General features: G+C 69.0%; 60 protein-coding genes (2 of these 60 cut by a window edge). 31 read left to right on the forward strand and 29 right to left on the reverse strand.

The genetic code is table 11. The annotated features are described in order from the left end of the window. A protein-coding gene (locus ACFVMC_RS30405) for a non-ribosomal peptide synthase/polyketide synthase (RefSeq protein ID WP_379215971.1) crosses the window boundary here: on the forward strand, positions 1-3,302 show its final stretch. The gene continues 22,300 nt to the left of window position 1, outside the view; 3,302 of the gene's 25,602 nt are visible here — the last part of the coding sequence; its start codon lies beyond the left edge, outside the window; it ends in the stop codon at positions 3,300-3,302. A 37-nt stretch (positions 3,303-3,339) separates the two neighbouring features. Here the strand turns inward: ACFVMC_RS30405 and ACFVMC_RS30410 are convergent, their stop codons facing one another. From ACFVMC_RS30410 to ACFVMC_RS30420, 3 genes are all read right to left on the reverse strand, one after another. Next, positions 3,340-5,172 (reverse strand): hypothetical protein, encoded by a 1,833-nt coding sequence (locus tag ACFVMC_RS30410; protein ID WP_379215973.1) that lies wholly within the window; start codon positions 5,170-5,172, stop codon positions 3,340-3,342. 77 nt (positions 5,173-5,249) lie between these two features. Next, complete coding sequence (locus ACFVMC_RS30415; RefSeq protein ID WP_379215975.1) at positions 5,250-5,555, reverse strand: hypothetical protein; 306 nt, start codon at positions 5,553-5,555, stop codon at positions 5,250-5,252. Positions 5,556-5,566: 11 nt separating this feature from the next. After that, entirely contained in the window at positions 5,567-7,747 is a 2,181-nt protein-coding gene (locus ACFVMC_RS30420) for a DUF4132 domain-containing protein (RefSeq protein ID WP_379215976.1), read from the reverse strand. Between the two features lie 171 nt (positions 7,748-7,918). Here ACFVMC_RS30420 and ACFVMC_RS30425 point away from each other — a divergent pair, with 171 nt between their 5' ends. Further along, positions 7,919-9,034, forward strand: coding sequence for a hypothetical protein (locus ACFVMC_RS30425; protein WP_379215978.1), 1,116 nt, complete (start codon positions 7,919-7,921; stop codon positions 9,032-9,034). A gap of 120 nt (positions 9,035-9,154) precedes the next feature. Further along, positions 9,155-9,457, forward strand: a complete 303-nt coding sequence (locus tag ACFVMC_RS30430; protein ID WP_379215980.1) for a hypothetical protein — start codon at positions 9,155-9,157, stop codon at positions 9,455-9,457. Here ACFVMC_RS30430 and ACFVMC_RS30435 read toward each other — a convergent pair. The 3 genes from ACFVMC_RS30435 to ACFVMC_RS30445 are packed head-to-tail and all read right to left on the reverse strand — an operon-like array spanning position 9,451 to position 11,665. Beyond that, positions 9,451-10,128, reverse strand: a complete 678-nt coding sequence (locus ACFVMC_RS30435; RefSeq protein ID WP_379216090.1) for a DUF4166 domain-containing protein — start codon at positions 10,126-10,128, stop codon at positions 9,451-9,453. The two genes, ACFVMC_RS30430 and ACFVMC_RS30435, sit on opposite strands and share 7 nt — an antisense overlap. A 5-nt stretch (positions 10,129-10,133) precedes the next feature. Continuing rightward, on the reverse strand, positions 10,134-10,832 hold the full coding sequence (locus ACFVMC_RS30440; protein WP_379215982.1) for a hypothetical protein: 699 nt from the start codon (positions 10,830-10,832) through the stop codon (positions 10,134-10,136). Continuing rightward, a complete protein-coding gene (locus ACFVMC_RS30445; protein WP_379215984.1) occupies positions 10,829-11,665 on the reverse strand; it encodes a MerR family transcriptional regulator in 837 nt (278 codons plus the stop codon). Before ACFVMC_RS30445 ends, ACFVMC_RS30440 begins: the two co-directional genes overlap by 4 nt. A 144-nt stretch (positions 11,666-11,809) precedes the next feature. Here ACFVMC_RS30445 and ACFVMC_RS30450 point away from each other — a divergent pair, with 144 nt between their 5' ends. Both ACFVMC_RS30450 and ACFVMC_RS30455 read left to right on the forward strand, forming a co-directional pair. Then, positions 11,810-12,490 (forward strand): DUF4328 domain-containing protein, encoded by a 681-nt coding sequence (locus ACFVMC_RS30450; protein WP_379215986.1) that lies wholly within the window; start codon positions 11,810-11,812, stop codon positions 12,488-12,490. 19 nt (positions 12,491-12,509) lie between these two features. Further along, positions 12,510-13,838: an aspartate aminotransferase family protein gene (locus ACFVMC_RS30455; RefSeq protein ID WP_379215988.1), complete on the forward strand. Its 1,329-nt coding sequence runs from the start codon at positions 12,510-12,512 to the stop codon at positions 13,836-13,838. On the opposite strand, the gene ACFVMC_RS30460 is transcribed toward ACFVMC_RS30455, so the two are convergent. Together ACFVMC_RS30460 and ACFVMC_RS30465 are read right to left on the reverse strand one after the other, a co-directional pair. Beyond that, positions 13,839-14,486 carry a TetR/AcrR family transcriptional regulator gene (locus tag ACFVMC_RS30460; protein ID WP_379215990.1) on the reverse strand — a complete coding sequence of 216 codons (648 nt, stop codon included), beginning with the start codon at positions 14,484-14,486 and terminating at the stop codon, positions 13,839-13,841. 60 nt (positions 14,487-14,546) lie between these two features. Then, complete coding sequence (locus tag ACFVMC_RS30465) at positions 14,547-15,002, reverse strand: hypothetical protein (RefSeq protein WP_379215991.1); 456 nt, start codon at positions 15,000-15,002, stop codon at positions 14,547-14,549. Between the two features lie 189 nt (positions 15,003-15,191). Between ACFVMC_RS30465 and ACFVMC_RS30470 the strand changes: the two genes are divergently transcribed. The 6 genes from ACFVMC_RS30470 (at position 15,192) to ACFVMC_RS30495 (ending at position 19,046) form a co-directional block, all read left to right on the forward strand. Continuing rightward, on the forward strand, positions 15,192-15,590 hold the full coding sequence (locus ACFVMC_RS30470; protein WP_379215993.1) for a DUF4870 domain-containing protein: 399 nt from the start codon (positions 15,192-15,194) through the stop codon (positions 15,588-15,590). After that, positions 15,559-15,930 carry an NUDIX hydrolase gene (locus ACFVMC_RS30475; protein ID WP_379215994.1) on the forward strand — a complete coding sequence of 124 codons (372 nt, stop codon included), beginning with the start codon at positions 15,559-15,561 and terminating at the stop codon, positions 15,928-15,930. Before ACFVMC_RS30470 ends, ACFVMC_RS30475 begins: the two co-directional genes overlap by 32 nt. Further along, positions 15,884-16,753 (forward strand): alpha/beta fold hydrolase, encoded by an 870-nt coding sequence (locus ACFVMC_RS30480; protein ID WP_379215996.1) that lies wholly within the window; start codon positions 15,884-15,886, stop codon positions 16,751-16,753. Before ACFVMC_RS30475 ends, ACFVMC_RS30480 begins: the two co-directional genes overlap by 47 nt. Positions 16,754-16,807: 54 nt before the next feature. Continuing rightward, entirely contained in the window at positions 16,808-17,125 is a 318-nt protein-coding gene (locus ACFVMC_RS30485) for a DUF222 domain-containing protein (RefSeq protein ID WP_379215998.1), read from the forward strand. A 68-nt stretch (positions 17,126-17,193) separates the two neighbouring features. After that, entirely contained in the window at positions 17,194-17,730 is a 537-nt protein-coding gene (locus ACFVMC_RS30490) for a pyridoxamine 5'-phosphate oxidase family protein (protein ID WP_379215999.1), read from the forward strand. Between the two features lie 119 nt (positions 17,731-17,849). After that, the gene (locus tag ACFVMC_RS30495; protein WP_379216001.1) at positions 17,850-19,046 is read left to right on the forward strand and encodes an FAD-dependent monooxygenase; all 1,197 of its coding nucleotides are present in this window, start codon (positions 17,850-17,852) and stop codon (positions 19,044-19,046) included. 32 nt (positions 19,047-19,078) lie between these two features. Here ACFVMC_RS30495 and ACFVMC_RS30500 read toward each other — a convergent pair whose 3' ends face one another. Next, positions 19,079-19,420, reverse strand: coding sequence for a DUF5713 family protein (locus tag ACFVMC_RS30500; protein ID WP_379216003.1), 342 nt, complete (start codon positions 19,418-19,420; stop codon positions 19,079-19,081). 52 nt (positions 19,421-19,472) lie between these two features. On the opposite strand from ACFVMC_RS30500, the gene ACFVMC_RS30505 reads away from it, so the two are divergent. Further along, positions 19,473-20,231: a hypothetical protein gene (locus ACFVMC_RS30505; RefSeq protein WP_379216005.1), complete on the forward strand. Its 759-nt coding sequence runs from the start codon at positions 19,473-19,475 to the stop codon at positions 20,229-20,231. Here ACFVMC_RS30505 and ACFVMC_RS30510 read toward each other — a convergent pair. The 3 genes from ACFVMC_RS30510 to ACFVMC_RS30520 all read right to left on the reverse strand — a co-directional run bounded on the left by ACFVMC_RS30510 (position 20,197) and on the right by ACFVMC_RS30520 (position 21,170). After that, positions 20,197-20,574 carry a hypothetical protein gene (locus ACFVMC_RS30510; RefSeq protein ID WP_379216007.1) on the reverse strand — a complete coding sequence of 126 codons (378 nt, stop codon included), beginning with the start codon at positions 20,572-20,574 and terminating at the stop codon, positions 20,197-20,199. The genes ACFVMC_RS30505 and ACFVMC_RS30510 overlap by 35 nt on opposite strands. 188 nt (positions 20,575-20,762) lie before the next feature. After that, positions 20,763-20,891, reverse strand: coding sequence for a hypothetical protein (locus tag ACFVMC_RS30515; RefSeq protein WP_379216008.1), 129 nt, complete (start codon positions 20,889-20,891; stop codon positions 20,763-20,765). Then, positions 20,892-21,170 carry a hypothetical protein gene (locus tag ACFVMC_RS30520; protein WP_379216010.1) on the reverse strand — a complete coding sequence of 93 codons (279 nt, stop codon included), beginning with the start codon at positions 21,168-21,170 and terminating at the stop codon, positions 20,892-20,894. A 118-nt stretch (positions 21,171-21,288) separates the two neighbouring features. Between ACFVMC_RS30520 and ACFVMC_RS30525 the strand changes: the two genes are divergently transcribed. Beyond that, a complete protein-coding gene (locus tag ACFVMC_RS30525; RefSeq protein WP_379216012.1) occupies positions 21,289-21,687 on the forward strand; it encodes a hypothetical protein in 399 nt (132 codons plus the stop codon). Here the strand turns inward: ACFVMC_RS30525 and ACFVMC_RS30530 are convergent, their stop codons facing one another. The 4 genes from ACFVMC_RS30530 to ACFVMC_RS30545 all read right to left on the reverse strand — a co-directional run bounded on the left by ACFVMC_RS30530 (position 21,688) and on the right by ACFVMC_RS30545 (position 25,587). Beyond that, entirely contained in the window at positions 21,688-22,866 is a 1,179-nt protein-coding gene (locus tag ACFVMC_RS30530) for an alpha/beta hydrolase family protein (RefSeq protein WP_379216014.1), read from the reverse strand. A gap of 78 nt (positions 22,867-22,944) precedes the next feature. Continuing rightward, positions 22,945-23,781 (reverse strand): PIG-L family deacetylase, encoded by an 837-nt coding sequence (locus tag ACFVMC_RS30535; RefSeq protein ID WP_379216016.1) that lies wholly within the window; start codon positions 23,779-23,781, stop codon positions 22,945-22,947. Positions 23,782-23,809: 28 nt separating this feature from the next. Beyond that, a complete protein-coding gene (locus tag ACFVMC_RS30540) occupies positions 23,810-24,103 on the reverse strand; it encodes a hypothetical protein (protein ID WP_379216018.1) in 294 nt (97 codons plus the stop codon). A 554-nt stretch (positions 24,104-24,657) separates the two neighbouring features. Further along, positions 24,658-25,587, reverse strand: coding sequence for a DMT family transporter (locus tag ACFVMC_RS30545; RefSeq protein WP_379216020.1), 930 nt, complete (start codon positions 25,585-25,587; stop codon positions 24,658-24,660). Positions 25,588-25,690: 103 nt separating this feature from the next. On the opposite strand from ACFVMC_RS30545, the gene ACFVMC_RS30550 reads away from it, so the two are divergent. From ACFVMC_RS30550 to ACFVMC_RS30560, 3 genes are all read left to right on the forward strand, one after another. After that, positions 25,691-26,590, forward strand: a complete 900-nt coding sequence (locus ACFVMC_RS30550) for a LysR family transcriptional regulator (RefSeq protein WP_379216022.1) — start codon at positions 25,691-25,693, stop codon at positions 26,588-26,590. A 47-nt stretch (positions 26,591-26,637) separates the two neighbouring features. Continuing rightward, positions 26,638-27,258, forward strand: coding sequence for a TetR/AcrR family transcriptional regulator (locus ACFVMC_RS30555; protein ID WP_379216024.1), 621 nt, complete (start codon positions 26,638-26,640; stop codon positions 27,256-27,258). A gap of 278 nt (positions 27,259-27,536) precedes the next feature. Further along, a complete protein-coding gene (locus tag ACFVMC_RS30560) occupies positions 27,537-28,214 on the forward strand; it encodes an LppP/LprE family lipoprotein (RefSeq protein ID WP_379216026.1) in 678 nt (225 codons plus the stop codon). Between the two features lie 4 nt (positions 28,215-28,218). On the opposite strand, the gene ACFVMC_RS30565 is transcribed toward ACFVMC_RS30560, so the two are convergent. Further along, a complete protein-coding gene (locus tag ACFVMC_RS30565) occupies positions 28,219-28,440 on the reverse strand; it encodes a hypothetical protein (protein ID WP_379216028.1) in 222 nt (73 codons plus the stop codon). A gap of 183 nt (positions 28,441-28,623) precedes the next feature. Between ACFVMC_RS30565 and ACFVMC_RS30570 the strand changes: the two genes are divergently transcribed. Together ACFVMC_RS30570 and ACFVMC_RS30575 are read left to right on the forward strand one after the other, a co-directional pair. Beyond that, the gene (locus tag ACFVMC_RS30570; RefSeq protein ID WP_379216029.1) at positions 28,624-29,379 is read left to right on the forward strand and encodes a siderophore-interacting protein; all 756 of its coding nucleotides are present in this window, start codon (positions 28,624-28,626) and stop codon (positions 29,377-29,379) included. Between the two features lie 19 nt (positions 29,380-29,398). Next, the gene (locus ACFVMC_RS30575; protein ID WP_379216031.1) at positions 29,399-30,151 is read left to right on the forward strand and encodes an SDR family oxidoreductase; all 753 of its coding nucleotides are present in this window, start codon (positions 29,399-29,401) and stop codon (positions 30,149-30,151) included. Here the strand turns inward: ACFVMC_RS30575 and ACFVMC_RS30580 are convergent, their stop codons facing one another. Next, positions 30,152-30,562: a hypothetical protein gene (locus ACFVMC_RS30580; RefSeq protein WP_379216033.1), complete on the reverse strand. Its 411-nt coding sequence runs from the start codon at positions 30,560-30,562 to the stop codon at positions 30,152-30,154. A 110-nt stretch (positions 30,563-30,672) separates the two neighbouring features. After that, positions 30,673-31,062: a hypothetical protein gene (locus tag ACFVMC_RS30585; protein WP_379216035.1), complete on the reverse strand. Its 390-nt coding sequence runs from the start codon at positions 31,060-31,062 to the stop codon at positions 30,673-30,675. Between the two features lie 225 nt (positions 31,063-31,287). On the opposite strand from ACFVMC_RS30585, the gene ACFVMC_RS30590 reads away from it, so the two are divergent. Together ACFVMC_RS30590 and ACFVMC_RS30595 are read left to right on the forward strand one after the other, a co-directional pair. Continuing rightward, positions 31,288-32,787: an alpha/beta hydrolase gene (locus ACFVMC_RS30590; RefSeq protein ID WP_379216037.1), complete on the forward strand. Its 1,500-nt coding sequence runs from the start codon at positions 31,288-31,290 to the stop codon at positions 32,785-32,787. 48 nt (positions 32,788-32,835) lie between these two features. Next, positions 32,836-33,441, forward strand: coding sequence for an HAD family hydrolase (locus ACFVMC_RS30595; protein WP_379216039.1), 606 nt, complete (start codon positions 32,836-32,838; stop codon positions 33,439-33,441). Here the strand turns inward: ACFVMC_RS30595 and ACFVMC_RS30600 are convergent. Continuing rightward, entirely contained in the window at positions 33,429-33,848 is a 420-nt protein-coding gene (locus ACFVMC_RS30600) for a helix-turn-helix domain-containing protein (protein WP_379216041.1), read from the reverse strand. The genes ACFVMC_RS30595 and ACFVMC_RS30600 overlap by 13 nt on opposite strands. 39 nt (positions 33,849-33,887) lie before the next feature. On the opposite strand from ACFVMC_RS30600, the gene ACFVMC_RS30605 reads away from it, so the two are divergent. Beyond that, the gene (locus tag ACFVMC_RS30605; RefSeq protein ID WP_379216043.1) at positions 33,888-34,721 is read left to right on the forward strand and encodes a class I SAM-dependent methyltransferase; all 834 of its coding nucleotides are present in this window, start codon (positions 33,888-33,890) and stop codon (positions 34,719-34,721) included. 7 nt (positions 34,722-34,728) lie between these two features. Here the strand turns inward: ACFVMC_RS30605 and ACFVMC_RS30610 are convergent, their stop codons facing one another. Next, the gene (locus tag ACFVMC_RS30610) at positions 34,729-37,014 is read right to left on the reverse strand and encodes an ATP-binding cassette domain-containing protein (protein ID WP_379216044.1); all 2,286 of its coding nucleotides are present in this window, start codon (positions 37,012-37,014) and stop codon (positions 34,729-34,731) included. 211 nt (positions 37,015-37,225) lie between these two features. Here ACFVMC_RS30610 and ACFVMC_RS30615 point away from each other — a divergent pair, with 211 nt between their 5' ends. Together ACFVMC_RS30615 and ACFVMC_RS30620 are read left to right on the forward strand one after the other, a co-directional pair. Beyond that, entirely contained in the window at positions 37,226-37,540 is a 315-nt protein-coding gene (locus tag ACFVMC_RS30615) for a nuclear transport factor 2 family protein (protein ID WP_379216046.1), read from the forward strand. Between the two features lie 45 nt (positions 37,541-37,585). Continuing rightward, positions 37,586-37,891, forward strand: a complete 306-nt coding sequence (locus tag ACFVMC_RS30620; RefSeq protein ID WP_379216048.1) for a hypothetical protein — start codon at positions 37,586-37,588, stop codon at positions 37,889-37,891. A 41-nt stretch (positions 37,892-37,932) separates the two neighbouring features. Here ACFVMC_RS30620 and ACFVMC_RS30625 read toward each other — a convergent pair whose 3' ends face one another. Further along, entirely contained in the window at positions 37,933-38,592 is a 660-nt protein-coding gene (locus tag ACFVMC_RS30625; protein ID WP_379216049.1) for an MspA family porin, read from the reverse strand. Positions 38,593-38,798: 206 nt separating this feature from the next. Between ACFVMC_RS30625 and ACFVMC_RS30630 the strand changes: the two genes are divergently transcribed. From ACFVMC_RS30630 to ACFVMC_RS30640, 3 genes are all read left to right on the forward strand, one after another. Next, complete coding sequence (locus ACFVMC_RS30630; protein WP_379216051.1) at positions 38,799-40,037, forward strand: GAF domain-containing protein; 1,239 nt, start codon at positions 38,799-38,801, stop codon at positions 40,035-40,037. Positions 40,038-40,130: 93 nt separating this feature from the next. Next, positions 40,131-41,648 (forward strand): aldehyde dehydrogenase family protein, encoded by a 1,518-nt coding sequence (locus tag ACFVMC_RS30635; protein WP_379216053.1) that lies wholly within the window; start codon positions 40,131-40,133, stop codon positions 41,646-41,648. 20 nt (positions 41,649-41,668) lie between these two features. After that, positions 41,669-42,073 carry a DUF779 domain-containing protein gene (locus tag ACFVMC_RS30640; RefSeq protein WP_379216055.1) on the forward strand — a complete coding sequence of 135 codons (405 nt, stop codon included), beginning with the start codon at positions 41,669-41,671 and terminating at the stop codon, positions 42,071-42,073. Between the two features lie 111 nt (positions 42,074-42,184). On the opposite strand, the gene ACFVMC_RS30645 is transcribed toward ACFVMC_RS30640, so the two are convergent. After that, positions 42,185-43,774, reverse strand: a complete 1,590-nt coding sequence (locus tag ACFVMC_RS30645) for a succinic semialdehyde dehydrogenase (protein ID WP_379216057.1) — start codon at positions 43,772-43,774, stop codon at positions 42,185-42,187. Positions 43,775-43,984: 210 nt separating this feature from the next. Between ACFVMC_RS30645 and ACFVMC_RS30650 the strand changes: the two genes are divergently transcribed. From ACFVMC_RS30650 to ACFVMC_RS30665, 4 genes are read left to right on the forward strand one after another with little or no spacing between them, the layout of a single operon-like run. Beyond that, positions 43,985-46,480, forward strand: coding sequence for a nitrate- and nitrite sensing domain-containing protein (locus ACFVMC_RS30650; protein WP_379216059.1), 2,496 nt, complete (start codon positions 43,985-43,987; stop codon positions 46,478-46,480). Further along, a complete protein-coding gene (locus ACFVMC_RS30655) occupies positions 46,458-46,853 on the forward strand; it encodes a roadblock/LC7 domain-containing protein (RefSeq protein WP_379216061.1) in 396 nt (131 codons plus the stop codon). Before ACFVMC_RS30650 ends, ACFVMC_RS30655 begins: the two co-directional genes overlap by 23 nt. Continuing rightward, positions 46,850-47,224: a DUF742 domain-containing protein gene (locus tag ACFVMC_RS30660; protein WP_379216063.1), complete on the forward strand. Its 375-nt coding sequence runs from the start codon at positions 46,850-46,852 to the stop codon at positions 47,222-47,224. Before ACFVMC_RS30655 ends, ACFVMC_RS30660 begins: the two co-directional genes overlap by 4 nt. Further along, positions 47,205-47,801, forward strand: coding sequence for an ATP/GTP-binding protein (locus ACFVMC_RS30665; protein WP_379216064.1), 597 nt, complete (start codon positions 47,205-47,207; stop codon positions 47,799-47,801). Before ACFVMC_RS30660 ends, ACFVMC_RS30665 begins: the two co-directional genes overlap by 20 nt. 97 nt (positions 47,802-47,898) lie before the next feature. Here the strand turns inward: ACFVMC_RS30665 and ACFVMC_RS30670 are convergent, their stop codons facing one another. The 4 genes from ACFVMC_RS30670 to ACFVMC_RS30685 all read right to left on the reverse strand — a co-directional run bounded on the left by ACFVMC_RS30670 (position 47,899) and on the right by ACFVMC_RS30685 (position 50,734). Then, positions 47,899-48,294, reverse strand: coding sequence for an NUDIX domain-containing protein (locus tag ACFVMC_RS30670; RefSeq protein ID WP_379216066.1), 396 nt, complete (start codon positions 48,292-48,294; stop codon positions 47,899-47,901). Positions 48,295-48,356: 62 nt separating this feature from the next. Next, complete coding sequence (locus ACFVMC_RS30675) at positions 48,357-49,160, reverse strand: NmrA family NAD(P)-binding protein (protein ID WP_379216068.1); 804 nt, start codon at positions 49,158-49,160, stop codon at positions 48,357-48,359. A gap of 51 nt (positions 49,161-49,211) precedes the next feature. Further along, entirely contained in the window at positions 49,212-50,327 is a 1,116-nt protein-coding gene (locus tag ACFVMC_RS30680; protein ID WP_379216070.1) for a DNA glycosylase AlkZ-like family protein, read from the reverse strand. 11 nt (positions 50,328-50,338) lie between these two features. After that, the gene (locus tag ACFVMC_RS30685; protein WP_379216072.1) at positions 50,339-50,734 is read right to left on the reverse strand and encodes a BlaI/MecI/CopY family transcriptional regulator; all 396 of its coding nucleotides are present in this window, start codon (positions 50,732-50,734) and stop codon (positions 50,339-50,341) included. Between the two features lie 134 nt (positions 50,735-50,868). On the opposite strand from ACFVMC_RS30685, the gene dinB reads away from it, so the two are divergent. Next, on the forward strand, positions 50,869-52,089 hold the full coding sequence (dinB, locus tag ACFVMC_RS30690; protein WP_379216073.1) for a DNA polymerase IV: 1,221 nt from the start codon (positions 50,869-50,871) through the stop codon (positions 52,087-52,089). 9 nt (positions 52,090-52,098) lie between these two features. Here the strand turns inward: dinB and ACFVMC_RS30695 are convergent, their stop codons facing one another. Together ACFVMC_RS30695 and ACFVMC_RS30700 are read right to left on the reverse strand one after the other, a co-directional pair. Further along, positions 52,099-53,454, reverse strand: coding sequence for a DUF2252 domain-containing protein (locus tag ACFVMC_RS30695; protein ID WP_379216075.1), 1,356 nt, complete (start codon positions 53,452-53,454; stop codon positions 52,099-52,101). Positions 53,455-53,669: 215 nt separating this feature from the next. Then, on the reverse strand, positions 53,670-54,750 hold the 3' portion of the coding sequence (locus ACFVMC_RS30700; protein WP_379216076.1) for a thiolase family protein. 86 nt of this gene lie beyond the right edge of the window; 1,081 of the gene's 1,167 nt are visible here — the last part of the coding sequence; its start codon lies off the right edge, out of view; it ends in the stop codon at positions 53,670-53,672.

A 54,750-nucleotide genomic window follows, 5' to 3' on the forward strand; every position in this document is an offset into this window, starting at 1 on the left:
CGCGGCCCGCGGTCGCCACACAGCGCGGTGACGTGTATTCCTTTGCGCTGGACGCGGACACGGCGGCCGGACTCCACGGGATCGCCCGCGCACACCGGGCGACGATGTTCATGGTGCTGCACGCGGCGCTGGTCCTCGCGCTGGCCCGGGTGTCGGGCAGCGGCGATATCGCGGTGGGCACGCCCGTCGCGGGCCGGGACGCCGCCGCACTGGACGGGCTGATCGGCATGTTCGTCAATACGCTGGTGTTGCGGACCCGGGTCGAGGAGTCCGGCTCGTTCGGCGACCTGCTCGAGCAGTGCCGCCGGGTCGATCTGGAGGCGTTCGCGCATGCCGATATTCCGTTCGAACGGGTCGTGGAGGCCCTCGATCCGCCGCGCAGCCAGGCGTATCACCCGCTGTTCCAGGTGCTGCTGACGTTCCAGCACCTCGAGGTCGATCCGGCGCAGGCGCGGATGCCCGGAATCGAGTGCACGCCGGTGGATCTCGGTACCGGCGTGGAACGATTCGATCTGACCGTCACGGCATCGGACACGGCCGACGGTGGAGTGTCGATCGGGCTGAGCTATGCCGCAGATCTTTTCGATCGGTCCACGATCGTCGCGTTGACGCGGCGGCTGGGGCGGATCGTCGATGCCGTGGTCACCGATCCCGCGGTACGTCTGCGCGAGATCGATGTGCTCGATCCGGACGAGCGAAATGTCCTGTCCCGGTGGGGTGCCGGTGACGTGGCCCCGGAACGGGCCACCCTGACCGAGATCCTGGATCGGGCCGCGCTCGAGCACGCGGATCGGGTCGCGCTCGTCGCTTCCGGGCGCGAGTGGACCTATCGTGAGCTCGATCAGTGGTCGAACCGATGCGCTCGACAGCTGATCGAGTCCGGAATCGGGCGGGAATCGGTGGTCGCGGTGCTGCTTCCGCGTTCCGCGGAGTGGGTATGCGCGGTGTGGGCGGTCGCCAGGACCGGGGCCGCGTTCGTATCCGTCGATCCGGCGCATCCGGCCGCACGCAACCGGCTCATTCTCGCGGAGTGCGACATCGCGCTCACCCACGGGACACTCGATTCGGCGGTGGCGAATCCCGAGGCCCGGCCCGGCATTCGAGTGCTCGACCTGGACCTCGATCTGTCGGCGTACAGCGCAGCGCCGGTCGGCGACAGCGAGCGGGGCGGCGCGGTGCGGCCCGCCAACTCCGCGTACGTCATCTACACCTCGGGGTCGACCGGCACACCCAAAGGCGTCGCCGTCACCCACGCGGGGCTGGCGGCCGTGGCCGCCGTCCAGCTGGTACGGTGGCGGCCCGACCCGGGCTCCCGCGTATTGGCCGGTGCCGCACGCACTTTCGATGCCGCCGTGATCGAATTGCTGGTGGCGGTGGGCTCCGGTGCGGCGCTGATCGTCGCGCCGGACGATGTCTTCGCCGGGGAACCACTGGCGGAGTTGCTGCGTGAGCAGCGGGTCACGCACGCGTTCATGGCCCCCTCGGTCGGCCTTTCCGTCGATCCCGATGGGCTCGAGGACCTGCGGGTGGTGGTGAGTGGTGGCGAGGCGTGCCCGCCGGAGTTGGTGCGACGGTGGGCGGGCACAGATCCCGCCGGGGTCCGCACGCTGTTCAACGTGTACGGGCCCAGCGAGTGCACGATGTGGATCGCAGGTACACCGCTGACGGTCGGCGATCCGGTATCGCTGGGTCGTCCGATACCGGAAGCACGTCTGGCGGTACTCGATTCGGCGTTGCGGCCGGTGCCGCCCGGCACGGTCGGCGAGCTGTACGTGGCCGGTCCGAACGTGGCGCGCGGCTATCTCGACCGGCCGGGGATGACCGCGGCGTCGTTCGTGGCCGATCCCGGCGGGGCGTCGGGTACACGGATGTATCGGACCGGCGACCTGGTGCGGTGGCTGCCCTCCGGCGCCGACGCGGCGCTGATGTTCGTGGGGCGCGCCGACTTCCAGGTGAAACTGCGTGGCCAACGCCTCGAACTCGGCGAAATCGAAACGGCGCTGACGGAATCGGCCGGGGTAGGGCAGGCGGTGGTCACCGTGCACGACGCGGGCGGTGCGCGGTTGGCCGCCTACGTTACGGCCGAGCCGGGCCACGACCTCGACGCGGCGGCGATCCGGCAGGCAGTCGCCGACCGGCTGCCGTCGTTCATGGTGCCCGACACCGTCACCGTGCTCGAGCGGCTGCCGCTGACCGCGCACGGGAAGATCGACCGCCGCGCACTGCCCGCGCCGGAGTGGGTGGGCACCGCCTATCGCGCGCCTTCGACGCCGCTCGAGGAGATCGTGGTCGCGGTGTTCCGCGAGGTGCTCGGCGTCGAACAGGTCGGCGTCGACGACGACTTCTTCACCCTGGGCGGCACGTCGGTCGTCGCCATGCGATTGGTGTCGCAGCTGCGGGCACGGACGGAGGTGGCGGTGCCGTACCGGCTGCTGTTCGCCGATTCGACACCGGCGGCACTGGCCCGATATCTGGCGAAACCGCAGTCCGAGCTGGGCGTCTCACTCGGCGTCCTGACACCGTTGCGCTCCACCGGGCACCGGACGCCGCTGTTCTGCGTCCATCCGGGTGGCGGCCTGGCCTGGGTGTACGGCGCGCTCGCGGGTCACCTGGACCCGGACCGGCCCGTCTACGGGCTCCAGGATCCCTATATCGTCGAGGACGGCCCCCGGCTGGAGTCGGTGCAGGACTATGCCGAGCGCTATGTCGAGGAACTGCTGAAGTCGTTCCCGGGCATCACGTATCACCTGCTGGGCTGGTCCCTGGGCGGGAAGATTGCACACGCGATGGCGGCCCGATTGCAGCAGCTGGGTCACCCGGTCGGACTGCTGGCCCTGGTCGACGCGGGCGTCGCGGAGAACCTGGTCCGCGCACCCGAGCCGGACGAACTGCACACCCGGCAGGCGCTGACCGAATTCCTGCGCGGCTGGCGCGAATTCCTCGGTTTGGCCGACGAGCAGCCGATCGAGGAGCCGGCGACGCTGCTCCCGCTCATCGCGGATCGGCTGAGCAGTGCAGGCATCCTGACCCCGGACCAGGTACAGCGGGTCATCGAGTGCTTCACCACGCCGGTGTCGCACGCCCCGGGCCGCTTCGACGGCGACGCCGTCCTGTTCGTCGCCACCCGGGAAACCTACCGGGACCAGGTCGCCGCGACGTGGCGCGGGCATATCACCGGGGCCGTTCACGAGATTCCGATCGACGAATGGCATACGGGCATGCTGAATCCGAACGGGGCCGCAGCCATCGGCCCGACGGTGAACACGCTGCTGCGGGAGCGGGAGGAGGGTTCCGGAAGCTGATTCGGTGGCGGCCGGAACCCGCCACCGAATAGCCCGGTCAGTTGTCGTACGAGGCGACGCCCACCGGGCCGACTCCCACGCAGAGGTCGAGACCCGGTGTGTAGGTCGCGATTCCGAGTTTCCGGCCGCTGCCGGTCAGGCGTACGAACACGGTGTTCAGGCCCTGCCGGACCGGCGCGGACACCGGCGTTCCGTGTTCGAAGGCGAGCAGCACCCGGCCGTCGCGGTTCGCCAGATAGTTGAGCTGAACGGTCCACTCGTGCTCGAGCATCGGGCCGTCCAGCGGCAGCGCCACGGGAACGGCGCCCTCGACCCGGTAGCCGCAGCCCGGCTCCGGGCCGGGGCGGATGCCGCGATTCCACCAGACCTCGGCGTCGACGATCGTGCCGGAATCGGTGATCATCCGCAGCTTCGGCGTCGACTGTGCGAACGCACCCGCGGGCGCGACGGCGGACAGCGCCTGGCCGGCCAGATTCTCCGGATATGCCGAGGGGTTCAGCACATCCCACGGCAGTTCCTGTTCCAGGAGTGGAACACCGTCCTGTTCGGCGAGTGCCGCTCGAACATTCGTCAGATAGGCGCGGGTATCGTCGGCCCGCCAGGATTGCACGAAGGTGTAGGTGGTGCACAGACTGCTCGCCGTGAACATCGCCAGGGCGGCGGTCACTGACCGTGCGCCGGGCCGGAACACCCGGACACCGAGCCGGGGCGCAGCGATCAGCGCCACCGCTCCCGCCGCCGTGAGCACCACGCTCGCATCGGCGAAATAGCGTAGGGACAGCATGATCTCACCGGAGGTGTTCGGCCCGCTACGGGCCAGCGCGACCGGTAACTGCGCGACCAGAACGTAGCCGATCGCCAGCGACCAGACAGCCCAGATCCGACGCCGGCGGCGCAGCGACAGCGCCGCGAGGACACCCAGCGCCGTCCAGACCGCGACCACCGCCCAGGCCGGGGGCATGGCCCACGGCGTCGACGGGATCCAGCGTTCCCAGGTCCACGGTCCGCCGGACAGCGCCGGTACCAAACCACGTGATGCCGCCTGTGGCAACAGCTTTCGCGCTTCACCGAGGCCGTGCGACACCACGGCGGTATCGACGACCGCCAGATACGCGATCGACCATACGAACAGCACGACCGCGCACCCGACCCACAGCACCGCCCCCCGCCGCCAGATCTCACGCCACCCCGCCCGGCCCTCGTCGACGTAGTTCGCCAGCGCCACCACGGCGACCGCGACCGGCGCGACGATCACCGCCTTCTCGAAGAACAGCAGCGCCACCACGAACACGCACAGCGCCGACACCGCATACCGCCGCCCGCCACCCCGCACCAGCAGCACCGCGTCCGCGATCACCCAGGCGAGCGCGATCTGCAACGGCAGCGCGTTCAGCGCCGCCGACCACCACGCGAACGCCGGCAGCGTCAACGGGCAGAACAGGTAGAAGACCAACGGCCCGACCAGTGTCCACCGCGGCCCGAGCAACACCACCAGCATCCGCAGCACCGCCACCGACGCCCCGAGCTGGAGCACCAGCATCGTCGCCACCGCCGCGCCCCACTCCAGCGGCGCGATCGCGGTCACCAGCCAGCCGGTGACGAACGCCAAGGGCATGAAGTGCCCGTCGTGATCATGCAGCAGCAGCTCACTCGACCACAGCGGATAGCTACCCGCCCGGCCCACCAGAATGAGATCGTCCCAATAGAAATAACCGCTTCCGGCAACCCACCCCCGGACCACCAGCTGCAAGGCGATCAGGCAGAGCGCCACGACGACCACCCGCCGCCCACCACCACCGGCCTCGGTCCCGACCGGCCCCGGCCGCCGGTCACGAACGCGCACAGGTAGGTCGACCACCGCGGTGTCCATGGAAATTCACCGTAGCCGCGCCGATTCGCATCCCGTGGATCTCACCCTGCTCGGCGCGGTGCCGCAGCCGCCCGGCCTCAGGCCGGGAGCGCACCCCACAGCACCGGCAGATGGAGTGCGGAGTTCGCCGAGCTGCAATACACATACGAGGTCGTTCCCCGCGCCGCGGCGGCCCCGGTGAGCGGACGGCCGTCCGCGCACAGCGCCACCCCGATGAAAGTGCCTCCGGTGCAGGTTATCCCGGCGGTGTTCTGGTCGTTCCAGGTCAGCGCGCAGCCCAGCCAGGGCGGAGCCAGCCCACCCTGCGGGGCGGCATTCGCGACGCCGGAGCCGTGCATGAGCGCGGCGGACAGAGCGACGGTGGCCGAGAATATCGTGCTCACCGTGGTCGAGATCAACCGTTAGTCGCCAGCCGCGCCAGGTCGGTCAGCAGTTCCGACGCCAGTAGTGGGTCGAGGGCCGCGCCCGGGGGTGTGGTGAACCGGATGGCGCGCAGTTTCTGGTCCGGGGCCAGATACGGGTCACCGGCCACGATGCCGGGGGCGAGATCGATCAGAAGGGTGGGGCCGTGGGGGATGCGGCGGATGATCTCGTGCTGGACGCCGCCGTCCTCGGTCGGTCCGCGCTCCCACCCGTGGCGGACCAGGCCCAGGAGCGCGCCGACCGGGACGCCGATGCCCGCGAAGCGGTCGATCCGGCCGGTCGCGCGTTCTTCCTCGGTCAGCGTGTAGATCGGGCGGGCGAGTTGCGGAAATGGTTGCGTGAGTTCGTAATCGGCGAAGAGTTCGGCCCATTCCGGCACGGCGTCGCCGAGATCGACCGGATGGGCGATACGGACTCGCGCCGTGTCGGGCAGGGCGATCGCGGCGTCGGCCCGATCGGAGAGGGTGCGGTCCTCGGCGAGCCGGAATGTGACCTCACCGGTGGTCCACACCAGCCTGCGGGCGAGGTGCCAGATCAGCGGATGCCGCACCAGGTAGGCGTCGAATTCCCCGGTGCTCCACGCACGGCCGGTCACCATCGCTCGCTCGAGACGGGCGATCTGGTCGGAGACGGTGCTGCGGGCGAGTTTCTTCAGGGCGGCGAATCGCTGATAGGCGGCCGGAGCGAGATCGGGATCGTCGGCGGCGGCAGGTTTGGGCAGGGTCTTGCGGTGCTTGCCGGTCTCGTCGATCACGAAAGGCGTGAGTGCCGCATCGAATCCGACCGTGAACCGCCGGGCGCCGTAGTCGAGTGTGAGGGTTCCGGCGGCATCCAGGCCGAGGTCGGGAACCAGTCGGTCGGCGAGCTCGTCCGTGCTGAGCCCACGCGCTCTGGCGGCCATGGCCAGGCATTTCTCGGCGGTCGCGCGCAGGCCGGATGCCTTGGCGCGCCGGCTGATTCGATCCAGCTGGATCAGCGCGGTGTCGGTGCCGATGGATCGCAGCACGCTGACGGCGTGCCGCTCGGTGTTCACGCCCGGCCAGCGCAACACCATCGCACCGAGGCGCCGCACCGACTCCTCGTCGGCCAGCCAGTAGAACTGGTCGAGCACCCAGCCGCTGCGGGCCGGTGTCCGTGCCCGCACCCACAGGTCGAAGATCGCCCACCCGAATTCGGCGAGCGAGGCACGGTCGCAATAGTCCAGTGCCGCGGGCAGATCCGGGTGCGGCACGGCCGGGCCCATCCACTCGACACCGGGCGAGAGCGCCAGCGCGCCCAGCAGGTTCTCGGTGGCGGCGGCGGACAACGCGGTGCCGTTCCGGAATCGAACCGGTGGCAACAGGTTTCGATCCAGCCAGGCCAGCTTCGGCGGCCGGACCGGCTTGGCCACCGGCTCCGACGGCGGCGGGTCACCGGCGAGGATTCGTTCGACCGCCGCCACGGCCTGCTCACCGTACCGGCCCGCGGCCGCTGCCACCCGCTCGGCGCCGTGCTCGGCGGCGACGAGAGACAAAGCGGCCGTGGCCTTCTCACGGGGAACGCGTCGCTTGCCCAGGGCATCCGGGGTCAACAACGGCACGGCCGCCAGCCCGTGCCGCGCGAACCACGCGCGAGCGATGCGCCGCGCAGATTTCAGCCGCACCAACCAGTCCGCCATCAGGCGCGCGACCTCGACGTCGAGGACCGGCAGCAGGGCCGGGCCGTTGTCGTAGGCGTTGGACTTCGCGTGCGGGAAGACGATGTGGTAAGCGTCGAACTCGAAGCGCGCCAAGAGGACTTGCAGATCGCGCCGATTCGTGGAGCCGCTGAATTCGGGCTTCCAATCGGCGAGTAGGGGCCGCACCAGCGACTCCGGCGCATTGCCGAACAGGTGCCCCTGGGTGGGCGCGTAGCGCAGCTTCCCGTCCCGATAGGCGGCCACGACGGCCTCCCACCCACCACCCGCCCGCAGCTCCCGGGTGCCGTACTCGAACAGCCGCGCGGCCTGTGCCAGCCACTCCTCCCGCTCACCCGGTTCCCAGACCAGGTGACGCTCCAGCGGCGGTTCCAGCCCCGCGAGCAGTATCGGCTCCGGTCGTTCGACGACCGCTGCGGCCCGCGCTTGCCGCTCCCACAGCGGATCGACGAACAGATCGGGCAATACCTCTGACATTTCACATTCTTTCGACGCAGGCGTATTCGGCGACGGACGACATCCCCAGTGGGAGAGGCTATTCGGTCGAGGAGACGTCTCACACCGGCGCAGGCCGTGCCGGAGAGGTTTTACAAGCGTTTGAGACATCGGGACGATCATCCCGGTTCGACTCGCCACTACAGTCGTCGTGTGACCGACATCGTGACGGCGGCGCGTGACCTGGTACAGGTTGTCGACGGCGCCGATTGGGAACTGGCTCGCGTCCAGGCTGCACAGGACACCCTGTACGCCGCACTCGACGCAGGCGCCGGTGACCCTGCCGAGGCTTTCGCAGTCCTGCTCGACCGAGTCGTGAGGTCCCACGTCGACGATGCCGACGGTGTCGCCCATGTGGCGATCACTGCCGGAGCACTCGTCGAAGCCGGATCGTCGGCCCGCGCACTCGGGGATGCTGTGCTGCCCAAACTGGTACCTGTCCTGCGCGCGGCACGCCGGTACGGCGATTGGTGTCTGAGCCAACTCCCTCCTCGCACTGATGTTCTGGACGAGGACGACCGCGCCGAGTCGATGATCGAGGCCGCGTTGCACGTCGACGAACGGCCCATTCCACGGGATGTGTTCCGCGCCGGTATGGCAGCGGATCGACCGGGGGCGACCAGTCTCTATTGGCTACGCAAATGGGTGTTGCCGACCGTAGCCGCGCTGACTCGCGATCGGGTCGTGCTGGAGCGGGCGGTCGCGGATCCGGAACTGGTCGTGGCCACCCACGCGGTCGCCGGTGCCGGCGCCCACTCCTTGGATATCCTGCTCGGCGTCGAACTCGACCGAACCTGGCTGGTGCTGTGTCCCTTGCAGAACCGGGCGTTTCGTGTGGTGGTCGACGGCGTCGCCGACAATTTCACGCTGCATGTCCTGCTGGCCGACGCGCTCGGCAGATACGGTATTCCGACGGCGGACAATCCACCAGAACTCTTCGACTACGTGCGCGGCACTGTCGAGGAATGCCCACGTAATCACATCGTCGGATCGTTCACCATGTACGACTATCGCGCGGCGGGCTCGACCGTCGCAGAACCCATGGGTATCGACCGCGAGTACTGGGTGTGGGGCGAAGGGCATCCTCGTGATGTGCCCTACTTCGAAGGGATGCGCACCCTGGTGCTCGGCCCGCCTTGGGCCAAGGCCATTCTCGGCTCCGAACGCACCTTCTGGTCGCTTCCGACCGACGTGCGGGTGGTCGAAGAGCTCACGGTGGACCAGACCCGATCGCTCCTGGCCCGGGCAACCGTAGGCGCTCGACCGTAGGAACCATGACGTGGATGCGGCCGTCCGGCCAACCCGGTCCATGCTGCCCGAATGGCATCTTGTCGGTACTGTCGGGCATTCTCTGTAGCGACAGCCGCTTCACCCTGCCCGGAGCACAACATGCCGACACCCTTGTCCGACACACAGATCCAGCGAATTGCCGCTGCGGTCGAGGAAGGAAGACCGCAGCGGGTTTACTTCACCGCCGAGGCCGTGGGAATGCAGGAGGGCCGATCCGGGACAGTGGTCGCCCTGGCCTCCCCCGCCGAACCCGATTACGTGCACGTACGTCCCAGCGGGTCGAACGACACCCTCGCGTTCTCCCCGTCCGAACTCACTCTCACTCCGCCACCGCGGCGCCGCGTGGGCGCGCAACGCCCGCGCACCGAGGCCGAGAACCCGGACCTGTTCGACGGTCAGTGAGGCTGTGGCGGTTCTTCGCGGACGGGCCGCAGTCCTGGGCGAACACCGTGTTCGTCGGCGCGGACGTAGGTCGCGCTGAAACTGCCGTGATAACCGAAGACCGGGCCGAGCACCGGGTTGGTCACCTGGACGCGGATCCGGAAGCGGCCGCTGCTGTCGTCGAAGGATTCCCGCACTTCGGCGCGGCCGTGCAGCAGGTCGGGAACCCGCAGGTCGATGCGGCGCTCACGCAACCGCAGGTCTCCGGAGCGGATCAGCAGGGAGCCATCGGATTCGACGGACACGTGCAGGTCCGAGGCGAGATGCTGGTGGGTTCCGAGATAGTCCAGGATCCGGTCACCCCGTGGATGCAGCACCATCTGGGCATCGAAGCGCCGCTCGCCGCCGGGGAAGGCGAAGGTTCGCACGAACGACACCGTCTCACGGCCGAAAGAGTCACGGTACGGGACGTTTTCGATGGTGAAGGGGATGTCCGCGCCGGTCTGCGGCACCAGGATATTGCGGGTGGCGCCCAGCCGCAGGAACGGTTGGACGACCCGGCGGCCGTGCCAGATCCGTTCCATCACACCGGTTCCCAGGCATGCCTCGTTGCTGTCGAGGCCGACGGAGAAGCGCCGCCGCAGTTGCGGATGCAGCCGCTCGAAATCGGCGCCGAGCACGGTTCGGAACATCGAGGTCACGACGCGGCCTCCACTGCGGCGAGCAGTGCGGGAGTCGCGGCGCAGCCGGGTGGTGTACGAAGGCAGCGGCGCGCGGCCGGTGTGCCGGGCAGCGGCGGCAGGCCCACCGCCAGCGCGACCACACCCAGGGTCAGCCACCAGGGGCTCGAAAGGGCCAGTGCGCTGACCACAGCGGCCATCCGAAGAGTCACGTCGAGCACGGCGCCGACGAGTGCTCGCCGCGGCGTGATGCCGCGCTCGCACCACAGGCGCAGCCGGTCGAAGGACCAGGCGGTCGCCCAGCCCATCAGCGGCCGGAACACGTGGTCCGCGATCCGGCCGAGCCGGCCCCAGCGCACCCGGTAGTCGTAGCCGGTGTAGAAGCGAATCTCGTTGCCGGACGGCACATATCGCCAGTAGCCGCTGCCCCGCTCGATGATCGAGAGCGGGTCGGCCGAGTCGAAACGCAGTGCCGAGGTCCGGCTGCCGTCGGGGCGATCGCGATCACCGGCGCTGATCCCGGTCCCGGCGATCGGACGAAACGGGAGCAACCGGGTCGCATATCGGAAATGCTGTGGCTCACCGGGCTTTTCGGGTAGATAGTCGATGTCGGTGAAGCGCAGATCCCAGCGCCGATGCTCGGCCGGGTTCTGGGTGCGCTCCCACAGGGTGGCCATGTCCACGCGGATCCTGGCTTCGATGTAGAGCTTGTTCACGATCGGTCCTCGGTATCGGCGGCCAGGAATTCGTCGACGGCGGTGTCGTCGGCCGAACGCGGTTCGAGCAGGCGGTCGCCGAGCACCGGCGCGGGACTGGCGAGCCAGGTCGGTTCCGCACCGTCGGCCGGCAGCAGCGCATGGCGTAACGCGAACTGCTCGGCCAGCTCGCGCATGGATTCGCGGAGCGCGCCGAGCAGCACGCCCTCGGCGATGCCGGTCAGCTCCTCGAGCAGTGCGCGCACGCGGTCGAGCTGGTCGGATTCGGTGCCGCCCGGCTGAATTCGCGGCCACAGGGTGCGTTCGAAGACCTCGGCGAAATCGGCCGCGATCTGATCGGTGTGCGCGCGCAGCCGAATGAACTGGTCGAGCACCTCGGTCACCGGGATGTCGAGTTCGGCCACTCGCAAACCGCTGGCCAGTGCCCAGCGCCTGGTCTCCGGTCGTCCACGGCGCCAGCGGATCAGGCCGATCCGTGTCGCCTTGCGCAGCAGGGCCGCACGCAGGTCCCTGGCTTTGATGAGCGTGCGAATATCGCGCAGGCCCAGGGGAACCCAGTCTTCCGGGCCGCCGGGCAGGGCGAGCAGATCGGCGACGCTCGCTCCCTGTGCGCGGGCAGTGAGCAGCGCGGAGATCGAGGCGAGGGAGAACCCTCGCTCCTGCAAACGCTGCACCAGGCGCAGCCGCTCCAGATGGGAGGTGTCGTAGCGCGCGCCGCGGCCCGCGCGCCGCGGCGGATGCAGCAGGCCGCGGGTCTGATACATCCGCACGGTGCTGGTGGGAACGCCGGCGTCGGCGGCCAGCGCCTCCACGGTCAGGTCGGTATCGGGCACCGGTTCAGTGTTACAGCGATCAATCATCGAATCAAGACTCTTCTAGTAAATGCTCGAATCATCGATGCCGGGAAATTCGGCCGACATCGACACGGGCGCGTGCTAGCGTCGCGGAATCACCACAGCTACAACCGGATTGATGCCATGACAATGCCTCGCCCCCGTAGCCTGCGCGCGCTGGGAAGTGTCATCTCCGTACTGGTCATCGCCGTCGTCCTCGTACAGCTGGTCTGGTGCGTGCGGATCTGGCAGGCCAATCACACCGTCGTCGAACAGCGCAGCTGGGGCACCCGGACCAGCCACGGCGGCATCGACCGCATGCCGTTCGCCTACTCGACCCTCGGCTGGCTCGCCACCCTCCTGGTCGCCGGGCTCCTGCTGCTCTTCTGGCTCTGGCGGGCCCGCGCCAACGCGGAACTCCTGTGCACGGCCCGACATCGATTCGGTCGCGGATGGGTGATCGGCGCCTGGTTCACACCGGCGGCCTCGTTCGTACTGCCACCCATCATCGTCTCCGACATCGTCCGGGCCAGCGACCCCGCGACACCCGCGAATCGCCCCACCCTGCAAGGAGTTCCGGGCGGCGGACTGGTCTGGGCGTGGTGGGCGGTCTGGGCCCTGGCCTGGCCCGCGCTGGTCTTCGAACGCACCCGCTTCATGACGACCAACGACCGCTACTCCGATATCGAGTCCGCCGCCGACGCCTGGACCGCCTGGGCGATGTCCTACACGGTCATGACCGCGCTCTTCGCCCTCGCCGCCGCCCTGCTGATCACGATCCTGGTCCGGGTCGACGGCTGGCAGAGCCGACGGTTCGGAGGCTAGATCGCATACCGTCGAAGACATGACCGACCTCGCCAGCGCCGCACCACGCACCGACACCTTCTGGACTGACGCCGAGCGACATCTCGTCCGGTACGGGTCCGCCTTCACCCCGGAGATCATCGAACGTGCCGCCGGGAGCTTCCTGTACACCGCCGGCGGCCGCAAGATCCTCGACTTCACCTCCGGTCAGATGAGCGCGATCCTCGGGCACTCGCACCCGCGGATCGTCGAGACGGTCCAGCGGCAGGTCGCCACGCTCGACCACCTCTACAGCGGCATGCTGAGCCGGCCGGTGGTGGACCTGGCCCGCCGCCTGGCCGCGAGTCTGCCCGCCCCGCTGGACAAGGTCCTGCTGCTGACCACCGGCGCGGAATCCAACGAGGCCGCACTGCGCATGGCCAAGCTGGTGACCGGCAAACACGAGATCGTGTCGTTCGCCCGATCCTGGCACGGGATGACCCATGCCGCCGCGGCCGCCACCTACAGCACCGGCCGCAAGGGCTACGGACCGACCGCGCCCGGAAACTTCGCCATCCCGGTGCCCAACGCCTACCGGCCCGACTTCACCACCGCCGACGGCACGCTCGACTGGCGGCGGCAGCTGGACTTCGCCTTCGACCTGATCGATGCCCAGTCGACCGGCAGCCTGGCCGCCTGCCTGGTCGAGCCGATCCTGAGCTCCGGCGGCATCATCGAGCCGCCGCCCGGGTATTTCGCCGCGCTGCAACAGAAATGCCGGGAACGCGACATGCTGCTGATCTTCGACGAAGCCCAGACCGGCCTGTGCCGGACCGGAAGCTGGTACGCGTTCGAACGCGACGGCGTGGTCCCCGACATCCTGACGCTGTCCAAGACACTCGGCGCGGGGCTCCCGTTGGCGGCCGTGGTCACCAGCGCCGAACTCGAAATCCGGGCGCACGAACGCGGGTTCCTGTTCTTCACCACCCACGTCTCCGATCCGCTGGTCGCCGCCGTCGGCAACACCGTGCTGGACGTGCTGGTCGAGGACGGGCTCGACGAACGCGCCCGGGCGCTCGGCGCAGTGCTTCGTAACGGACTGTCCGACATCGCGACTCGGCATCAGGTGGTCGGCGACATCCGCGGTCGGGGCCTGCTGGCCGGGCTCGAACTCGTCCTCGACCGGACGACGAAGCAGAGTTCGGACGAACTGGGTGCGCGCGTCACCGGCCGCTGCCTCGAACTCGGCCTGCACATGAACATCGTCCAGCTGCCGGGGATGGGCGGCGTGTTCCGCATCGCGCCACCGCTCACCGCCACCGAGGACGAACTGACGCTGGGCCTGAGCATCCTGGACGAGGCGATCGGCGACGCGGTGGCGCGACTGTGATCACCCGCCGAAGTGCCGGTCGTACACCCAGACACCGATCATCTGCGCGGTCATGGCGATGGCCGCGGCCCGGTATCCGGGTTCGATATCCACGGCCGAAACACGCAGCACGGCAGCGAATCCGGTGTTGACGATGACGAACGCCATCAGGTCGTAGTCGGCGTCGTCGCCGGGGCCGAAGACCTGGATCAGCATGACCTTGATCAGGATTCGCATGCGGGGTTCCAGGTCGGGCAGTCCGCTGTCGTAGAACTGCACGCCGCCGACCAGTTCCTTGATCAACGCGGAATTCGGCACCAGGACATCGGTGAACACGTTCAGGATCTCGGCCATCATCGCCGTGCAGCTCTGCGCGCTGACCTCGTGCGCGACCGCGCCCGCGATCACGAAGGCCCGCTCGGAGAAACTGCGTTCGACCTGGGTGAGGATCCTGTCCAGCAGTTCGTCGACCAGGACCGAGCGGTCGGCGAAATACCGGTACAGCGTGCCGACACTCACCCGCGCCTCGGCGGCGATCCGATTCGTCGAGGTAGCGGGGATACCGCGCTCGGCGAACAAGCGCGCCGCCGTGTCGAGAATGTGCTCCCTGGTCGCCTTCGCCCGATCCTGCGTCGGACGTCTACGTTCGGCGGGGACTTTCGGTGCCACCCGGACCTCCTTTCGGCCCAGGCCACGCGCACGGCTTCCAGCTCACAGTGCAGAGCGTAGTCATCCGAGCCCGGCGGCCCCGCGTTCCGCGACCGGCCCGCGGTCCGAAGCAGGCGGTTCCGCGATGATCTGATGCGCGTCCTCGTAGAGGATCGTGCCGGGGCTTGTGGACTCCGAGCGCACCCACCCGACACCGTGCGCGTCCAGGATGGCGGTGTAACCGGCGACCCGCGAGATCATTTCCGCCGCCGAAACCTTGAACCAGGCGGCCGCACCGGGATGCCGCCGTCGATCGTAGACGGACGGGTCGACCACCCCGGGATCGACGAGATGGGCTTGGTACCAAGCATTCTCGCGCCGACGGAACTCCTCCTGATCGATACTCAGGCACCCGGCCCGGGCCAGCCCGTTCACCAGGGCGAACACCCCCGGAAACCACCCGGGCCGAGTGGGAACCACCGCCCGGAAGCGGACGAACGAACGTCCGGCGCCGTCGATGTCCATGGTGCGGTCCATGCGACAACCACAGCAGGGCTCGGGCGAGCGTGCAACCGGCCGGGCAACACTGTCACGGTCTTCATCGGCGGTGACGACCCCGCGATCGGCGAGTACTTCGAGAAACTCGCCGCGGCACCGAGTCTGCGACCTGGGGTTCGGGCCGAAACCTGGGATCGGTAGGTGGCGGAGGTGGCATGTACTCGGGACATGACATCTTCGCACTCCCCCATGAATCAACCGCAGTCCACCGGCTTGGACAAGAAGACCAGCGCCATATTGGCGTATGCGCTGGGATGGCTGTCGGGCATCGTCTTCCTGTTCGTCGGGAAGAACGATCCCGACGTGAGATTCCATGCCGCACAATCCATCGTGTTCTTCGGCGCGGTCTCGGTGGTCAATATCGTGTCGAGCGTTCTCGGCTCGCTGCTCGGGGTGGTGGGGATCGTCTTCAGCCTCCTCGGCCTCGCGGTCGCGCTCCTCGCCTTCGTCGTCTGGATCATGGCCATGGTGCAGGCGAACAAGACCGGCGGTGTTCGCGCCGACCTCCCCCTCGTCGGAAAACTCATCGCACCGTATGCCGATCGGCTGGCCGACTCGGCCGCATAGTGCACCGCCCAGCGACCGACGGCCCGAGGATATCTCGGGCCGTCGGTCGCGCCGACGGACCCACAGTTGCCGGGTGAGCTTCCGGAAAGCGGCATATTGCGTCTGCTCGGCCCAGGGCCGGGTGCTGTTGGCGCGGCATGCGACCGCCGGCGGCGAAACCACGTGGACCTTGCCGGGCGGCCGGGTCGAGCACGCGGAAGACCCGTTCGATGCCGCAACCCGCGAGTTGGGGAACCGGCTACGACGGGGTCGTCGACCGATGAGTTCGCGGCGTCTGGCACGTCGGTACCAGCATGACGACACACACACTCGACGTTCCCGGCGCGACGCTCACCTATGACGTTCATGGGCCGATTCCGACGACGGATGGGCGCGCGCCCCTGCTCATGACCGGGCTGCCGATGGCGGCCGACGGGTTCGGTGCGCTCGCCGCGCACTTCCCCGATCGCACGGTTGTCACCTACGATCCGCGCGGGCTCGGGCGGAGTCTGCGCACCGACGGCACACTCGACAATTTCCCGGCCCTGCACGCCGCGGACGTGCACGCTGTCATCGAGGCTCTCGGCGCGGGACCGGTCGAGGTATTCGCCAGCAGCGGCGGGGCCATCGTCGCGCTCGCACTCGTGACCGCTCACCCCGGCGACGTGACCACCCTGGTGGCTCACGAACCGCCGCTGCTGTCGGTGCTCCCCGACGTGGCGGCGGCCGAACGGGCGGCCGACGGGTATCGCGACGCCTACGCGGCGCGGGGTTTCGGCGCGGGCATGGCGGCCTTCATCGCGATGACCTCCTGGCAGGGCGAGTACACCGACGACTACTTCGCCGCGCCCGCAGCGGATCCCGCGATGTTCGGCCTGCCGGTCGAGGACGACGGCTCGCGCGACGACCCGCTGCTGTCGGAGCGTTCCCGGCCGGTGGTCGGCTACCAGCCCGATATCGTCGCGCTCACCGGGGCACCGACCCGGATCGTGGTCGGCTACGGCGAGGAGTCGACCGGGACGGTCACCGGCCGCACCTCGATCGCGCTCGCCGAGCGACTCGGTGCGAAACCGGCGCTGTTCCCCAGCCATCACGGCGGCTTCACCGGACCCGAGTCCGGCTATCCGGGACAACCGGAGGCCTTCGCCCGCACGCTGCACGCGGTCCTGGACGCGGTCGACTGATCGAGCTTCCGCAAATGTCGAACATATGTTCTATCGTCGGGTAGGCTGCCCGGCGTGACCATACATTCGACCGCGCCGGCTCCGGCGGCTCGAACACCGGGCTGGCCGGAGCTGGCCGATGTCGACCTGCTGCGCATCCTCGTCGAAACCGAACGCCGCCGAAGGCGATTGGACGCCGCGATGCACGCGGCGGTCGCCGAAGCCGAACGCCGCGGACTCGCCGCGGACACGGGCTATCGCGACACCGTGGAGCTGCTGACCGATCTGCTGCGGATCAGCGCTCAGGAGGCGCGCCGGCGCATCGAGTCCGCGGCTCCGCAGATCCGCTCGCGCACCAGGAAAGTGTGGAAGGTGCTCGCGACAGCGAGTTGAGCGATGAATCCTACGGACGAAACCCGTCTGCACTATCGAACAGGCACTCGGCGACCGTAGGAGACACCATGAAAGCGAAGAACCTGGACGACTCCCAGGGAATGCAGATCCAAGACTGGAAAACCGTGACCGCGGTGCTCGACAGCGGCATCACACAGGCCCCGGACACCGGCGGCCCCAACCGCTACACCACCTGGCTCACCACCCTCAATGCCGACGGATCTCCGCATGTCACTCCGGTCGGCGCGGCATGGGTCGACGGCGAATTCTGGTTCCAGACCGGCGATACCACGCACAAGGCGAAGAACATCGCGCGCGATCCGCGCAGCGTCCTGAGCGTGTCGGCGCACGATTTCGATCTCGTGGTCGAGGGCGTGGCCGAGCAGGTCGGAGACCCGGCCGCGGTGGCACGGGTGGCGGAGGTCTGGGCCGCGGGCGGCTGGCCGTGCACGGTCGACGACTCCGGCATCGGCCTGACCGCGCCGTTCAACGCGCCCGCGGTCGGCCCGGCGCCGTGGCACGTCTACCGGATCACCGCGCGCTCCGCGGTATCGGTGTCCACGGTGGAACCGGGTGGCACCACGCGCTGGACGTTCACCGACTGAGCGCGCCGCACCGATGAATTCCTGACGGATCCGCCGTCGAAACCTCTGGATCCACCGAAAGTGGTGGGACAGAACACACATCGGTCCGGACAGTGGTTCGGCGGCGAGCAGGAGGCGCAGTGAGCGGTACCAGGGTGTTGGTGGCAGGAGCGAGCATCGCGGGGCCCGCACTGGCCCACTGGATGCATCGGCGAGGAGCCGAGGTGACCGTGGTGGAGCGGGCCGCCGCACTGCGGCCCGGCGGCCAGGCCGTCGACGCGCGCGGAGCGACCAAGGAGGTCATCCGGCGGATGGGGCTGGACCCGGCGATCCGCGCGGCCTGCACCCGGACGATCGGCGCGCACACCGTCGACGCGGCCGGAAACGTGCTCGAGACCTTCCGGGTGGACGACGACGGCGGCGACGGATTCATCGCGGAGATCGAGATCCTGCGCGGTGACCTGTCGCAGGTGCTCTACGAGGACACCCGCGACGACGTGGAATACCGCTTCGGTGACCGGATCGCCGAGATCACCCAGGACGCGGACGGGGTCGACGTGGTCTTCGACAGCGGCGACCGGCGGCGTTTCGAACTGGTCATCGGAGCCGACGGCCTACATTCGGCGCTGCGCGCCATGGTTTTCGGGCCGCACGAGCAGTTCGTCCGCCATCTCGGGCACGCGCTGGGCTTCTTCAGCGTGCCCAACGAGTTCGGCCTCGACAAGTGGCTGATCGAGTACCAGGAGTCCGGGCGCTCGGCCGGGCTGCGGCCGATCCAGGACGCCACCCGGGCGATGGCCATGTTCTCCTTTCCCGCGGCCGCCACCGACGTCGACTACCGCGATATCGAGGCTCAGAAGCGGCTGCTGCGTGCGCGGATGGCCGGTATGGGCTGGTCGACCCCGCGCATCCTCGCCCATCTGGACGACGCCCCCGACTTCTATCTCGACCAGGTCGCCCAGGTCGTGCTGGATCGCTGGTCGCGCGGGCGGGTGGGCCTGCTCGGCGACGCGGCCTTCAGCTCGTCCCCGATGTCGGGGCAGGGCACCGGGCTGGCTCTGGTCGGCGCCTACGTACTGGCCGGGGAACTCGCTGCCGCCGAATGGAATCCGGAGATCGGGTTCGCCCGCTACGAGGCCCTGATGCGCCCGTTCGCGGAGGCCAATCAGGAGATCGCGCAACTGAATGCCCGTAGCCGCGACAGCACCGAGCCGCAGCCCGATTTCACCGCAGCGTGGTTCGCCGAACTGGTCGAGCGTGCGATCAACGGGGTCGACCTGCCCGACTACGCGGGGCTGCCGGACTCTCGGATCTCGGCCACGTCCGTCGAATCCTAGGTGTGCGTACTGCGGTGAGTCGCCGTGGCCGCTCACCAGTTGCGCGGGGCGATCAGTTCTTCCGCGTCCGCGTCGGCGAATCCGTAGGCGGTGGCGACGAACCAGAAGTCCTCGGCGATCTCCTCTCTGGCAGTGGTCTCGATCTCGCTACCGGCCGCGTCGAAGTCGGCTTCCAGGATGTTGAATTCCTCTGTCGCGGAATGGGTCAGTGGGTAGAGGGCCGAGATGTCGGCCGGTTGCTCGGCCTCGATCCGCTCGCACAGCCGCCGCAGGATGGCTGTCGCCTTGTCGAGGACATGATCGGGAAAGTACGGGTCCTCGTAGAGTGGTCGCAGGAACGAGTGCTCGGCGACTTGCTGGTTGGTGATCGTCATGCGGCGATCATGCAGCAGCCCACCGACACGAACGCGTGCGAGGAGACAAACGATGGCGGGGGTGCACAAGCCCGGACAACCCGGTGATCTGCCGGATGCCGGGGTGTTGTGGCGGCGATGGGCGGGCGCCGCGCTCGCGATGTACGACCACGAGCAGGAAGGCACAGCGGCAGTACACCGGACGGGATGCTGGATCGATGACGCGGGCTTGCACTGGGACGACAGCGGATGCACCTGGTGGGAGTTCAAGTGGTTCGGTGACGGCCGGGCGGTGCTCTTCGGCGAGGACGAGACGAGTCAGGTCAAATGGCACGAGCCCGCGATCGACGTGCTCGCCGGTGCGCCGCAATGGGTTCCGCGCCGCTACCTTCGGGGCCTGATCGATGCCTACATGGTCGGCTGCGTCTACTGGTTCGAGGATGGGGCCTGGCACCGAGCGCCCTACCCGGACGATCTCCGCGACGACGGACTCGGTTCCGGGGTCGGGCGGTTGACGACCAGGGCGGGCGCCCTCGAAACGATCAGCCTCTGGCGGGACTCCGGCGCTACCGACCCCGAGTTGTGCGAGCGGCTGCTGGATGCCGCCGAACGCGGTGCGGTCACCGAGGACCTCGTGCGAACCTGCGCCGAGGGGCTTTCGCTCCTGGCGGAGGAAGACGAGGAGGAGGAGGATCTTTTCGAGGAGGACGACGACCCCGAGGAGGAATCCGCACCGGACGCGGACAGCGTTGTCGCCGCTGTCTTCGCACTGGCTCAGCGAGCCGGTCTCGACACCGTCACGTGGACGGGAACACTCGGCGTTCGCGACTGATCGGGGTGGCCGACACCAGGAACAGGATCGTCACCATCGGGAACAACACCGCGGGGGTCACGAAGACCAGGCTCGGCGGGGCCGAATAGTGAAAGGCGTCGATCGGGATCGCCGCGAGCACTCCCGCGAACAACTGGCCGATCACCACCGCCCACGCTCCCACGAGCAACGGGAAACGCCCGAACAGCTTGCCGCGCAACAGCAGTACGGCGCCGTAACCGAGCAGTCCCGCGACGAGCAGGAAAACGAGGCAGAGGAAGGTCAGTAGATCGTCCGCCGCGATCACCCGATCGCCGACCGACAGATACGCGGCGTCACGCCACTTACCTTCCTGCGACTGCATCCATGCGCCGAATCCCTGTAGCCCCCAGACCAACGCGCCGAGAATTGCCAGCCAGGCCGCGATCCGACAGCGCAGCCGCCGGTACCGAAGCCAGCCTCGCCGCGTTCGCGCGACCACCGAACCGTCCACGATCGCCCCACTCCCCACATTCCAGCCACCTGATCCGCGACAGTGGCACCCTTCGAGTTCTACCACCCGCGCACCACCAGCGGGACTACGGACTTCGCGGACATGCCCTGGTGGGCCACGTCGGTCGGCTCGGACCAGGTCCGAATCGGACAGCGCGGCGCGACGACGATCCGGTCGGGACCGGTCACCTACGCGCCGCTCGATATCCGGCGATGATCGCAACGGATGGTGAGAACACCGTCGTCCGCGCGCAGTTCGCATCGCCCCCTGGGGTCGAGGACGATCGTGCCGGTGTCGTCGTCGGAACAGTCGCCGTGTGTCCGGACAGCACCGTGCGCGGCCGGGTCGCCGCCGTGGAAACGCATGCGGTATGCACGCGGAGATCCCATGGCGGAGGCGTGCTTACAGAACTGGCGGAAGAATCGGGCGGCTTGGCCGGTCGGGATGCGCGCCTCGGCGATCGCCATCGCGCTCCCCCTGTCCGCGATGGAGCCGGCCGGGCGCGCCGGGTGAGGCGCGCCGGGGACACTCCGGTTCGACGGTGTGCTGATGAAGGGCGGCGGGAGTGGCGGGTTGGATGTCGGCATGAACCGTATCCGTCGTCGATTTCTGGGTATCGCGGTGTTGGTATTGGCGCCGATGGGCGGCGCTGTGCAGGCGTCCGCGGCCGGGAGCATGGTGCTGACCAATGCGGACTCCGCCAGGACGGTGCACACGGATCTCGGCAGTGACGTCGAGATCCGGCTCGGCACCTACCGCGAGAACGGGTTCACCTATACCTGGCACCCTCCGGTGTCCAGTGACCCGGCGGTGCTACCGACCATCTCCGCGAGTGTGACGCCCGCCGGCGACGCCGTGGCCGTGTTCCGGGCCGAGGCGCCGGGCGACGCGGTGATCAGCGCACAGCGCAGTTGCCGTCCGGAGGCGGGCCGCCGGTGTCCGTCGGTCATGCTGCCGTGGAAGGCGACGGTGCGCGTGCGGTAGCTACGGAACCGGGACCATTTCCGGATGCAGCATGGTGGCCGGGGCTTTCGGCAGGTTGTCGAATCGGCCGAGCGTCGTGTCGAAAAAGGTGCGCAGGTAACCGCGCTGGAGGTCGAGCGAGTTCCGCGCATCGATGGTGCCGACCATCGTGGCGGCGAAATCGGCGGGTATGACGCCCCCGGCGGCCAGGGCGGGGGCGATCAGCTGGTTGTCGCAGAACGAGTGATGCTGCGAGCCGTCGAGCCGGAACTCCATTCTGGGGCCGCGGGTGACGGACCAGAACCGCTGCCAGCTGGGGTCCTGGGCCCGGCCGTGCTCGGAACCACCGATCAGGACGAACGGGCGATCCACGCCCTCGGTCACCACCGAACCCCACAGGGAGCCATCGAGATTCACGCCCGCGGCGATTCGACGATCGTCGTGCATCGCCTGGGCGGCTGTGGCGCCGCCCAGCGAATGCCCGAACATGGCGATCTTCGACAGATCGAGGATCTCGGTCAGATGCTCGGGCAGCGCTGCGGGTTCGAGATCGGCCAGCCGGTCCAGGACGAAACGCGTGTCGGCGACCCGGGTTCGCAGGGCCAGGTCGATCATCGTCTTGGACTGGTCGGGGTCCTCAGCTCGCGGCAGGATGTTCTGCACGAGCCGCCCGTCCGGGAATTCGACCGCCATCGATTCGTAGGTGTGGCTCAGGGCGACCACCACGAATCCGTGACTGGCGAGGTCCTCGGCCTGTGCGGTGCTGGCTTCGCGGGGCATGCCCAGCCCCGGCGAGAACAGGACGATCGGCCGCCGACCACCGGCTCGGTCCGCGGCCGCATCGACCCGGCCGTGGCTGGGCGCCACCGTCCACGTCCCGGTGACCTGCGGACCGAGCTCGGCCAGACCGGCGGCGTAGGCGCGCGCGATCCGGTCGGAGAACCAGGGCCGCATGGGCTGCGCCGCACCGGCCGCGGCCGGGTACCAGACGCTCGCCATCAGTTCACGAGCGCGGGCGGGGACATACGGGTCGCGCCGCGCCGGATCGATCAGATGCAGATCGGTGACTCCGATCGCGCTCGCACCGGTCGGCTCGGGCAGGGCGACCTCGACCTGCGACGGCGGTTCGGCGTGGGCCACGACCGCGACCGCGGCCCAGGCCAGCAACGCGATCAACAGAATTCGAAAAGCCCTGACCACCACGGCAATCCCTCCCCGACATGCGTGTCTACCAGGCCAGCCTAGCCCAGCTCTCGGTATCGAGCGCCGGCTGCGGGCTCAGCGCAGCCCGGCGAACAGGTCGGTCTCCCGGTCGGGGGCGTCGGCGACGCGGTTGTGTTGCCGGACAAAGTATTCGGAGCCGAGGATGAGGTTCTGGATCGCCTCCGGGAGACCGAGGAAGAACGCGCCGTCGCCCTGACTGCCGTGCGCCTCCAGCGCCTTCACCTTGCGGCGGGTGTAGGCGGCGACGTCGATGACCGCGGTGATCTCGGCCAGGGGCGTGCCGAAATCCTCCGGTGGTTCGAAGTCGCCCATATCCATGCCGTTGGCCTTGGCTGCGGCGAACATCTCGCGGGCAGGTTCGCGGGGCATGGCCGCGTAGTACAGCTTGTCCGGAATTCCGGTGGACTCGGTGGCGGCGACGGCGATGCGGTGCGCCTGAATGTGATCCGGATGCCCGTAGCCGCCCTGCTCGTCGTAGGTGACCAGCACCTGCGGGCGGTACTTCTCGATCAGCGCAGCGAGTTCGGCGGCCGCGGCCGCTACCGGCACATTGGCGAAGGCCCGCGGATCGGCGTTCGCGTCCCAGCCGTCCATTCCCGAATCCCGATAGCCCAGCAGTTCCACGTGCTCGATCTCCAGCAACCCCGCCGATGCCCGGAGCTCGCCGAGTCGCTGCGCGGCCACCGCGGCCGGATCATGGCCCGGCGCACCGGGTTTCACGCCACCGGGCCCATCCCCCTGCTCCCCGTTGGTGCAGGTCACCAGCACCGTGCGGATCCCCTCCTCGGCGTATCGCGCGAAGAGGCCGCCGGTATTGAGCACTTCGTCATCCGGATGGGCATGGACAGCCATGATCGTCAGTCGCTGCGACATATCACCATCGAACACCATCCCGTCCCTCCGCATTCCCGCGCGCGGATCATTCCGACGAGACCGCCCGGTAGCCCTTGTAGCTGCAGAACAGCACGCACCCGCCGCCCATGGCCATCAAGAACAGACCTGTCCGAAGGTTGGCCGCGCGCCTGCCCTCGTAGTCGACGGTCGACGAACTCCCGACCCGCTTGCACTGCGAGGTCGGCCCCATCTCCGATCCGCCACAGGTCGGCACATCGTTCATCGTCGAGAAACCCCAGATCAGGAATGGCACTCCGAGAACGAGGCCGACCACCAGCCAGGTCGCGAAGTCTTTCCATGTCCCACGCTCAGCTGCCACCACAAGCTCCTGATCCACCGAAACCGCCGAATTCGAGTCTTGCACCCCGCCGTCCGCAGTGCTGGCCGATCGGGAATCTCGATTCGGCGGGATCGGACCGCCACACGGATTCGGTAATCCACCGAGCGAAATTCCGAGGTAGGTGCCGGAGGTGTTGAGCGCCGGCGCCTGCGGAGCCGATGGACCCGACAGGGTGGCCCATCCCAAGCGGGATGGCCGTGCGGACAGCAGCGGGAATCACCGCGCGTCAGGACGCGGTCGGGTCCGCTCGGGCAGCCACCGTGGGACCGCTGGCCCGAGTCTGTCCGCCGCTGTCGCGGTGGTCACGAAACACAACCTACCGCAGCATGATTGGGCACCGGCCGCCGGTCGGTGCGATACCCGCCGACCGGTCTTGCTTAGGCTCGGCGACCATGAGACTCCGGTATCGCACTGCCGCCTGCGGCAGCACGGCGCTGCTATCGCACGCCGACCCGCGCCGCGGGACCGGGCGCTGCCGACCGGTCGATCAGCGCCCGGATCGCGCGGGAGAACCGGTTCCGAGGACGCCGGCCTCACGCCAGCTGCACGAGCCCGCAGCCGATGATCAACGCGGCGAGTCCGCCCAGCCGCCCGGCCGTGATGGGCTTTGCCGGCAGCTCGAACCAGCCCCGGTGGTCGATGGCGGCCGAGGCCAGCTGCTGCCCGGTGACGGTCAGCGCGATGGTGGTGGCGGCGCCGATGTGCGGGATGACCGAGAAGGTGACGGTCACGTAGGTGGCCGCGGCGAGCCCGCCGAGCCAGCCCCACCAGGGCACCGTCCGCAGCGGCGCGAACCGCGGGCGCGGCGTGCGCCCGGTGCTCACCAGCACCAGCAGTGCCACCGCGATCGCGGCGGTGGCGACCAGGAACGACCACAGACCCGTGACGAACGCGTCGTCGAGCGCGCGCCGCAGTGCGGCATTGGTCGCGCCCTGCACCGGAAGTACCGCTCCCGCAACGAGTCCGAGGACGATCAGCCCGGCCCGGGCCGCGGGCGAGGCCTGCGTGGCGCCACCGGCCAGCTGGCTGCGGATCACGACCACGATCCCGGCCAGCACCGCGAGCGCGCCCAGCACCATGCCGGGACCCAGCGGTCGCTGCGCCACCCCGAGCAGGCCGCCGACATCGAGGGCGATGGAGGCGAACATCTGCCCGGTGACGAACAGGCCGACCGAGGCGAGCGCGCCGAGCCGCGGGAACAGCACGATCGCGCTGGTGATGTAGATCGGAGAGGCGATGCCGCCCACTAGTTTCCACCATTCGACCGAGCCGAGCTCGGTCAGCGCGCCCAGCCCGCCGGCGGCCGCGGCGACGACGGCCAGCAGGACCGCCGAGACCGCGAGCTGGACGGTGGACGCGCCGTAGGGCGTGCCCACCGCCTTGCCCAATTGCAGATTCACCGAGGCCTGGAGGGCGAGCAGGCCGCCGACAGCCAACGCTGCGGCCAGATAGACCAATGTCAAGGGTTGCTCCCGAAAGTCGTTGCCGATAAAGCGCATTCACTGTCACCGGCGGTGACGGCGCTGATCAACGACGATTTCGGCAACAACCCATGACTCTCCGATCATGATTCGTGGAGGCACACCCGTGGAGATGCGGGACATCGAGATCTTCCTGACCCTGGCCGAGGAGCTGCATTTCGGCCGCACCGCGCAACGACTGCGGATTACCCAATCGCGGGTCAGTCATGCCATCAAGAAGCAGGAACGCCGGATCGGGGCGCCGCTGTTCCTGCGCTCCAGCCGGTCGGTGACGCTGACTCCGCTCGGCGCGCAGTTGCGGGCCGAGCTGCGGCAGGGCAGCAGGCTGATCGAGTCGGCGCTGAGCAGGGCCCAGGCCGCGGCGCGTGGGGTGACCGACACGCTCACCCTCGGCATCATGGGCGCGCTCGGCCATGTGCTGGCGGAACCACTGGCCGCCTTCGGGGCGGCGTATCCGCAGGTCGATCTGGTCCTGCGGGAAGCGCACTTCGCCGACCCGTTCGCGCCGCTGCGCGCGGGCGCGGTCGACGCGCAGGTGGTGTGGCTGCCGGTGCGGGAGCCCGATCTCAGCGTGGGCGCCACCCTGCTGGTGGAGCCGATGCGTCTCATGGTGCGCACGGGCAGCGAATTGTCCACGTGTACAGCGATTTCGGTGGAGGACCTGGCCGAGCAGACGCTCTGCGATATCGGTACCGCCGCGCCCGCCTACTGGGCCGACGAGCTCATTCCCCCGTGCACGCCCACCGGTCGCCGGATTCCGCGCGGCCCGCGCGTGCTCACCTTTCAGGAGATGCTCGCCACGATCGCCGCCGGGCGGGCGGTCGCGCTGGCGCAGGAGCATTGCGTGCAGTACTACGCGCGACCGGGCATCACCTACGTGCCGATGCCCGACGGGCCGGTGTGCCGATGGACGGTGGTGTGGCGCACCGGAACCGAGACGCCGGTGCTGCGCGCGTTCGACGCGTTCACCCGCGCGTTCGGATAGTTACGAGACACTTGATATCGGAACTGGTCATCTCGTATTCTGGCGACATGACCAAGGCGAGGAACGCGGGCGGACGCCCCCGTGAGCTGCGCGTCGATACCTCGATCGCGCAGGCGGTGGTGGCCGTGCTCGCCGACCACGGATACGCCGGGCTCACCATGGACGCCGTCGCCACCCGCGCCGGAGTCAGCCGGGCCGCGATCTACCGCCGGTACGCCAACAAACAGGAGATGGCGTTCACCGTTCTGCTACACGACCTGGACGAATCCGCGCCCGCCGACTCCGGATCGCTGCGTGGCGATCTGTGCGCCCTGACCGAGGAGATCGCGGCACAGGTGAGCGCCAGCGGCCCCGACACCCTGCACGGGCTGCTCGCCGATATCCGGGCCGATCCGGCGCTGAACGAGCGCTTCGCGACGACCTACCTGAGCGTGGAGCGCGGCATCATCGCCACTCTGCTCGATCGCGCGGTCGAGCGCGGCGAACTGGCCCGCCGCCCCGACCCGGGGGTAGTGCAAGCGCTGCTGCTCGGCCCGCTCTACGCCTGGCTGATCGTGCTCGACGACGACCCCGAACGCGCCCCCGCGCTCGCACAACTCGTGGCCGGAATGGTCACCGAGGCGCTCACCGCCGGTCTGTTACCGGTGCAGCCCTGGTCCCGGAGATGACCGACCCCGGATTCGGCTGCCCGCCACCGAGCAGGACAGACCTCTTCTCGTACCACCGGACGAATCCCCAGGAAAGACACCATGGCTCGCCTCACCTTGCTCACCCTCCCCGCGCTGATCGGCCTCACCGCCGCGGCGACCAGCACCACCGCAACACCGAACTGCGCGCGACCGGCCCCGCGGACGGCCCGGCACGCGGGGCGACCGAGATCGAAATCCAGCTGCGCCGCTTACGAATTCGGCTCAGATGGCGCAACACCACGGGCATGCGGATCGCTATGAAGCACCTGATGCGCGTGTGCACGCTTCTCACGGTCGTCGTGGCGACGCTCGCCGGCTGCGCCGACGACAGCGGCGCCGGGCAGCCCACGCCCACCAGCGCCACCGCCACGAACCCCAGCGCGTCCGCCACCACCGCCGCGAACTCCAGCACACCCGGCACCACTGCCACGGACTCGAGTGCGCCCCGCACCACACAACAGCCGGCCGAGACGCCGACCACCGAGCCCTCGATCACCGCGCCGAACAAGCCCGCACACAACGACATCGAGGGGCGTGGACGCTGCGTCGACCCCGAATCCACCGGCGTCCAGAACGCCCTGGCCGGACTCGGCGACCGCTGGATCGCCCAGCAGACCTCGCGCTCCCAGCCGGGTAGCTGCGCGGAACTGCTGTGGGTGCGGGCGGTCGGCGGCAATTCGGCGGGAGCGCCGATCCATCTCCTGTTCTTCCACGACGGAAAGTACCTGGGTACCGCCACTTCGGAGGCGTACGCCTTCACCCAGGTGACAGCCGATTCCGCCGACACGGTCACCGTCGAGTACCGGTGGCTGGCAGGCGACGAGCCGTTCGCCGATCCGCAGGGCGGCCCCGCCACGATCACCTACAGCTGGAACGGCTCGAGCGTCGTCATGAACGGAACGCTGCCCGGTGAAGTCACGCGCCCACATCGCTGACCGGTCAGGCGTGTGGCGCCCGCAGGCGGTGGCGGCCACCGGCCATCGGTCGCGGCGCCTCTACGCGGGGCACGCGCGGTATCTCGTCGGTGGCTTCGTCGAGTAGCTGGTGCAGGCGGGCACAGAAGGCATCGATGCTGCCGTAGCGGGCAGTGATCTCGGTGATCAACTGCTGCATGCTCGACATCATCTGCGGATTGGGTACTTCGCCGAGCGCACTGTCCATGTCGCCTCCTGAGTGAAACACCACGCCGCAAGTATGCCCAACAGCTAATGCGCAGAAACCTCTGACAGACCAGGAAATTCGATATTCGATGATCCGGTCCACAGCGACAGCAACCACTACGGTCCGCACAGCGCCGATCCAGCGGGTAGGCTCTGTTAGGTAACCCTAATATGGAGGTGCCTTTTGGCTCGCCCGCGCATCACCCTCGTCGTCCAGAACACGATCCGCCTCACCGACCACCTGATCCGGGTGCGACTGGGCGGACCGGGGTTCGCCTCGTTCCAGCCCGTCGCCCACACCGACGCCTACGTGAAGCTGGTGTTCCCCGCCCCCGACGGCGAGACCCTGCGCACCTACACCGTGCGCGAGATCGATTCCGCCGCCGGCGAGATCGCGATCGACTTCGTCTACCACGGCGCCGAGGGCGTCGCCGGCCCGTGGGCCGCGGCCGCCCGGCCCGGCGACACCATCGAACTCATGGGCCCCGCGGGCGCCTACGCCCCACGGCCCGACGCCGACTGGCATCTGCTCGCGGGCGACGAATCCGCCCTGCCCGCCATCGCCGCCGCCATCGCCGCCCTGCCCGCCGACGCCCTCGGCCGGGTATTCGTGGAAATCGCCGGTCCGGCAGACGAACTCGCGCTCGAAACACCGGCGGGCGTCGAGCTGACCTGGATCCATCGCGGCGACGCCGCGCCCGGCGAACTGCTCACCGCCGCGGTGCGCGCCGAACCCTGGCGGGACGGACAGGTGCAGGTCTTCATCCACGGCGAAGCCCGCGCGGTCATGCACGAACTGCGTCCCTATATCCGCAAGGAACGCGGCGTACCCGCCGAATGGGCCGCGTCCATCTCCGGATACTGGCGGCGTGGCCGCACCGAAGAGGGCTTCCGCCAGTGGAAATCCGACCTCGCCGAGCGCGAGCGGGCGGCGGTCTAGCCGGATTAGGCTCGAAGCCGTGACCACCTCGAAGATCGTCCTCGTCACCGGCGCCGGGAGCGGGCTGGGCCGCGCGATCACGCTCGCCCTGGTCGCGGCGGGCCATCATGTCGTCGCGACCGGGCGGCGCACGGCGGCGCTGGCGGACACCGCCGCCGCGACCGCCTGGCCCGGCGCGGTGACGGCACTGCCCGTCGACGTGACCGATCCCGAGTCGGTGGACACGCTCTTCGGACAGATCACCGACCGCTGGGGGCGGCTGGACGTACTGGTCAACAACGCGGGCATCTTCGGGCCCACACTTCCGGTCGAGGAGGTGTCCGTCGCGGACTGGCGCCGAGTCGTCGACACCAATCTGACCGGTGCGTTCCTCTGCGCGCAGGCCGCCTTCCGGCTCATGAAGGACCAGCGGCCGCGGGGCGGGCGGATCATCAACAACGGGTCGATCTCCGCGCATGTCCCGCGACCGCACACGGTCGCCTATGCCGCGAGCAAGCACGCCGTCACCGGGCTCACCAAAGCACTGGCCCTGGAGGGCCGCGCCCACGACATCGCGGTGGGCCAGATCGATATCGGGAACGCGGCCACCGACCTCACCGCCGGGATCGCCGCGGGCGCCCTGCAGGCGGACGGCACCGTCGCGCCGGAACCCACCATGTCCGCCGCCGATGTCGCGCGGTTCGTGGTGCAGACCGTCGAGTTGCCGCTGAGCGCCAACGTCCCGTTCCTGACCGTGATGGCCACGGGCATGCCCTATCTCGGGCGCGGCTGATCAGTCGGTGGCGGGCTTCCAGGTGCTGACCGCCCAGATGACGACCACGTCGAGGGCGATGATCAGGATCGACCAGGCCGGATAGTAGGGCAGGGACAGGAAGTTCGTCACGATCGAGATCGCGGCCAGCGTGATCGCGGCGACCCGGCCCCAGGTGGTGCCGGTGGCCAGCCCGATCGCGCAGATCAGCAGCAGGATCCCGGTGACGATGTGGATCCAGCCCCACGCGGTGAGGTCGAATTTGTAGGAGTACTCCGGGCCGATGACGAACACACTGTCGTCGGCGACGGCCGAGATGCCTTCGAACAGATTGAGCAGGCCGACGGTGAACAACAGGATGGCCGCGCCGATCGCGGTGCCCATCGCAACGCCCTGACGCACCGGATGCTCGGTTTCCGAGGAGTGGGACATGAGCGGATCCTCTCGTGATGTGAGGCCGAACTCGTCTGATGGCAAATATCCAGTTAACAATAACTCCTGGATATCGCCCGCACCCACACCTCTCCCGCGCCGCGCCCGGTCTACTCGTAGGCGTTGGACGGGGCCGGGCGGGTGGGCACCTGGGTGATCCGAACGTCGGTCGGTACCCCGATCTGGCCGAGCGTCAGGGGGTTCATGCAGTCCCGGCGCGGGTGGGTGAAGATCGGATCCAAGGCCGGGTCGGTGTGGCCGGTGGCCGACTTGAAATAGGGACCGAACGGCTGGCCGCCGGAGACGCTGACACCGAAGCAGTCGACCTCCAGGATGTAGGTGCCCTCGCCGCCGCAGTGCGCCGCCGCGCCGCTCCACCAACGATCAACCGTGCAATCCCGCGGCTCCGCCGCGGCCGGGCCCGCCGTGACGGTGGCGACGGACGCGGCACAGGCCAGCAATACCGTCGTACCGAGCATGCGCCACTGCGTGTTTGCCATTCGGGTCTCCCTCTCCACGGCTGGATCGAGCGGGTCGGCGCCCCACCCTACCGGCTACCGCGCCTTCGCGACCGAAACGCGATCGTGCGCCGGTCCGGTTTGCCGCAGAATAGATCCTGCGACATGGTTTTTCGAACGGATCGGGGGGGGCGGGTGCGAGGCCGGTTCTGCGTGCTCGGGGTGTTGGTGACGCTGCTGGTTTCAGGGTGTGCACGGTGGCATACGGTGCCGGGTCATCCCGTGGCGGCGCCCGCACCGCTGGCATCGATCGACGAGTACTACGCACAGCGCGTGCGGTGGCAGCCGTGCGCCGACCGGCCCGAAGCCGACTGCGGTGACCTCCGGCTACCGGTGGACTACGCGCATCCGGCCCAGCTGGCGATCACCATGCCGCTGATCCGATTGCGCGCCACCGCCCCCGGGCAGCGGCTCGGAGTGCTGACCATGAACCCGGGCGGTCCCGGCGAATCGGGCTATCAGCAGGTGCTGGACGCGCTCGATACCTCCGACACCGGATTGCGCAGGTTCCGGAGCCGCTACGACCTCATCGGCTTCGATCCGCGCGGCGTAGGCCGCACGGCGGGGGTCCGCTGCCTGGACGACGCGGCCACTGACAGCTACTACGCCACCGACTTCACCCCGAGCACACCGGCCCAGCTGTCGGAAGTGGCTGCGGCACACCGCCGCTACGCGACCGCCTGCCTGCGCAATACCGGCAGTCTGCTGCGGTTCGTCGGCACCGAGTACGCCGCGAAGGACATGGACATCCTGCGCTCCGCGCTCGGTGAGGAGAAGCTGAACTACCTCGGCTTCTCCTACGGGTCACGACTGGGCCTGTACTACGCCGAGGAGTTCGGGGACCGGGTCGGGCGCATGCTGCTGGACTCGATCGACGACCCCGCCGACAGCACCGACCGCTGGGACTTCGAGGAATTCGGCCGCTCCCCCACCGCGACCCCGCTCTCGACCCGCGACCAGGTCGTCTACGACATGCTGAGTTCCTGCGCGACCCGCCCCGGCTGCCCACTCGGCACCGACGCGGCGGCGGCCATGAGCGACCTGCGCGCACTCATCGACACGATCGACGCCGCGCCCCTGCCGGTCGACGACGGCCGTCGGCTCGGTTCGAATCTCGCGCTGCTCGGGCTGTTCGAAGCCACCTACGACTCCAGCTACCAGCAGCGGTTCGAGCGGGCCGTCGTGGCCGCGCGGCGCGGTGACGGCACCCCGCTGGCCGAACTGGCCGACCGGTACGTCGGGCGCGGCGCGGACGGCCGCTTCTCCAGTACGGACCCCGCGTTCTGGGCAATCCAGTGCGCCAACGACGATCCCGCGACCTACCGTTCCAAATCCGAGGACGAGATCATGGCGGAACTGCGCCGAGTCGCCGACTACTACGCCGTGCCGGGCCCGCTGTTCGGTGCGAACCGGGTGTTCAGCACGCCGCTGTGCCTGTTCTGGCCGGTGCCGCCGACCCGGGCGTCGACCGCGGTGACCGCCCGGGGGGCGCCGACCATCGTGCTGGTCAACAACACCGACGATCCGGCGACGCCGCTGTCGGATGCCGAGAATGTGGCGGACACACTGGCCGACGCGGTGCTGGTGGTCAACGAGCACGGCGGGCATATCGCCTTCGACAACGGTTCGGAGTGTGTGGACGAGATGGTGCTGGCCTACTTCTTCGACGGCCGGGTCCCTGCCCGCGGCACTCGCTGCCGCGACTGAGCGCCACACCACACGGTGACGCTGCGCCACGCCGCTAGGGTTGGCCAGGTGACCTGGACCGTCGGCTTCGACCTCGACATGACCCTGATCAATTCCCAGCCCGGCGTGGCCAAGGCGATCGATATCGCCGCCGCCGAACTCGGGGTGCCGATCGAGGGTGCGCGGGTCGCCACCCGGCTCGGTCCCCCGCTGCCCATGCTGCTGGCCGACGCGGGCGCTCCGGAAGCGTCGATTCCGGCCCTGGTGGCCCGTTATCGCGAGGTGTATCCGACGGTGGTGCCGCTGGTTCCGGCCCTGCCGGGCGCGGCGGCGGCGCTGGCCGCGGTGCGGGCGCACGGCGGCCGGGTGCTCGTGGTCACCGGCAAGCACCGACCGCTCGCCCGGCTTCACCTGGACGAACTGGGCTGGCAGGTGGACGCGCTGGCCGGGGATCTGTGGTCGGCCGACAAGGCGGGCGCGTTGCGCGAACACGGCGCGTCGATCTACGTCGGCGACCACACCGGGGATATGCGGGGCGCACGCCTCGCGCGAGCGCACGCGGTCGGCGTCGTGACCGGCCCGTGCGACGCCGGCGAACTCCGCGCGGCGGGGGCCGACGTGGTGCTGGCCGACCTCACCGAGTTCCCGGCCTGGCTCGATGCCTACCGGTCCTGAATCGAGGTCCGGCGCGGCCGGACCGGCGGGTTGTCCAGCATGTCGCGGAATGTGGGGCATTCGAGATGACTCGGCGCCGGGCAGGCCGCGGCGTGCCGCAGACCGTCGCGCATGGCGGTGAGTTCGGCGATGCGCCGGTCGAGTTCGTCGGCCTTGGCCGCGAACAGCTCCCGGGTCACCCGTGGACGGCCGTCCGCTCCGAACATCCGGCCGATCTCGTCCAGCGAGAAGCCGGCGTTACCGGCCCCGACGATCAGCGAAAGCCGTTGCAGCACATCGGGATCGAACAGCCGCCGGAGCCCGCGCCGCCCGATCGAGGCGATCAGCCCCTTCTCCTCGTAGTAGCGCAGCGTGGAAGCGGGAAGACCGGTGCGCTCGGCGACCTCGGCGATATCGAGTGCATCCATATTTGACCTCTAGTCGACTTGAACTGGAACAGTTCAGCCATGGACGCGACACAGCGGAACGAAGAGCAACAGGCACGGTGGAACGGGCAGTCGGGCAACGCCTGGGTCGAGGCGCAGGAGGTGCTCGATCAGGTGCTGCGGCCGTTCGAGGAGATACTCGTCGCCGCCGCGCGGGAGGTCAAGCCGGACCGGGTACTGGATATCGGCTGCGGGACCGGCGGGACGACGGTCGCGGTCGCGGCGGCGCTGCCGTCGAGCCGGGTGGTCGGCCTGGACATCTCCGAGCCGATGATCGGCGCGGCCCGGGCACGCGCCGCCGGGCAGGACAGTCCGGCGACCTTCCTGCTGGCCGACGCCCAGACCCATCCCTTCGACTCGGAATACGACCTGATCATGTCCCGCTTCGGGGTGATGTTCTTCCAGGATCCGGTGCGGGCCTTCACCAATCTGCGCAGTGCCGCGCGCGGCGAGCTGCGCTGCATCGTCTGGCGCGGCTACGACGAGAACCCTTTCATGACCACCGCCGAACGCGCCGCCGCCCCGCTGCTGGCGGGTATTCCGGCCCGAATCCCGGACGCCCCCGGACAATTCGGGCTCGCCGACGGCGACCGCACCGCCGCCATCCTGCGTACGAGCGGCTGGGCCGAGGTGGTGGTCGCGCCGATCGAGGTCGAGTGCGTCCTGCCCGAGGACAAGCTGGTCTGGTACTTCACCACCCTGGGCCCGCTGGCGCCGCTGCTGCCCGGTGTCGACGACGCCACGCGTGCCCGCGTCGTCGACACCGTCCGCGCCGCCTTCGAACCGTTCGTGCACGGCGACGAGGTGCGCTACACCGCCGCCTGCTGGGAGGTGCGCGCGAGCGCCCGGCCCTGAACCCGGCTCAGGACGCCTTGTACTTGCGCAGGTATTCGCCGGTCAGCGAGGTCGGATGGGCGAGCAGCTCGGCCGGTGTGCCGGTGCAGACGATCTCGCCGCCGGCCTTGCCACCGTCCGGACCCAGGTCGACGACCCAGTCGGAGTGCGCCACCACATCGAGGTTGTGCTCGATCACCACGACGGTGTTGCCGCGCTCGACCAGATTGTCCAGCAGGGCCAGCAGGGTGTCGACATCGGACATGTGCAGGCCGGTGGTGGGCTCGTCCAGCACGTAGACCGACCCCGAATTGCCCAGCTGGGTGGCGAGTTTGATGCGTTGACGCTCGCCACCCGAGAGGGTGCTCATGGCCTGGCCCAGGCTCAGGTAGCCGAGCCCGACCTCGTTCATGGTGCGCAACTTGGCATTCAGTGCTTTTTCGGTGAAGAATTCCAGCGCCGCCTCGGCCGACAGCTCGAGCACGTCGGCGATGGACTTGCCGCGCAGGGTGTGCAGCAGCACCTCGTCGGAGAAGCGGCGGCCGTCGCACGAATCACAGTGTGTGGTCACCGGATCCATGTAGGCGATCTCGGTGATGATCACCCCGCGGCCCTCGCACTGCTTGCAGGCGCCGTCGGAGTTGAAGCTGAACAGACCGGCCGGTTGCCCGCTGGCCTTGGCGAACAGCTTCCGGATCGGGTCCATCAGGCCGAGATAGGTGGCGGGCGTGGACCGGGAGGAGGCACCGATCGCGGACTGGTCGACGAAGATCGCCTCCGGATGTTCGCGCACGAACACATCCCGGATCAGCGAGCTCTTGCCCGACCCGGCCACGCCGGTGATCGAGGTGAGAATGCCGGTCGGGATGCCGACGCTGACATCCTTCAGGTTGTGCACCACGGCGTGCTCGATGCGCAGTTCGCCGGTGGCCGCGCGGAAGGATTCCTTGACCCGGAACGGCCGCCGCAGTCCGGCGCCGGTGGGTGTGTCGGCCGTGCGCAGATCGGCGAAACTGCCCTGGAACACGACCTGTCCGCCGTGCACGCCCGCGCGCGGGCCGACATCGACGATGTGGTCGGCGATCTGGATGACATCGGGGTCGTGCTCGACCACCAGGACCGTGTTGCCCTTGTCCCGCAGTGCGCGCAGCAGGGCGTTCAGCCGGCCGACATCGCGCGGGTGCAGGCCGACGCTGGGCTCGTCGAAGATATAGGTGAGGCCGATCAGCGTCGAGGACAGGTGCTTGATCATCTTCAGGCGCTGACCCTCGCCACCGGACAGGGTGGAGGTGGCGCGGTCCAGGCTCAGATAACCGAGGCCGATATCGATGACGCGGCGCAGCGCGGTGCGGATCGCATCGGCCAGGCCGAGCGCGCCCGGGTCGGTGATCTCGTCGAGCACCGCCAGCAGGTCGGTGATCTGCATGGCCGACCATTCGGCGATAGTGCGGCCGTTGATCTTCGTGGCCAGCGCGGCCGCGCTCAGGCGCGCGCCGTGACAGGTGCCGCAGACGCCTTCGGTGAGGAATTTGGCGATCTGCTCGCGGGTCTTCGCGCTGAGCGCGGAGGTGTCGCGTTGCAGGCGGGTGCGGGTGAATTTCGCCGCCAGCCCTTCGTAATTCGCCTTCCAGGAGCCTTTGGCGAAGGTCAGCTCCACCTGGCCGCCGGTGCCGTAGAGGAAGTCCTGCCATTCCGTATCGGTGTAGTCGGCGAGTTTCTTGTCGAGGTCGAAACGGCCGGAATTCCCGTACAGCTGCCAATCACCGCTGCCCGGTGCGTAACCCGGCAGCAGGATCGCGCCCTCGTTCAACGACTTCGCGCGATCCACCAGCCGATCCGGGTCGGCCTGGGCGCGGAATCCGAGGCCGTCGCAATCCGGGCACATGCCCTGGGGCACGTTGAAGGAGTAGTCGTAGACCAGCCCCGAGGTGGGTGATCCGAAGCGCGCGAACATCGCGCGCACCATGGAGTAGATGTCGGTCATCGTGCCCACCGTGGAGCGCGGTCCGCCGCCCACCGGCTGCTGATCGATGATCACCGGCGCGTTCAGGCCCTCGATGGCCTCGGCGTGCGGGCGTTCGTAGCGCGGCAGGAAGTTCAGGATGAAGGCCGGAAACGTGGCGTAGAGCTGGCGCTGCGATTCCACGGCGATGGTGTCGAAAACGATCGAGGACTTTCCGGAGCCGGACACGCCGGTGAACACCGTGATCTTGTTCTTGGGAATCTCCAGCGACACATTGCGCAGATTGTGTTCACGCGCGCCGAGGATCCGGATGACGGCAGCGTCGGACGCGGCGGATTCAGTGGAAGGCATGCCGAACACCATGCCACGGCACCCCGACAAAAAGCTGCGGCGCAAGTGACTCAACTCACAGATCGAATTTCACCGAATAACTCCGGAAATCGGTGATCGCAATGGTCCGCATCCCGCCGCGTCGCGCCGGGTTAACAGCCGCCTGCGCCTACAGTGGGTGCTGAAAAATAGCTGTTCCGACCCGCGTACGCCGATTCGAAGGGTTGATCAGATGACCGCACCACAGCTCGATCCAGTGGTCGGCGAGTTCGTCGACGCGCTCAACGCACACGACCACGACCGGTTGTTCGCCCTGCTCGCCGCGGACGCGACCATGTCCGACGACGGAGTCGCGCGCAATATCGGCCAGTGGACCTCCCGGGAGATCTTCGACAGCAACGGGCGGATGAAAATCGAATCCGTCGCCGACAACGGCCGCGAATTGGTCGCCGACTACACCAATTCCCGCTGGGGCTCGATGCGCACGAACTGGCGTTTCACCGTGCACGACGGCAAGATCAGCCGCTTCGAGACCGGCCAGGCGTGATCTAGGCTCGGGGTTGTCCCGCCCCCCGGTCACCAGGAGGAAAAGATGAAGGCAGGCGCCGGTTTCGCGATCGTTGCCCTGGCGGTGCTGCTCGTCGGCTGCACCGACGTCAAGAAGGCGCTCAACCGCGGCGGCGACACTCCGTGCTCGGAGTACGTGACCCAGGACCAGGACACCAAGCGGATGACCATCACCAAGTTCGTCCAACAGCGCACCGGGGAGAAGAACGAGCCGGCGGGCACGGTCGTCGACGCCACGCTGTTCCAGGTCGACCTGCTCTGCGGCAACCAGCGCAATACCGAGACCACGATCGCGAACGCCGACGTGGCCGGGATATTCATCACCAAGTAGACACCTCGGCGCCCGTCGCTTCGGACGGGCGCCGAATGCGCTCAGCCGACGTCGAACGGCTCGCCCCACAGCGTCACCCGGGATTCGGCCTGCGCGGTACTGATATCGACCCGCACGAACGAACGGGCCCGCGTGGTACCGCCGTTGCAGCCGTCGATACTGAACGGTTCGTCGGTCCAGGTGACGCTGCCCTGCCGCCCGACCACCTGGTGGTAGACCCGCCCCGGCACCGAACTCGCCTCGCGCGCACGGACATCCAGCAGATAGCGGGCGACGGTGCGGCCGGAGGCCAGGGTGAGCATCCGCGAGCGATCCGGCGTATCGGTGGGCGCGAGCGCGATCGCACTGTTGCCGACCGCCGAGAGCGCCTCGATATCCGCCTGGCAGGCAACGACATAGCCGGGATAGATCTTCATGGCCGCGGTGTCGGCGTCGGCCCCGGTGACCTCGACGCCGCCGCGCCCGCTCACCCAGAGATTGCGCCGCCCCGCGACCACGCCCGGGTTCGTCTTGGCGGATTCGCCGGTGAGCCGGACCGTGACCGTGGTGCCCTCGCCGAGATCGCGGGTGATCTTCCCGTCGGGTAACGCGAGGAATGTCTCCGCGGTGGCCTCCGGTGCGCCGCACCAGACCGCGAGTACGGCGACGCCGATGCCGAATGTCTTGCGCGCGTGGCGCTTCCTGCCCTGCCTGCTGACCATGTGCTCCCTTAGGCGTTCGAATGTGCACGAAAGGTGAGTCGATCTGACATAGAGCTGCGGGCAAAGAATAGCCGGAGGTTTACTAGCCTCGCGCGCGGGTACCGCATACGGCCAGCGCGGCGCAACCCGTCGGCGAAAGTTGGGCGTGGCGAGCTTGCGTACGCCATGATGTGAGCACGAATGTGAGTCGCTCGATCCTTCCGACGATGAGGTTTGACGAGGTGGCCCTGTTCCGCACCCTGACCCAGCAGCGGGCAGAACTGGAAAAGGAATGGTCCAGGTGGGCCACGTCCACGACCGCCGCTGCGCGGCTGACGCCGTCGACTCCCCTGCTACGCAACGAGGTAGCGCAGTCCTGGGAGCGTTCCCTGCACACCGTCGACCCGGCCCGCACCGTCGCGCCGAGCCGCGACGACCTCGCCGACCGCTGGACGGAATCCCCACTGCGCCGCCCGATCACGGCGCTCGCCGAACAGTTGCGGGGCATCAGTTCCGATGCCGGTTACGTCGCGGCGGTCACCGACGACACCGGCACCATCGTGTGGACCTGCGGCGACCGCACCATCCGGCGCCAGGGCGAATCGGTGAACTTCGCACCGGGCGGCTGCTGGGACGAAAGCCAGATGGGCACCAACGGTTTGTCGCTGGCGCTGCACACCGACAGCCCGGTCACCGTGTTCTCCGCCGAGCACCTGGTGGCCGCGCTACACGGCTGGGTCTGCTATTCCGCGCCGATCCACTCCCCCGACGGGCGCGTGCTCGGCGTACTCGATCTGTCCAGCCGCTGGGAGCGCTCGCATCCGGCGATCATGTCCTCGGTCCGCGCGCTGGCCACGGCGGCCGAAACCATGTTGCGCACCACCGATTCACGGCCGCGCACGGGCGTCCGCCTGGAGTGCCTGGGCACCGCCCGCCTGCTGCGCGACGGGCGCCCGGTGCCGCTGCCGCCGCGCCAGCTCGAGATCCTGGCGCTGCTCGCGCTCGAACCCGACGGCTATACCCCCGATCAGCTGCACGCGGCGGTCTACGGCGACCGTCCGGTCTCGACCAGCACGCTCAAAGCCGATGTCTCGCACCTGCGCCGGGCGACCGGCGGCGAGATCGCCAACCGCCGCTACACCCTCACCGGTCCGCTGTCCTGCGACGCGGTGGATCTGCTGGCCGCCATCCAGTCCGGCGACACCAGCGCCGCGGTCTGGCTCTACCGCGGCCCGCTGCTGCCCGGCTCCGACACACCGGGCGTCCTGGAGTGGCGCGACTATCTCGATGTCGGCGTGCGCACCGCGGTGCTGGCCAGCGACCGGCCCGAGCACGCGGTCGGTTTCGGCGAGCGCAGCCCCGACGATGTCGAGATCCACGAGCACGCGCTGCGTCTGCTGCCCGAGGACGACGTCCGCCGCGCCGTCGTCAGCGCCCGCCTGCACACGGCCCGGCGTGGCCACTGACTTCTCGACGCACTCCACTGATCTCCACCAACCTCGCACCAACCTTCGCGGGGAATAGTTGGCCGCACGATGTTTCCGTGAGGAGCTAGCGCCATGATCTATGCCAAGCCGGGGTCCGACAACGCCATCGTCGGATACGCCGCCCGCTACGACAACTTCATCGCAGGCGACTGGGCGCCGCCGATCGAGGGGCGTTATTTCGACAACCCGTCCCCGGTGGACGGCGAGATCTTCTGCGCCGTCGCCCGTTCCACCGCCGCCGATATCGATATGGCCCTCGAGGCCGCGCACCAGGCCGCCGAGGGCTGGGCCGCGACCTCGCCCACCGAGCGCGCCAATATCCTCAACAAGATCGCCGACCGGATCGAGAACAGCCTCGAACCCCTCGCGGTCGCCGAGACCTGGGACAACGGCAAGCCGGTGCGCGAAACCCTCGCCGCGGACCTACCGCTCGCGGTCGATCACTTCCGGTATTTCGCCGGCGCCCTCCGCGCTCAGGAGGGGAGCGTCGCGGAGATCGATGGTGACACCATCGCCTATCACTTCCACGAGCCGCTCGGCGTGGTCGGGCAGATCATCCCGTGGAACTTCCCCATTCTCATGGCGGCCTGGAAACTCGCGCCCGCCCTGGCCGCGGGCAACTGCGTCGTGCTGAAACCGGCCGAGCAGACTCCGGCGTCGATTCTGCTGGTGGTGGAATTGATCGCCGACCTGTTGCCGCCCGGTGTGCTGAACGTGGTCAACGGATTCGGCGTGGAGGCGGGCAAACCGCTGGCGTCCAGCCCGCGGGTGGCCAAGGTGGCCTTCACCGGCGAGACCACCACCGGCCGGCTGATCCTGCAGTACGCCAGCGAGAACATCATTCCGGTGAGCCTGGAACTGGGCGGGAAGAGCCCCAATATCTTCCTGCCCGATGTCATGGCCGCCGACGACGAATTCCTCGACAAGGCGGTCGAGGGTTTCGTGATGTTCGCGCTGAATCAGGGCGAGGTGTGCACCTGCCCGTCGCGGGCGCTGGTGCACAGCTCCATCTACGACGAATTCCTGGCCCGCTGCGTCGAACGCACCCGCGCGATCATCGGCGGCAATCCGCTCGACGACACCACCATGATCGGCGCCCAGGCCAGCAACGACCAGTACGAGAAGATCCTGTCCTACATCGACATCGGCCGCCAGGAGGGTGCCCGCGTGCTGACCGGCGGGGAAGCGCGCAAGGTCGACGGGCTGCCGGGTGGCTACTACATCCAGCCCACGATCTTCGAGGGCAGCAACTCCATGCGCATCTTCCAGGAGGAGATTTTCGGACCGGTGGTGGCGGTGACCCGCTTCGACACCACGGCGGAAGCGGTCCGGATCGCCAACGACACCCTCTACGGGCTGGGCGCGGGCGTGTGGACGCGGGACGGGAACACCGCGTACCGGATGGGCCGGGCCATCAAGGCCGGCCGGGTCTGGACCAACTGCTACCACGCCTATCCGGCGCACGCGGCGTTCGGCGGATACAAGAAGTCCGGGATCGGGCGGGAGAACCACAAGATGATGCTCGAGCACTACCAACAGACCAAGAATCTGCTCGTCAGCTACTCCCCCGCCAAACTCGGATTCTTCTGATGCAGAACCGGATACGCCAAATGCATAGCAGGGTTCATCGGGTAGGTATGACAGACGCGGCGCGTACGGTATTGCGCCGCTTGATCGAACAGCACGGACCGGTGCTGTTCCACCAGTCCGGTGGTTGCTGCGACGGCAGCTCGCCGATGTGCTTCCCGGCGCGGGAGTTCCACGTCGGCGCGCAGGACGTGCTGCTCGGGCACTTGGCCTGGCACACCGAGTTCTGGATGAGCGGTGATCAGTTCCAGCTCTGGAAGCACACGCATCTGACCGTCGACGTGGTGGAGGGGCGCGGCAGCGGGTTCTCGCTGGAGGCGCCGGACGGCGTGCGGTTCATCATCCGCTCCCGGCTGCTGACCGAGGTCGAACTGTCCACCCTGGCGGCGCTGCCGCCGCCGCGCACCGGCGCGGACGAGCTCACCTGAGGATGACCCGGTGATGACCGGCAGCGAGATTCTTGGCGATCTCGCACCGGTGCATTACCTGCCGCGCCAGGCCGACTCGCCGCAGACCGAGTCGGCCTGGCCCGCGGTATCTCAGCGGCCCGGCAGGAAGCGGATGACTCGCGCCACCGTCATCAGGAACGGCTGCCACTTGTCCTGCGGAACCAGCGGCGGCGCATCGAGGTTCAGGAACCGGGTGACCACGACGGTCTGCGGTTCGGTGAACTTCAGCAGGCCGTCGGGGCCGTGGCGGCGGCCCACGCCGGAGATGCCCATGCCGCCCATGGGCGCGGCGGTGGTGCCCCACGCGGGTGCGTAACCCTCGTCGACGCACACCGTGCCGGCGTGCAGGCGCTGCGCGATCCGCTCGCCCGCGGACTTGCTCGCCGCCCACACACTGGCATTGAGGCCGTACTCGGTGTCGTTGGCGAGCCGGATCGCCTCTTCCACGTCGGCGACCGGGTAGATCGACACCAGCGGGCCGAAGGTCTCCTCGCGGCCGCAGGTCATCTCGTCGGTGACCTTGGACAGCACGGTCGGCTCGAAGAACAGCGGGCCCAGATCCGGGCGAGCCTTGCCGCCGGCCAGGACCTCCGCGCCCTTGGCGGTGGCGTCGGCGACGTGCTTGGACACCGTCTCGAGCTGCGATTCGGAGATGAGGCTGCCGATATCGGCCGAATAGTCGTAGGTGGCGCCGAGTTTCGCGGCCTCGACCGCGGCGACGAACTTCTCGGTGAACTCCGCGGCCACCGACTGCTCGACGTAGAGCCGTTCGATCGAGATACAGAGTTGCCCGGCGTTGGAGAAGCAGGCGCGTACCGCCGCCTTGGCGGCCTTGGCGAGGTCGGCGCCGGCGGTGACGATCATCGGGTTCTTGCCGCCGAGTTCGGCGGAGAAGCCGATCAGGCGGGCGCCGCACTGCTGGGCCAGCGCCCGGCCGGTGGCCGAGGAACCGGTGAACATCAGGTAGTCGCAGCTGTCGACGATGGCGGTGCCGACCACAGTGCCGGGGCCGGGGACCACGGCGAGCAGGTCGCGCGGGAGTCCGGCCCGGTAGAGCAGTTCGGCGGCGGCCAGCGCCGAGTACGGGGTCTGGCTGTCGGGCTTGACCACGACCGCGTTTCCGGCCAGCAGTGCCGGGATGGCGTCGCCGATGGCCAGCAGCATCGGGTAGTTCCAGGGCGCGATGACCCCGACGACGCCCTTGGGCTGCGGGGTGACCGCGGCTCGGTTCAGTACCGGGAAGGCGCCGGGCACGGACTGCGACGCGAGCAGCTTGGGCGCGACCCGGGCGAAGTACCGGGCCGCGAAGATCATGCCCATGATCTCTTCCTGGGCCGCCCAGCGTGCCTTGCCGGTCTCGGCCTGCACCACGTCCATGAGGGATTCACGGTGGGCCACCAGCAGGTCGCGGTAGCGGTTCAGGACGGCGGCGCGGTCGGCGGGCGCGGTGGCGGCCCAGCGGGTCTGTGCGGCGCGGGCCTTGCCGAAGGCGGCGGTGACGTCGGCGGCGGTGCCGACGGGCACACTGCCCAGCGTGTTGCCGGTGAAGGTCTCGACGATCGGCTTGCGGTCGCGGGCCGCGGGGTCGTCGATCGCGGCGAGCGCGCTCAGTCGCTCGAAGACTGCGGCATCAGGCGCGGGCATCGTCGCCTCCTTATTTGTCGTTACTGACGGGTACACACAATCTACGCTGCCGCCGCCCCGGCCGATACACCCCGGCCCCGGCGCGCCGCCCGGCCTACTCGAGCACTGTGACGAATCACCAAGGGACAGAACAAACCTCGGTGCAGACCGATTACAGAGATCGTGTGACGGACGGTTTGTCAAATCGAGTCCCGCTCACCGGAATCCGAATCCCTTATGCCGGATTGGCTGGATTACGTTGTCCCAATGTTCAGAGCGAGGCTCGGCGTCCGCGCCCGGATTCTGGCGATCGCGCTCATCCCGAGTTTGACTCTGCTCGTGGTCGGCGTCAGCGCAGCCGGATACCTGGTGAAACAAGGCAACTACGCCAAGAGTTGGGCGACCGAGATGTCGGCCGTCATCGAACCGTCGGCCGAGATGATGGCGGGCATCCAGCTCGAGCGCTACCTCACGCTGCAGCGCATGGCCGGCGACAACACCCTCGGCCCCGCCATCAGCGCCGCGCGGACCCGCCTCGACACCGCCATGAAGAACGTGGTCGAGGTGTCCAAAGGCCTGATCAAGATCGACCCGGCCAAGCTCGAGGGCAAATTCGAGGAATCCGACCAGCTCGCCACTGCCATCGCACAGGCACGCGGCGCGATCGACGTCGGCATGCTGCCCCCGCTCGAGACCTACGGCTTCTACAACAAGCTGCTCGACGTCATCAGCATCGGCGCGCAGATCGCCCAGGAATCCGCGCCCGACGCCGCGACCGCGCGCGAGCTCACCGAAGCGGTGCGCATCCTGTTCGCCAACGAGGCCATGTCGCGCAGCTTCGCCGTCGCCTCCGCCAACTTCCGCGCCGAGAACGGCCCGCTCATCCCGGTCGAGGAATTCAGCCGCCAGGTCGGCTTCTACCGCACCGAGCTCTCCTACCTGGCCGCCGACCTGTCCTCGGACCAGGCGGCCGCGGCCAACGCCATCATCAACAGCACCTCCTGGCAGCGGCTGTCCAGCATGGAAACCGCCATCGGGCAGTACTTCACCGAGGCCGCGCTGCGCAGCACCACCCCGACCGCGCGCAAGACCGAGGTGCCGCTACCGCTGAGCACCCCGGAGTGGACCGAAGCCGCCACCCACGTCAACGAGGCGCTGACCCAGCTCTGGATCACCCAGAACCAGCACGCGCACGGCCAGGCCCGCGACCTCGGCAAGGACAACGAGACCCGCTCGGCCTACGGTGGCGCGGGCGTGGTGCTGGTCTCGATCATCGTCTTCCTGGTCGCCCTGGTGCTGGCCAACCGGATCATCCGGCGTCTCAAGCTGCTGCGCGGCGAGACCCTGGCACTGGCCAACGACCGGCTGCCCGAGCTGATGTCGCGGCTGCGCGCGGGTGAAAAGGTCGACCCCGAAGCCGAATCCGCGAACCTGGACTTCGGCCACGACGAGATCGGACAGGTCGCCAAGGCCTTCGAACAGGCGCACACCGCCGCCGTCAGCGGTGCGATCGCCGAGGCCCGCACCCGTGAGGGCGTGCAGGCGGTGTTCCTCAATATCGCCCATCGCAGCCAGATCGTGGTGCACCGCCAGCTCGAGATCCTGGACGAGGCCGAGAACCGGCAGGAGGATCCGGCGCTGCTGGAGACCCTGTTCCGCCTGGACCATCTGGCCACCCGCGAACGCCGCAACGCCGAGAACCTGATCATTCTGGGCGGCGGCCAGCCGGGCCGCCAGTGGCGCAGCCCGGTCGCGCTGATCGACCTGGTGCGTTCCGCGGTCGGCGAGACCGTCGACTACGCCCGGGTGCGGGTATCGCGCCTGCCCGAGGCACACATCATGGGTTCGGTCGTGGCCGACCTCATCCACCTGCTCGCCGAACTGGTGGACAACGCGACCTCGTTCTCCCCGCCGCAGTCCCGCGTCGAGGTGTTCGGCAACGTGGTCGGCAAGGGTCTGGTCGTCGAGATCACCGACCAGGGCATGGGCATGCCGGAGGGCGAACTCGCGCGCGTCAACGAGATGCTGCGCAACCCACCGGATTTCGGTGTCGCCGCGCTGTCGGTGGACTCCCGCCTGGGCCTGTTCGTGGTCGCCCAGCTCTCGGCCCGCCACGGTGTGTCGGTGCGGCTCTCGGACTCCGACTACGGCGGGATCCGCGCCATCGTGCTGATCCCGTCCGCGCTCCTGGCCGCCGACGCCCACCTGCCGCCGGCCGAGCAGTCGCTGCCCGAGCACGGGCGGCGCTACCGGCAGTCGGTGCAGTTCACCGGCGAACAGCTGCCCGAGCCGGCGCCGGTGCGCGCGCTGGAATCCGAGTCGACGGCCGTGCTCACCGCACCGCCCGCCGCGCCGACGCCGCCGGCCTACACCCCGCCCGCGGTGGAACCGCCGCGCATGACTTCCTCGCTCGGCCTGCCGCGTCCGGACCTCACGCCATCGGCGCCGCGCCTGGAGCCGCCCGCCGCGACGCCGAGCTCGGATACCGCGTTCGGCCTGCCGCCGCGACCGGAGACCGGGGTGAGCGCGGACGGTCGCCCGCTGCTGCCACGCCGCAGCCGTCAGGCCAATCTGGCGCCGCAGCTGGCTCAGCAGCCCGAGCCCGCCACCCCGCCCACCCCGCTGGTGGAGCGCGCGCGATCGGCCGAACAGGCCCGAGATCTGATGTCCGCCATCGAGAACGGAACCCGGCAGGGGCGGCGCGCCCACCCCGTCGGCCAACAGGAACAGGAAGGCTACGGTGACCGCTCCCCAAACCGGTGATCTGAACTGGCTATTGGACGATCTGGTGGACCGGCTTGCCGGGGTTCGGCACGCGGTGGTGTTGTCCACCGACGGCCTGCTGCTCGGCCGCTCCACCGCCATGAGCCGCGAGGATGCCGAACATTTCGCCGCCATGTCCTCCACGCTGTACGGGCTGGCCCGCAGCGCGGGCGCCCGCTTCGAGGGCGGCGGTGTCCGGCAGGCGGTGATCGAGCTGGACCGCGCGGTTCTGTTCGTCACCTCCGCGGGCACCAATGCCTGTCTGGCGCTTCAGGCTTCGGAGACCGCGAATCTAGGCATGGTGGCCTACGAAATGAACGTCACCGTGCAACGCGTCGGCAACTACCTATCCACCCCTGCGCGTCTGCCATGACGCGCAGGGGGGAACCCTGGTTCGATGAGGCGGCCGGGCCCCTGGTCCGGCCGTATGCGCTCACGCGGGGGCGGACCATGGGTGCGGGGCATGATCTGGATCTACTCACGGTGGTCGTGACCACCGATCCGGCGCCGGTTCTGCGCCGGGTCGAACCCGAGTACGCCCGAATCATCCACCTGTGCAAAGTTCCCCACGCGGTGGCAGAAGTGTCTGCCAACTTGAAACTTCCCTTGGCAGTGACCAAGATCCTTGTCGGAGACTTGATCGGCGAGGGACATCTCATCTTCCGGGCTCCGGTGCAACCGGAGACCGGTCCCGGCGATCTCAACGTATTGCGAGCGGTTCTGGATGGCATCCGAAAACTTTGACAACACGCCCAGGCTGGCGGCCTCGGTGAAGATCCTCATCGCCGGTGGCTTCGGCGTCGGCAAGACCACGATGGTCTCGGCCATCAGTGAGATCACCCCGCTGCGCACCGAGGAGCTGATCACCGAGGTCTCGAGCGGCGTCGACGATCTGTCCGGCGTCGAACAGAAGCACACCACCACGGTGGCACTGGATTTCGGACGCATCACCATCGACCAGGATCTGGTGCTGTATCTGTTCGGCACGCCCGGACAGGATCGGTTCTGGTTCCTGTGGGACGAGCTCTCGCGCGGCGCCCTGGGCGCGGTGGTGCTGGCCGACACCCGCCGGCTCAGCAATTCCTTCGCCGCCGTGGACTATTTCGAGCGCCGCGGCGTGCCGTTCATGGTCGGGGTGAACTGCTTCGACGACGCGCCCCGCTACACCGTGGAGGAAGTGCGCGACGCGCTCGACCTGGATCCGGTCACCCCCGTGCTGCTCTGCGATGCCCGCAGCCGCGAATCCTGCAAGAACGCGCTGCTGGTGCTCATGGAGCACCTCATCGAATTGGCCGGTCGCGCACCGGTTCCCAGTAGCTAGCCCACCCGTCGCATCGTGGCGCTGTGTTGATCGGCGCGACGACGCGCCACGCCGATACGGCCCCGCCTCGACATGTTCGAGGCGGGGCCGAGTCGGGTCAGCCGAGCTGTCCGGCGGCGGCCAGATCGTCGAACAGCAGCTGGTCGACGGGCGGTACCAGCTCCCGGTCGGCGTAACCGAACCAGGCCAGTGCGTCGATCTCGCTGCTGGCGGTCAGGATGCCGTGGTATTCGGCGGTGTAGCAACTCATTCGGACCAGCAGACCGTTGTCCGCGGCCTCGTAGGTGCCCACGTGCGCGACGGTGTCCGGCAGCAGCGCTACCGTCAACTCCTCCTCGATCTCACGCAGCAGCGTTTGCAGATCCGTCTCCGCCCCTTCGCGTTTGCCGCCCGGAATGTAGAAGACGTCCTTGCCGCGCGGACGGGCGCACAGAATGCGCCCGTCCTCGATCCGCACCCACGCCACCGTGTCGATCAGCCGCCGCTCTGTCACCGCGGCAGCCTAACCCGGCGAGATTTCGTCGGCTCGGGCGCCGGAACCGGCGCATCGCGGTGCTAGCGGAAGCGGGCCGCGTGCTCGGCCAGCCAGTCGGCGAAAGTCCGGGCGGGACGGCCGGTTACCTGTTCGACGGTCGGGTCGACCGTGGTCGACTCGGCGTTCGGTGCGGCGTACCAGCCGACCACGTATTCGGCGTCCGCGCGCGGCACACCGGTGGCCAGCAGCCGCTCGATGGCCTGCTCATGGGTGATCCGCTCGAAGGCGACCGCACGGCCCACGGCCTCCGACAGCAGTTTCAGGCGCTGACCGGGGGTCAGCGCCTCCGGACCGGTGAGGTTGTAGGCCCGCCCCGAGTGGCCGTCCTCGAGCAGGGCGATCGCGGCGACCGCGCCGATATCGCCCTCGTGCACCAGCGCGCTCGGGAAGTCGTAGGGTTCGCGGATGACGCCTTCGGCGCGAATGGAATCCGCCCAGGTGAGCGTGTTGGACATGAATTCCTGTGGTTCCAGCCGAGTCCATTCGACCCCGGAGTCCGCGACCGCCTGTTCGACCGGCCCCACGCCGCCGCCCCACAGCACGGTGATCCGCCGGACACCGGAATCGACCGCGCGGCGTACCAATTCGGGACCGACATCGGCCAGCCCCGCGGTCACGGTGATGTGCAACCGGTCGACGCCGGTGAAGTCCAGTGCGGCGGGCTCGGTGTGCGTGCCCGCGACCAGCTCCGCGCCCGCGGGCAGCAGTGCCGCGGCGGCGGCCGGGTCGCGCGTCAGCGCCCGCACCCGCGCGCCGCGCTCGAGCAGTTCCCGCACCACCTGGCGGCCGGTGTTGCCGGTAGCGCCGGTGACCAATGTCGTCATGTCGAGATCCTTTCGTCGGACCCGACCGTAAAACCTCAACTTTGATAGAGGTCAAATTCGTTCGGCGAACCGTGCTTTCAGCGCGTCCAGGCCCTGCGCGGCGGCCAGCCGCGCGAGCGCGGATTCCAGGCGCGCGGCAGGTACCGCACCGCCGTCGAACATCGACACGACCACCTCGCCGTCCAGCTCCCAGGTTCCCGCGATCCGGCCGTCGACCAGCACCAGCGGCGCGATCCACCCCGCCTTCCGGCTGACCTCGCCGCGATGCGCGGCGGGCAACAGCGCGGTGTCCTTGGTGCCCGGACCCAGCACGTACTGATCGAAAGCGCCCAGCAGGTGCACCGAGGAGCTCGGGCGGGCGGCCGCCAGCTCGTCCACGTCGGCGGTGCGGACGTAGACGCGCACGCCTTCCACGTCGACCTCGGTCAGCGCGTCACCGAGGGCCGAGAACCAGCCCCGGACAGCGGGTTTGCGATTGCTGTTGCGGCTGAGCCAGGCGTCGAAGGTCTCCGGGGTCGCGGGACCGTAGGCGCCGAGATAGGCGGACACCGCAATCGGCCCCGCGACCTCGGGCTCCGGCAGCCCGGCCCAGTCCGCGAGCAGCCGCTTCGGCGTCGTGAAGGTGACCCGATTGCCTTGCGCCGCACCGTGACACAATGCGCCCTGCCAAGCCAGCGGCTTGAGCAGCGCGCCCCAGCCCGACCGCAGCCCCTCCCCCAGTTTGTGAAAGGCCTTGTCCGCCAGCAACGCCTCGACCAGCTCGTCCCGGGTGAGCGCCGGGCCGTCGAGAATCTGCGCGACCGCCTCGGTCAGCGCCGCCACCTCGGCCGGCGTGGCGCCGAAGACCTTCTGCCAGGACGCCTTTTCCCAGGTCCGAGTGGCGGCCATGAGGGGAAGGAAGGCGGCCGCCGCGGCGGGGGTGAGCGCGTGCAGGGTGCCGCGCATCGCCCAGGTCTTCAGCAGCGTGCCGCGCCCCAGCTCCCGGGTGAGCGCGCCCGCCTCGGGCGTCGTACTGCGCAGGGCCACGGCGGTTTCCGCGGAGGAGGTCACCTGCGCCTGCACCCCGCAGAGCCGGTCGACGATGGCGGGCACCGGGTCCGCGGACGGTTCCGAGACGAACTGGCGCGTCAACCGCCAGGTGAACACCTGATCCCAGGTAATCCGCACTGCTGCTCCCACTAGCGTGGCCGAGCCGTGTGGCGCCGCAGCGCCGCGCGTAACCCGGCCGATTCCTCGGCGCTGATCTGATCGACGAAATGGCTCAGCACCAGATCGGGGCGACCACCAGCGCCCAACGCCTCCAACATCACCCGCGCACTGTATTCCTCGCGGGTCAGAGTCGGCCAATACCGGTAGGCCTTGCCCGCGCGCTCGCGGGCCAGCCACCCCTTGCGGTGCAGATTGTCCATGGTCGACATGACGGTCGTGTAGGCGATCTCGCGTTCGGCGCCGAGTTCCTCGAAGAGGTCGCGCACGGTGGTGTACTCGCTGTCCCGGTCCCAGATCCGGTCCATGATCACGGCTTCCAGCTCTCCGAATCCACGCACCGTGCCGAACTCCTCAATCGTGATCATCAGCCCCGCCGTCAGAGTACCGACCGTACGGCATTCCTACGGACTCGAACCGTAGATTCCCTCCCCCGGCCGATTCCGCTCCCGAGCCGAATATGCGAACATATGTTCGAACCACGAGTCGAGGAGGGCCGCCGATGCCACCCGAATCCCGCCCCCGGATCCAATCCCGGGCCGAGGCGTCGATCCTGCACGCCGATCTCGACTCCTTCTATGCCTCGGTCGAACAGCGCGACAATCCGCGGCTGCGCGGGAAACCGGTGATCGTCGGCGGCGGTGTCGTCCTCGCGGCCAGCTACGAGGCGAAAGCATTCGGGATCCGCACCCCGATGAACGGCGGTCAGGCGATCCGGCTGTGCCCGCGCGCCATCGTCGTCCCGCCGCGCATGCACGCCTACGCCGACGCCAGCAAGGCCGTCTTCGAGGTCTTCCGGGACATCACACCGCTCGTCGAGGGCATCTCCATCGACGAAGCGTTCCTCGATGTCGGCGGGCTGCGGCGGATCGCGGGCGAGCCGGTAGCGATCGCACAGCGGCTGCGCGCCCGGATCCAGGCCGAGGTCGGCCTGCCCATCTCGGTCGGCATCGCGCGCACCAAGTTCCTCGCCAAGGTCGCCAGCGCGGTCGCCAAACCCGACGGCCTGCGGCTGGTGCCGCCCGACGGCGAACTCGACTTCCTGCACCCGCTGCCGGTCGAAAGACTGTGGGGCGTCGGCGATGTCACGGCGGCGAAGCTGCACGAGCACGGCATCACCCGGATCGCCCAGCTCGCCGACCTGGGCGAGCGCCCGCTGCGCACGATCGTCGGGCCGGCCGCCGCCCGGCACCTGTTCGCGCTGTCGATGGCCCGCGACCCGCGCCGAGTCGAAACCGGCCGGCGTCGCCGCTCGATCGGCGCCCAGCGCGCACTCGGGCGGGGGCACCGACCGCCCGAGGAGATCGAGGCCTACCTGCACGGCCTGACCGACCGGCTCGGCCGCCGCCTGCGCGCCGCCGACCGGGTCTGCCGAACGGTGGTGCTGCGCATGCGTTTCGACGATTTCAGCCGCGCCACCCGTTCGCACACGCTGGCCCGGCCCACCGATTCCACGGCCACGATCCTGGCCGCCGCCCGCACCCTGCTGGCCACGGCCATGCCGATGATCGGCGACCGCGGGCTCACCCTGATCGGGCTCGCGCTCACCAATCTCGACGATGCCGAGGGCGCCCAGCTGGAGCTACCGCTCCAGGCCCGCGCCGGCAACACCCTCGATGCCACACTCGACGATCTGCGGCAGCGATTCGGGTCGGCCGCGGTGACCCGAGCGGCGCTGTTACGCCGCGGCGAGGGCATCTCGGTGCCGCTCCTGCCCGACTGACCGGGCGATTCACCAGCCCGGCGCGGTCTGCACCCGCCCGTCGTCGATGGCGGTCAGCAGGTCCGCGTGATCGGCGCGGGTCTGATCCGCGTAGGCGAGCGCGAACGTCCCGACACCGTCGACGAACGCGTGTCCCTTGCCGATGTAGGCGGCGATCGCGACCGGATCTCCGCTGCGCGCATGGGCTTTGGCCAGGGCGTGCGCGCACGAGGCCGCGAACTCGGTCAGATAGGGCGCGATCCGGTGACCGTCCGGGATCACCTTCATATCGCGGAACTGGCGGACGTAGAAGTCCAGGCCGCGCAACCGGGTCCAGCCGGTGAACAGGTCGGTCGCCGACTGCATCAGGTGCTGGCCGAGTACGACGCGGTGCCCGTGATTGTCCTGCGCGCTGGGCGCGAGATGGGGCTCGTAGGCCGAGCTTCCGGCCTGTTTGATCTGGAGAAACAGCGGAGCCTGCCCGCTGCGCCCCTCGGCCAGCACCAGGAACACCCGCATGCCGACGCTGCCGACCCCGACGACCTGGCGCACCACATCGGTGAGTGTGAACCGTTCCAGCAGCCGGTTCAGATGTTCGGGCACCGAGGCCGAATACGTCTCGAAGACCTCCCGGGCAACCTCGGCCTGATCGCGCAGCCGCGGCCCGTCCAGGTGCACCCGGAACGGCGGCTTGTCGATGATCCGGCGCCGGCCGTCCCTGACCTCGGTCAGCTTGTGGAAAGCCCCCGCGCTGGTGCGTTTCTCGGCTTCCTTGGCGATATGGGCTCGCATCTCCTCGGCGTCGTGCGGCGCCAGTGTCGCCAGCGGGGTGTCCGCGTCGATCCGGTCGTACCAGACGTCGAGCTCGGACATGTCCGCGTAGTCGCGAATGTGCTGCCGGTACGACCACAGCGCCGAGTCCACGGCCTGCTGGGCGGCCGCGTCGTCGAGTTCGTTCTCCCGCGCGCACACCACCAGGCTGGCCGCGAGGCGCTGCACGTCCCATTCGAACGGGCCGGGCAGGGTCTCGTCGAAATCGCGCAGATCGAAGGCCAGATTCCGTTCCGGGGTGGCCCACAGGCCGAAGTTCAGCACGTGCGCGTCGCCGCACAGTTGCACCAGCAGTCCCGAATGCGGCCGGAGCGCCAGATCCGCCGCCATCACCGCCGCGGCACCGCGCAGGTAGGTCCACGGCGACGCGCTCATGCGCCCGTAGCGGATCGGCAGCAGATCGGGGTCGCGCTCCGCGTGCTGCCCGAACAGCACCTCCAGCGCGGTCCGGGTGCGCGCCCCGGCGTCCCATTCCCCCAGCGCGTGCCGCGGCGCGATCTCGCGCGCCGCGTGCCCCAGCTCGGTACCGGCCTGCCGTGCGGAACTACCGGTCATCGTGCTCCTCAGCGGGTTCGGAACTGCACCGGATGGAACAACGCCGCGCGAATCGAAGCGAGAGTACCCCCACCATCGGCACGAATCGGATGCGCCGGGCACACGGCATGTCGTATCCGCGCGAACCCCCTCGAATGACTTCGCCCCCGCGGGCGTCGCCCGCCGGCGACTGGTGGGGCCACAGCTTGTCGAAGGGGAGCCGCCCCGGGACCGGGCTACAGACGCTCGATGATGGTGGCGTTGGCCAGTCCGCCTGCCTCGCACATGGTTTGCAGGGCGTAGCGGCCGCCGGTCTGCTCCAGGTGGTTGACCATGGTGGCGAGGATGCGGGTGCCGGAGGCGCCGAGCGGGTGACCGAGGGCGATAGCCCCGCCGCGCGGATTGAGTTTGGCGGGATCGGCATTGAGGTCGTGCTGCCAGGCCAGCGGGACCGGAGCGAAAGCCTCGTTCACTTCGTAGGCATCGATGTCGTCGATGGTGAGCCCGCCCTTGGCCAGCGCCTTGCGCGTGGCCGGGATGACGGCGGTGAGCATGAGCAGCGGATCGTCACCGAGGACCGCGAAGGAGTGGAAGCGCGCCCGCGGGCGCAGACCGAGCTGGTTCGCCTTCGCTTCGCTCATGATCAGCGCGGCCGAGGCCCCATCGGACAGCGGTGAGGAGTTGCCGGGCGTGATCGACCATTCGATCTCGGGGAAGCGTTGTTTCATCGCCTCGTCGACGAAGGCGGGACGCAACCCGGCCAGGCCCTCGGCGGTGGTGTTCGCCCGGATGGTCTCGTCGGCGGTCAGGCTGCCCGCGGGCAGCAGTTCGTTGTCGAAGCCGCCCGCGGCGGCGGTTTCGGCGGCGAGCCGATGCGAGCGGGCGGCGAAGGCGTCCAGGGTTTCGCGATCCAGCTTCCAGCGCCGGCTCAGGATCTCCGCGGCCGTGCCCTGCTGGATCAGCCCGTCCGGGAAGCGTTGCGCGAGCGGCCCGCGGTTGGGGTCGGCTCCCTGGGCGTTGGAGAACATCGGCACCCGGCTCATCGATTCGACGCCGCAGGCGATGGCGATGTCGTAGGCGCCGGCCAGTACGCCCTGCGCCGCGAAATGCGCCGCCTGCTGCGAGGATCCGCACTGACGGTCCACCGTGGTGGCGGGCACCGACTCCGGGAATCCGGCCGCGAGCACCGCGGTGCGCGAGATATTGAACGCCTGCTCACCGCTTTGGGTGACGCATCCGCCGATCACATCGTCGACCAGTGCCGGATCCAGGTCATTGCGCTCGACCAGGGACCGCAGGACATCCGACAGCAGCGTC

The sequence above is a fragment of the Nocardia sp. NPDC127579 genome (genome assembly GCF_042672005.1).
Taxonomy (GTDB): domain Bacteria; phylum Actinomycetota; class Actinomycetes; order Mycobacteriales; family Mycobacteriaceae; genus Nocardia.

Bases quoted from the DNA above. Each gene is read 5' to 3' on its own strand.
- ACFVMC_RS30410 (WP_379215973.1), bottom strand. From the start codon at position 5,172: ATGGACACCGCGGTGGTCGACCTACCTGTGCGCGTTCGTGACCGGCGG.
- ACFVMC_RS30420 (WP_379215976.1), bottom strand. From the start codon at position 7,747: ATGTCAGAGGTATTGCCCGATCTGTTCGTCGATCCGCTGTGGGAGCGG.
- ACFVMC_RS30430 (WP_379215980.1), top strand. From the start codon at position 9,155: ATGCCGACACCCTTGTCCGACACACAGATCCAGCGAATTGCCGCTGCG.
- ACFVMC_RS30435 (WP_379216090.1), bottom strand. From the start codon at position 10,128: ATGTTCCGAACCGTGCTCGGCGCCGATTTCGAGCGGCTGCATCCGCAA.
- ACFVMC_RS30450 (WP_379215986.1), top strand. From the start codon at position 11,810: ATGACAATGCCTCGCCCCCGTAGCCTGCGCGCGCTGGGAAGTGTCATC.
- ACFVMC_RS30455 (WP_379215988.1), top strand. From the start codon at position 12,510: ATGACCGACCTCGCCAGCGCCGCACCACGCACCGACACCTTCTGGACT.
- ACFVMC_RS30465 (WP_379215991.1), bottom strand. From the start codon at position 15,002: ATGGACCGCACCATGGACATCGACGGCGCCGGACGTTCGTTCGTCCGC.
- ACFVMC_RS30470 (WP_379215993.1), top strand. From the start codon at position 15,192: ATGACATCTTCGCACTCCCCCATGAATCAACCGCAGTCCACCGGCTTG.
- ACFVMC_RS30475 (WP_379215994.1), top strand. From the start codon at position 15,559: ATGCCGATCGGCTGGCCGACTCGGCCGCATAGTGCACCGCCCAGCGAC.
- ACFVMC_RS30480 (WP_379215996.1), top strand. From the start codon at position 15,884: ATGACGACACACACACTCGACGTTCCCGGCGCGACGCTCACCTATGAC.
- ACFVMC_RS30490 (WP_379215999.1), top strand. From the start codon at position 17,194: ATGAAAGCGAAGAACCTGGACGACTCCCAGGGAATGCAGATCCAAGAC.
- ACFVMC_RS30500 (WP_379216003.1), bottom strand. From the start codon at position 19,420: ATGACGATCACCAACCAGCAAGTCGCCGAGCACTCGTTCCTGCGACCA.
- ACFVMC_RS30505 (WP_379216005.1), top strand. From the start codon at position 19,473: ATGGCGGGGGTGCACAAGCCCGGACAACCCGGTGATCTGCCGGATGCC.
- ACFVMC_RS30510 (WP_379216007.1), bottom strand. From the start codon at position 20,574: ATGCAGTCGCAGGAAGGTAAGTGGCGTGACGCCGCGTATCTGTCGGTC.
- ACFVMC_RS30520 (WP_379216010.1), bottom strand. From the start codon at position 21,170: ATGGCGATCGCCGAGGCGCGCATCCCGACCGGCCAAGCCGCCCGATTC.
- ACFVMC_RS30525 (WP_379216012.1), top strand. From the start codon at position 21,289: ATGAACCGTATCCGTCGTCGATTTCTGGGTATCGCGGTGTTGGTATTG.
- ACFVMC_RS30535 (WP_379216016.1), bottom strand. From the start codon at position 23,781: ATGGTGTTCGATGGTGATATGTCGCAGCGACTGACGATCATGGCTGTC.
- ACFVMC_RS30550 (WP_379216022.1), top strand. From the start codon at position 25,691: ATGATTCGTGGAGGCACACCCGTGGAGATGCGGGACATCGAGATCTTC.
- ACFVMC_RS30555 (WP_379216024.1), top strand. From the start codon at position 26,638: ATGACCAAGGCGAGGAACGCGGGCGGACGCCCCCGTGAGCTGCGCGTC.
- ACFVMC_RS30560 (WP_379216026.1), top strand. From the start codon at position 27,537: ATGAAGCACCTGATGCGCGTGTGCACGCTTCTCACGGTCGTCGTGGCG.
- ACFVMC_RS30565 (WP_379216028.1), bottom strand. From the start codon at position 28,440: ATGGACAGTGCGCTCGGCGAAGTACCCAATCCGCAGATGATGTCGAGC.
- ACFVMC_RS30580 (WP_379216033.1), bottom strand. From the start codon at position 30,562: ATGTCCCACTCCTCGGAAACCGAGCATCCGGTGCGTCAGGGCGTTGCG.
- ACFVMC_RS30585 (WP_379216035.1), bottom strand. From the start codon at position 31,062: ATGGCAAACACGCAGTGGCGCATGCTCGGTACGACGGTATTGCTGGCC.
- ACFVMC_RS30600 (WP_379216041.1), bottom strand. From the start codon at position 33,848: ATGGATGCACTCGATATCGCCGAGGTCGCCGAGCGCACCGGTCTTCCC.
- ACFVMC_RS30605 (WP_379216043.1), top strand. From the start codon at position 33,888: ATGGACGCGACACAGCGGAACGAAGAGCAACAGGCACGGTGGAACGGG.
- ACFVMC_RS30610 (WP_379216044.1), bottom strand. From the start codon at position 37,014: ATGCCTTCCACTGAATCCGCCGCGTCCGACGCTGCCGTCATCCGGATC.
- ACFVMC_RS30615 (WP_379216046.1), top strand. From the start codon at position 37,226: ATGACCGCACCACAGCTCGATCCAGTGGTCGGCGAGTTCGTCGACGCG.
- ACFVMC_RS30620 (WP_379216048.1), top strand. From the start codon at position 37,586: ATGAAGGCAGGCGCCGGTTTCGCGATCGTTGCCCTGGCGGTGCTGCTC.
- ACFVMC_RS30625 (WP_379216049.1), bottom strand. From the start codon at position 38,592: ATGGTCAGCAGGCAGGGCAGGAAGCGCCACGCGCGCAAGACATTCGGC.
- ACFVMC_RS30630 (WP_379216051.1), top strand. From the start codon at position 38,799: ATGAGGTTTGACGAGGTGGCCCTGTTCCGCACCCTGACCCAGCAGCGG.
- ACFVMC_RS30635 (WP_379216053.1), top strand. From the start codon at position 40,131: ATGATCTATGCCAAGCCGGGGTCCGACAACGCCATCGTCGGATACGCC.
- ACFVMC_RS30640 (WP_379216055.1), top strand. From the start codon at position 41,669: ATGCATAGCAGGGTTCATCGGGTAGGTATGACAGACGCGGCGCGTACG.
- ACFVMC_RS30650 (WP_379216059.1), top strand. From the start codon at position 43,985: ATGTTCAGAGCGAGGCTCGGCGTCCGCGCCCGGATTCTGGCGATCGCG.
- ACFVMC_RS30660 (WP_379216063.1), top strand. From the start codon at position 46,850: ATGACGCGCAGGGGGGAACCCTGGTTCGATGAGGCGGCCGGGCCCCTG.
- ACFVMC_RS30665 (WP_379216064.1), top strand. From the start codon at position 47,205: ATGGCATCCGAAAACTTTGACAACACGCCCAGGCTGGCGGCCTCGGTG.
- ACFVMC_RS30675 (WP_379216068.1), bottom strand. From the start codon at position 49,160: ATGACGACATTGGTCACCGGCGCTACCGGCAACACCGGCCGCCAGGTG.
- ACFVMC_RS30685 (WP_379216072.1), bottom strand. From the start codon at position 50,734: ATGATCACGATTGAGGAGTTCGGCACGGTGCGTGGATTCGGAGAGCTG.
- dinB (WP_379216073.1), top strand. From the start codon at position 50,869: ATGCCACCCGAATCCCGCCCCCGGATCCAATCCCGGGCCGAGGCGTCG.
- ACFVMC_RS30695 (WP_379216075.1), bottom strand. From the start codon at position 53,454: ATGACCGGTAGTTCCGCACGGCAGGCCGGTACCGAGCTGGGGCACGCG.